The following is a 55907-nucleotide window of genomic DNA, read 5'->3' as shown; positions in this document are numbered from 1 at the left end:
AGTGCATTAAATGCGGTCCAGCTTATATGCAAGAGCGGAGTCAACGGAACGGCAACTTACATCCGAAGCCTTGAAGGAAAGTGGGGTAATTGGGGCAAGGACTACGTTTGTCGTGAACATCCCGTCATAGCGTTTGCCATTCAGGTGGAGCGGTTTCAGGGGCGGAACAAGGAAAAGGGTTCGAAGGACGATACTGCCGCCGGCAATATCAAGATGAATTGTGGGTCGGAAACCCTGATAGGTGACCCGCCAGCCGCATGGGGAGAATGGACCGGATTCTATAGCTGCCTCGATGGCTTCGGTGCAAAGAAAGTGAGGGGGTTTCGGACCAAGGTGGAACCCGATCAGGGCAGTGGGGATGATACGGCCCTGAATGCGATGCAGGTGTATTGCGGGCTCTAGCCATAGTGCCTGTTGCTGTTTCGCAGACTCACCAGCAGTGACAACGACAAAGTGATGTAGACGGTGGCTTTCACCTTTGTCCGGCAACCACGGGCAAGCGGACCTTTGGTCGGCAGCCCGTACCCGATGCGTGCCCCCTGCTAGCGTTAATTGAGGAGGGATGGGGGTAACCGCAACTTTCATTTCACCCGCCAGGTGAAGAGGTTGGTCATGGCCATTGTCGAATGGCGCATGCAGGGCGTCGAATTCGTTGGCCCTGCTGCTGTTTTGCAGTGCCTATGGCCTGGTCTGGGCTGGCTTCGCCCTGGGCGCCACGGCGCTGCAATGGGCGCTCGAGCGGCTCGCCCTGCTCAGTCCGGGGATGCGCAGCAGCAGTACCGCCCTAGGCGCTGGCCTACTGCTGGTCGCAGGCGTCTATCAGTGGCTGCCGAGCAAGGCGGTCTGCCTTGAGCATTGTCGCGGGCCGATGCATTTTCTTCTCGGCTACTGGCGCCCCGACGTGCTCGGTGGCTGGCGCATGGGCCTGGCCCATGGCGCTTACTGCCTGGGTTGCTGCTGGGCCCTGATGGGCCTGCTGTTCGTGGTCGGCGTGATGAACCTGCTCTGGGTGGCAGTGATCGGTGCCTTCATCCTGCTGGAGAAAAACCTGCCGCAGGGACTCTGGCTCAGTCGTCTCTGCGGATTGTTGTTGCTCGGCTGGAGCCTGTGGCTGCTGCTGGGCTAGGGGCTGAAGCTGTGGGAGCTGAGCCTGTGGGAGCTGAGCTTGCTCGCGATTGCGGTGTGTCAGCTAAATCAATGTCTGCTGATCCACCGCCATCGCGAGCAAGCTCGCTCCCACACGGGGCTGCTTATTTCCAACTATGGATTGGCCATCCGGCCGATTCGGCATGGGCCTTCAACACCGGGTCCGGGTTCACCACGTGCGGGTGATCGACCTTGAGCAACAACGGCAGGTCGTTGCGCGAGTCGGAATAGAAACTCGCGCCTTCCAGGTTCTCCTCCTCGGCATCCAGCCAATCCAGCAGCCGCGCGATCTTGCCTTCGCGGTAGGTCAGGGTGCCCACGGTCTTGCCGCTGTACACGCCATGGGCCACTTCAAGCTCGATCGCCAGGATCTCATCGATGCCCAGGCGTTCGGCAATCGGCTTGACCAGATGCGTGCCCGAGGCCGAGATTACCAGGATCCGGTCGCCGGCCTTGCGGTGTTCGGCGATGGTCCTGGTGGCGTCGCTGAAGATGATCGGTTCGATGAAGTCTTCCACCCACGGCGCCACCAGGTGCTCGATTTCTTCCGGTGTGCGGCCGATCATCGGTTCCAGGCTGAAGTCCATGTACTCTTCCATGCTCAGCTTGCCGTGGCTGTAGGCGTCCATCAGCTCGTTGTTGCGCCGCATGAACGACTCGGGATCGACCCAGCCCAGGCGACCCATCTGTTCACTCCAGAGGGTGGCGCAGTCGCCGTGGATCAGGGTTTCGTCCAGATCAAAAATTGCCAGGGCCATCAGCGTGTTTCCCTTTTCAAGATCAGCTTCAAAATCAACAAAGCCATCAGGCTACCTCACACAGCGCCGATGGATCGATGGAAAGTGCCAACCGTGCGCCATCGGGGTACAGGTCGGCGGCCGAGCGGTTGAGCACATCCACCACCAATTCCACGCCTCGGGCCTCGACCCGGTAGCGGATGACGTTGCCCAGCAAGCTGTGGCTGCGGATCAGCGCATCGGCCTGGCCGCTGCGGCTCAGCTCGATGGCCTCCGGGCGGATGGCGATGCGACCGTTCACCGGCCGCTGCAGCAGTTTGCTCGCGCTGTCGGCGTCCAGCAGGTTGTAGTTGCCGATGAAGCCGGCGGCAAAGACATCGACAGGCGCAGTGTAAAGGGTTTCGGCATCGCCGCTTTGTACGATCTTTCCCTGGTTCATCAGGAAAATCCGGTCAGACATGGTCAGGGCTTCTTCCTGGTCATGTGTGACGAAAATCGTGGTCAGGCCCAATTCACGCTGGATCTGTCGGATCTGTTCACGCAAGTGCTTGCGAATCCGCGCATCCAGGGCTGACAGCGGCTCGTCCAGTAGCAACAGGCGCGGCCGGGTGACCAGGGAGCGGGCGAGGGCGACACGCTGGCATTGGCCGCCGGAGAGTTGATGGGGATAGCGGGCGGCGAAATCGTACAGCTCCACCAGGCGCAGGATTTCCAGCACGCGCTGGCGACTGTCCGAGGCGTCGACCTTTTGCATGCGCAGGCCGAAGGCGACGTTTTGCTCCACGGTCATGTTCGGGAACAGGGCGTAGCTCTGGAAGACCATGCCGATGCCGCGTTTCTGAGGACTCAGCGGGACGATGTCTTGTCCGTCGAGGATGATCTGGCCGGCATCCACCGGGGTCAGGCCGGCAATGCAGCGCAACAGCGTGGATTTGCCGCAACCGGAAGGGCCGAGCAGGGTGACGAATTCGCCCTTGGCGATCTCGCAGTTGATGTCGCTGAACACCGGGGTGCCGGCATAGCTTTTTTGCAGGTGTTGGACGCTGACGTAGCTCATTGGCTTTTGTCCTTGTTCAAGATATTGGCCGCCCAGGTCAGGACCAGTACGAAGAAGAAATAGGAGATCACCAGCGCACTGGTGAAGTGGCCGCTGCTGTTACGCATGTTGTTCAGGTAGACCTGCAGGGTTTCATAGCGGGTACCGACCAGGATGTTGGCAAACACGAATTCGCCGAACAGGAACGAGAAGGACAGCAGCAGCGCCACCATCAGCCCCTTGCGCAGGTTCGGCAGCACCACCAGGAACGCGGCCTGGAAGGTGCTGGCGCCAAGCAGTTGGGCGGCGTCCATCAGGTCGCGCAGGTTGATGGCCTGCAGGTTGTTGGTGATCGCCCGGTACATGAACGGCAGGGCGACGGTGAAGTAGCAACCGATCAGGATCCACGGCGTACCGACCATCGCCAGCGGCCCGGAGCCATAGAGTTGCAACAGCCCTACCGACGACACCACGGGCGGCACCGCGAACGGCAGCAGGATGAGGATGTTCATCAGCGCGTCGAGTTTGGGGAAGTGGTAATGCACCACGAACAGCAACGGCAGGATCAACACCACCGAGAGCACCAGCGCACCGACACAGACCAGCAACGATTGACCGAAGGCATGGAGAAAGCGCGGATCGCTCCACAACTGCACATACCATTTGAAGGTGAAGCCGCTGGGTAGCACGGTGGCCGACCAACTGCTGGCGATGGAGTAGACCAGCGTGCCGGCCAGGGGCAGCAGCAGGATGGCGAACAGCAGGTACACCACTGCCCGATGATAGAGCCCGACGGAGCCCGGTTCAGCGCGAGACATGGTAGCTCCTCCTGAGCAGCAACTGATGGACGATGGTCACCACGGTCATCAACGCCACCAGCACCACGGCCAGGGCACTGGCCAGGTTCGGGTCGAGGGAAATGTCGCCGGAGACCATGGCGGCGATGCGGATCGGCAGCACGTTGAAGTTACCGGTGGTCAGCGCGTAGACCGTGGCGTAGGCGCCGAGGGCGTTGGCCAGCAGGATCACGAAGGTGCCCAGCAGCGCCGGGGTCAGCACCGGCAAGCCGATGTGCCGCCAGAACTGCCAGCCGCTGGCGCCGAGCAACTCGGCGGATTCGTGCCAGTCTTCGCGCAGGGCGTCGAAGGCCGGGTAGAGCAGCAGCACGCCCAGGGGAATCTGGAAGTAGGTGTAGAGAATGATCAGCCCGGTTTTCGAATACAGGTTGAAATCCTCGATGATCCCCGCTTGCTTGAGCATGATCGTGATGCTGCCGTTGAACCCCAGCAAAATGATGAAGGCGAAGGCCAGGGGCACGCCGGCGAAGTTGCTGGTCATGTTGGCGAAGGCATTGACGAAGTTGCGCAGCCGCGAATCCACACGGCGCAATGAGTAGCTGCCGAGCACGGCGATGACGATGCCGAACACACTGGACCAGAAGCTGATTTCCAGGCTGTGCTGGATGGCTTGCAGGTAGAACTTGGAACTGAAGATCTTGCTGAAGTTGGCCAGGCCCCAGCCGAACTCTTCCGATTCCAGACTGTTGACCAGCACCCAGAGCAGCGGGGCGATCTGGAACACGATGAAGAAAATCGCGAAGGGCACCAGGCACAACGCTGCCAGCCATTTGCCGCGCGTCATGGCGTTCACTTGAGTAACTCCTGGCAATAGGGTTTGTCGTGGTCGACGCCGAGCAATTGGCAAATGGTGCCGCACAGCTCGGTCTGCCTCGGCGTGGCAGCGGGATCGAAACTGAAGCTGTCACCCAGGACGAACAACGGCACTTCCCGTTCTTCGGCCAGCAGGCCGTTGTGGGAACGGTCGTTGTTCATGCCGTGATCGGAGGTCACCAGCACCTGGTAACCGGCGTCGAGCCAGGCTTGCAGGTAGACCGCCAGGTTGATGTCGGCCGAGCGCGCACTGTTGCGGTATTGCGGAGTGTCGAGGCCGTGCTTGTGGCCGGCGTCGTCGATGTTCATCGGGTGCACCAGCAGGAAGTTCGGCAAGTAGCGCTGGCGCAGGTGTTCGGCGTCGGCGAACAGATGGGAATCGGGGTAGTGGTCATTCCAGTAGAAATGCCCGTATTGAATCGGCAGGTCGGGGTTGTCGGTGTGACGGTCGCGACCGGCCACGAAGGGCGAAGCGTTGTAGAGCTCGCTGACCCAGTGGTACGCCGCAGCCGCTGTGCTCAGGCCGGCCTGGGTGGCGTAGTGGAATATGCTGCGCTGGTTCGACAGGCGCGTGACGTTGTTGTGCACGATCCCGCTGTCGATGGGCACGACGCCGGTAAGGATGCATTCGTAGAGTGGGCGGGACAGGGCGGGCAACTCACATTCCAGTGTGTAGAGGGCCGCGCGTCCTGCGCCGACGTAAGCCTGCAAATGCCCCATGGCATGCCGGGCGACCTCATGGTTGAGACCGTCGAGCACCACCAGGATGACGTTGTGCTTCATGGATACCAGGACTCCGGATGGACACCAGAAAACTCGGACTCACCGCAGGTCCAATGTGGGAGCGAGCTTCTGTGGGAGCGAGCTTGCTCGCGATGAAGGCGACACGGTTCAACAGCAATACCGTGTCATCGTTTATCGCGAGCAAGCTCGCTCCCACAGGGCCTGCTCCCACAATTGGATTGCCAGTGGATATCCGAGCGGGTCTGACTACCGCCTCACTTCATCTCGACGATGACTTGTTCATTCCACGTCTGCGGCAGTGCCTTGGACGTCTTCTCCCACGCATCCGCATCCTTGATCGGGGTCACGCCTTTGTATTGCTCGTTCGGCAGCAACTTGGCCTGGACTTCTTCCGGCAGTTTCAGGTGCTCGGCGCGGATCGGACGGGCGTTGCCCTTGGCCAGGTTGATCTGGCCGGCGTCGCTGAAGATGTACTCGCGGGCCAGCTTGGCGGCGTTCGGGTGCTTGGCGTATTTGTTGATGATGGTGGTGTAGCCGGAGATGACCGAGCCGTCGGACGGAATCAGCACGACGTAGTCATCCGGGTTGGCCATCTTGGCCTTGTAGCTCAGGCCGTTGAAGTCCCAGACCACACCGACTTCGATTTCACCTTTTTCCATCGTGGCGATGGTCGGGTTGGCCATGGACAGGCGCCCTTGCTTGGCGATTTCGGCAAACATCAACAGGGCCGGCTGGAGGTTCTTCTCATCGCCGCCGTTGGCCAGGGCCGCCGCCAGCACGCCGTTGGCGGCCTGGGCCGCGGTGCTCACGTCGCCGATGGAGACTTTGTACTTGCCGGTCTTCAGGTCAGCCCATTTGGTCGGCACTTCGGAACCGTGCAGCAGCTTCTTGTTGACGATGAAGGCGATGGTGCCGGTGTAGGCCAATGCCCAGTTGCCGTCCTTGTCCTTGGCCCAGGCGGGCACTTGTTCCCAGGTGCTTGGCTTGTAGGGCTGGACCACGCCCTGCTTGACCGCGATCGGACCGAACGCCGCCCCGACGTCGCCGATGTCGGCGCTGGCATTGTCTTTTTCGGCGGCGAACTTGGCGATTTCCTGGGCCGAGCTCATGTCGGTGTCGATGTGTTTCAAGCCGTAGACCTTGGCCAGGTCGTCCCAGGTGCCTTTCCAGTTTGCCCAGTCATCGGGCATGCCGACACTGTTGACGGCGCCTTCCGCTTTCGCAGCGGCTTCCAGCGTTTTCAGATCGGTGTCAGCGGCCATGGCGGCGGTGCACATGGCAATGGTCGAGCCTAACAGTGATGCCAGGAAAAGCTGTTTCATCCGAAGCTCCTATGGGCGTTTTCAACGCTGCGATTGCGGTTGTGTTGGTCTAGGTCAGCAATACCTGAGCCAATGTAGGCGAGCCCTGTGACATTTTGATGTCGGTGTCGCGGGCTCCCGGAAATACCCGGCTCGTGGAGGCTGGCTGCGAATTAAGCGTAGACCATGGTTAAACAGCTGATCTGAAAGGACTTGGCCGTTAATTTGCACGCTGGAACAACGACCGTTCGGCGACTCTGTCATCTGCCAGTCATGTGCAGTGCCTAGGCTTGCTGGACCCAGAAGCGGATCGATGAACCGTCGATCCTGCCCCGAAACAGTGCTGGTCTAGTCCAGATAGGTAACGTTGATGCGCATCGATGCAACCAAAGCGGTGACAGCCATCGGACAGGTCCTGCAAGAGCAACTCGACCACGGGTTGCTGGCGCCCGGCAGCAAGTTGCCGGCCGAGCGCAAGCTCAGTGAATTGTTCGGGACCACGCGGATTACCGTGCGCGAGGCGCTGTTGCAGCTCGAAGCCCAGGGGCAGATCTATCGGGAGGAGCGCCGGGGCTGGTTCGTCTCGCCGCCGCGCCTGGCCTACAACCTGATGCAGCGCAGCCATTTCCACGCCATGGTGGCGGCCCAGGGGCGTGTGCCTTCTACCCAAGTGATCTCGGCGCGCCTGCAACCGGCTTCGGCGGCCGTGTGTGCCTGGTTGCAACTGCCGGCGCTGTCCAGCGTGATCCAGATCTGCCGCGTGCGCCGTATCGACGAGCGCCTGGTGCTGTACGTCGAACACTACCTGAACCCGCAGTATTTTCCGGACATCCTCGAGTTCGATCTCAACCAGTCCATCACCGAGTTGTACGCCCGCCATTACGACCTGCACTACGGCCGGGTGAAGTTCGAAATCGTGCCCACTTCTTTACAGCCGGAAGCGGCAGCGGCGTTGAGGGTTTCGGTGGGCAGCCCCGGGCTTCGCATCGCACGGGTCAACTATGACCAGCACCAGCGGCTGATCGACTGCGACCTGGAGTTCTGGCGACACGACGCGATCCATGTCGGGGTGGATGTGCCCGAGCAGCCGCCCGCTTGAGGTGAACTCAGGCTGACTCGTTGAGCTTGGCCAGGATCCTGAATAACACCGTGGCGAGGATTAGCAACATGCCGATCCACATGGCGAAGACCCCGACGTTCTTGTCACGGAAGTTGAAGCCGATGGCCAGCAGGATCATGCCGGCGATGATGGGGACCAGCATGCTGTTGAACGAAGACATGGAAACCATGGAGACGGCCTTGTCAGGGGGATAAAGCCAGTCTAGTTGGGGTTTTTCCGGATTGTGATGATGTGTGTCAGCACACCCCTCAATCCCGAGGCGAACGCTGTGTGGGAGCAAGCTTTGCTCGCGATGAAGGCGACTCGATTTCTGAGAAAATCGCATCACCTTCATCGCGGGCAAGCCTTGCTCCCACAGGGTTCATCATGCCTTCGGGGCGGTTATGGCAACTCGCGAGAGGCGTAGAACGCGCTCAGCACCTTCACCAGATGCGCCAGGTCATGGCTGCCGCACAGTTCGCGGATCGAATGCATGGCGAAGGTCGGCAGGCCGATGTCCACGGTGCGCACGCCCAGCTGGCTGGCGGTGATCGGGCCGATGGTCGAGCCGCAGCCCATGTCGCTGCGCACCACGAAGCTCTGCACCGGCACTTCTTCGGCCATGCACAGGTGACGGAAGAACCCGGCGGTTTCGCTGTTGGTGGCGTAGCGCTGGTTGCTGTTGACCTTGATCACCGGACCGGCGTTGAGCTTGGGGCCGTGGTTGGCGTCGTGTTTGTCGGCATAGTTGGGGTGCACGCCGTGGGCGTTGTCCGCCGACACCAGCAGGGATTTCTGAATGGTGCGGACGAATTCTTCACCTTCAGGCAGCAGGCGACGCAGGGTTTGTTCCAGCATCGGGCCGTCGGCGCCACAGGCCGAGCATGAGCCAACCTCTTCGTGATCGTTGCACACCAGTACGCATGTTTCTTCGGTGTCGGCGTTCAGCAAGGCTTGTAGGCCGGCATAGCACGACAGCAGGTTGTCCAGGCGCGCGCCGGCAATGAAATCGCCGTGCAGGCCAATGATCGCGGCGCTTTGGGTGTCGTAGAAACTCAACTCGTAATCGAGCACCACGTCGGCATTCAGGCCGTGTTCGCGGGCCAGTTGATCGGTGAGCACGGCACGGAAGTCGACGCGCTCGTCACCGGCGAACTGGGCGAGGATCGGCGGCAGTTCGTTCTGCGGGTTGATGGCCCAGCCCTGGTTGGCTTCGCGATTGAGGTGGATGGCCAGGTTCGGAATCGTGGCGATCGGCGCCTTGAAATCGATCAACTGGCTTTCGACCTTGCCATCGCGGCGGAAGGTCACGCGCCCGGCCAGGGACAGGTCGCGGTCGAACCACGGCGCCAGCAGCGCGCCGCCGTAGACTTCCACGCCCAACTGCCAGAACCCGTGGCGTTGCAGCTCCGGCTGTGGCTTGACCCGCAGGCAAGGGCTGTCGGTGTGGGCGCCGACCAGGCGAATGCCGTCGTGCAGCGGTGAGTTGCGGCCGAGCTTGAAGGCGATGATCGAGGAGTCGTTGCGCGTGACGTAGTAGCGACCGTTGGCCTCGGTGGCCCAGGTCTCGCGTTCGTCAAGACGCTGATAGCCGGCCGCCTCCAGGCGCTGGGCCAGGCTGGCGGTGGCATGGAACGGGGTAGGGGAGGCCTTGAGGAAGTCGATCAGGCCTTGGTTCAACTCTGCGCGCATAAGTCACTCCAGACAGCGATGGGCGGGAGTTTACCCCATCGACCGCCTGCGTTGCAGGCCCAATCCCCCGTCGGGGGTGTTCCACGGGCCCGTCATCGATCAGCCCGACGGCCTGGGCCAGCAGCGCCCCGTCTTTGTCAGTCACACCGCATAACCCGCTGTTGTAGAGCTTGAAAGCGTTGTCCGGGGGGGATGCCGTGGGCGTGTAGGCGCGTGCCGAGCTTGAGGTAATCCACGCGCTTGCAGACATGGTCCCAGTGGTATTCGAAGCTGTCCACCAGGTACCCTTTTTCCCACGGTTCTAAAACGGTGCCGGGCACTCGAAGCGCAAGCGCTCGCCGCTTTGCGGATGGGTGAAGCTCAGCATGCTGGCGTGCAGGCACAGGCGTGGCCAGGCGGCGAGGGCCTGCGGATGGGCGTAGAGCCCGTCGCCCAGCAGCGGGTGACCGATGGACAGCATGTGTACGCGCAATTGGTGCGAGCGCCCGGTGATCGGCGTCAGCTCGACCCGGCACCAGTCGCCGCAACGTTCCAGTACGCGCCAGAAGGTCAGGGCGTGTTTGCCCTGTTCATGGTCCACCACATGCCGGGGTTTGGTCGGCGGGTCGTAGCGCAAGGGCAGGTCGATGCTGCCACTGTCCAGCTCCGGTTGGCCCCAGCACAACGCCGTGTAGGCTTTTTCGGTTTCGCGATCATGAAATTGCCGGGACAGTTCGCGATGGGTGTCCGGGTCACGGGCCAAGAGGATGATGCCGGAGGTCTCCCAGTCCAGTCGGTGCACGATTCGCGCTTCCGGATAGCCGTTTTCCTGCAGGCGGGTGATCAGGCAATCTTTGTTGTCGTCGGCCCGGCCGGGCACGGAAAGCAACAGGGTCGGCTTGTCGACCACCAGGACAGCGGCGTCCTGATGAATGATGCGGATGTTGGACAGGGGCATTGAAAACAGTCTCGTTACAAACGCCAACGGCGGCTCGGGTCCTTCTCAAACCCAAGGGTGGGAGAAGAAGGACCCGAGCCGCCGTGGCTCCCGCCGGGGCGATCAGCGATCCGGCAGGGTGATATTGAGTTCCAGGATCGAGCAGCTGCCCTGGCTTTCCAGCGCCACATGCACGTCATCGCTACCGATATTGACGTATTTGCGGATCACTTCCACCAGTTCCTTCTGCAAGGCTGGCAGGTAGTCAGGGGTGCTGCGTTGGCCGCGTTCGTGCGCCACGATGATCTGTAGACGCTCTTTCGCGACCGAGGCGGTACTGGGCTTTTTGTTGGCACGAAAGAAGTCAAAAAGGTTCATTACCTACCTCCAAACAGGCGCTCGAAGAAACCTTTCTTCGTTACATCGAGGAAACGATGCTCCACGGTCTTGCCCAGCAGGCGATCGACGGCATCGCTGTATGCCTGGCCGGCATCGCTCTGGTCGTCGAGAATCACCGGCACGCCGGAGTTGGAAGCCTTGAGTACCGCTTGGGATTCCGGAATGACACCCAGCAGGGTGACCGCGAGGATTTCCTTGACGTCTTCGACGCCCAGCATCTCGCCATCGCTGACCCGTTGCGGGTTGTAGCGGGTCAGCAGCAGGTGTTCCTTGATCGGCTCTTCGCCCTTTTCGGCGCGACGGGATTTGCTCGCCAGCAGGCCCAGCATGCGGTCGGAGTCACGGACCGACGACACTTCCGGGTTGGTCACGACAATCGCTTCGTCCGCGAAGTACATGGCCAGGTGGGCACCTTTCTCGATACCGGCCGGGGAGTCGCAGACCACGAACTCGAAGTCTTCCTTGAGTTGCATCAGGACTTTTTCCACGCCTTCCTGGGTCAGCGCGTCTTTGTCGCGGGTTTGGCTGGCGGCCAGCACGTAGAGGTTCTCAAGGCGCTTGTCCTTGATCAGGGCCTGTTGCAGGTTCGCTTCGCCGTTGACCACGTTGACGAAGTCGTAAACCACGCGACGCTCGCAACCCATGATCAGGTCCAGGTTACGCAAACCGACGTCGAAGTCGACGATGACTGTCTTGTGGCCGCGCAGAGCGAGGCCGGTACCGATAGCGGCGCTGGTGGTGGTCTTACCCACACCACCCTTGCCGGATGTAACCACGAGAATCTTGGCCAAGGTGTTTCACCCCTAAGGAAAAAGGGACTTTGTCAGCCCCTGAAAAACATCTCTGGAAAACCGTTGCAATTGGACAGGCTTGGCTGGAATCGGCTATCGGGCGGGGTCTACCTCCGGTAAACACTGCCAGATCCTTTTTCCTACGTCGTTTAAGCCGTTTTCGCTCGTTTTAGAGATGCTTGGAAAATGCGGCAGTATCCGTTAAAGCCGAATGATGTTCAACACGTCGCCCGACAGGCTGATCTGAACGCCGGCCCCCCACAAGGGGTCGCGACGCAAATCCTCGGAGACCTTGTACTGCCCGGCGATGGAAACCAGCTCAGCGCTCAATTGCTGACAGAAGATCCTGGCTTTGGTATCACCCTTGACGCCGGCCAGCGCTCGACCGCGCATCGGACCGTATACATGGATGTTGCCATCGGCCAGAAGTTCCGCCCCCGGGCTGACCGACGACACGATGACCAGATCGCCACCCTGGGCATAAATCTGCTGCCCGCCGCGCACCGGCGAGGTGATGACCCGCGTTGGCTTGATGGTGGGCTCCGGTGGTTTTTCCGGGGCTTTCTTCGCTTCGGCCGGGCTCAGTTCCAGCACCCGTTCCCGGGCGCCGGACGGCGGTAGCACGGGAATGTCCACGGCGATGGCGGCGGCGATGTCTTCGATGCGGCTGGCGCGGATCGCCAGGGTGCGCAGACCGTGCTGGCGGCAAATGCGCATCAGGCCTGGCAGATCCACTGAGCCTTCGCCAGCCGGCAGCTTGTCCAGGGCCAACACAAGGGGAGCATTGCTGAAGAAGTTCGGGGCCTGGGCGACTTTCGCCGCCAATTGCCGGTCAAGGCTCTCCAGGTCGTTGCGGGCCAGTTCCAGCACCGTAATGGCGAGCATGCTGCCCTTCAGCTGGAACACGGGATCTTGGTCTAGCGGTTCGGTTTGGCTCATGGTCGGCGTACAACGGCTTGTCACTAAAAGTGCCGAGACTTATAACGAGATCGTCCGCCAGCCGCAACCCGGGTCGAACAATGTAGAATGCGCGGCCCATGTCTTAATGGAAGTTGTAATGGATCGCCCGCGTTTTCGAGCTGCATTTTTTCATCCGCGTTTCTGGCTGCTGTGGTGTGGCCTGGGGCTGTTGTGGCTGATCGTGCAATTGCCTTATCCGTTATTGTTGCGGGTCGGTCGTGCATTGGGGGCGCTGATGTACCGGGTGGCCGGCGACCGACGGCGCATCGCCCGTCGCAACCTGGAACTGTGTTTCCCGCAAAAGACCGCTGCCGAACGCAAGCGTCTGCTCAAGGAAAACTTTGCCTCCACCGGCATCGCCTTTTTCGAAATGGCCATGAGTTGGTGGTGGTCGCGCTCGCGGCTGGCGAAACTGGCCCATGTCGAAGGGTTGGAACATCTCAAGCAGGCTCAGCGCGAGGGCAAGGGCGTGATCCTGATGGCGCTGCATTTCACCACGCTGGAAATCGGCGCGGCCTTGCTCGGCCAGCAGCACACCATCGACGGTATGTACCGCGAGCACAATAACCCGTTGTTCGACTACATTCAGCGCCGGGGCCGCGAGCGGCACAACCTCGATTCCCTGGCGGTGGAGCGTGACGACGTGCGCGGCATGCTCAAGCTGCTGCGGGCCGGGCGGGCGATCTGGTATGCGCCGGACCAGGACTACGGCGCCAAGCAAAGCGTGTTCGTGCCGCTGTTCGGCATCCAGGCCGCGACGGTCACCGCCACCACCAAGTTCGCCCGCCTGGGCAAGGCGCTGGTGGTGCCTTTTACCCAGGAGCGCCTGGCCGATGGCAGTGGTTATCGCCTGGTGATCCAGGCTCCGCTGACGGATTTCCCGGGGGAGACCGAGGAAGCCGATTGCATCCGCATCAATCAATGGGTCGAGCAGTCGGTGCGCGATTGTCCCGAGCAGTACCTGTGGACCCACCGGCGCTTCAAGAGCCGTCCACCGGGCGAGCCCAAGCTGTACGACAAACGCGGTTGAGTTGTTTGATATCACCTTGAGCACGGAGCATTGCGATGACCCCAACTGAACCGGTTACAGGTTTGATTCTTTCCGGCGGTGGGGCTCGGGCGGCGTATCAAGTGGGGGTATTGGCGGCGATTGCCGAATTGTTACCCGACGGGGCGGATAACCCGTTTCCGGTGATCGTCGGCACCTCGGCCGGGGCGATCAACGCGGTCAGCCTGGCGAGCGGGGCGATGGACTTCAAGACCGCCATTGAACGGCTGACGGCGTTCTGGCAAGCGGTGCGCAGCCATCAGGTCATGCGCAGCGACTGGCGCGGCGTCCTGGCCCAGTCGACGCGCTTCATCACTCACAGTTTGTTGGGCCTGGGGGCCAAATTGCCGGTGGCGCTGATCGACAGTTCGCCATTGCGGGAACTGCTCCAGGCCCAGTTCCACGCCTCGGGTATCGAACAGTCCATCGCCGAACAGCAATTGCGGGCGGTGGCGGTGACGGCATTCGGCTATGAATCCGGCCAGGCCGTCACTTTCTACCAGGGGCGTGGCACCATCGATGCCTGGCTGCGCCACCGGCGCATCGGTGTGCCGACGCAGTTGTCGGTGGAGCATCTGCTGGCCAGCTCGGCGATTCCGCTGTTGTTCGCCCCGGTCAAGATCGGCCCGCAATACTTTGGCGACGGCGCGGTGCGGCAATCGGCGCCCATCAGCCCGGCCTTGCACCTGGGGGCCAATCGCGTGCTGGTGATCGGCGTCAGCGGCAACCCCCGTGGCGCCGGTGGCCAGGATCCTTCCGAGCGCAGCTACACCGGCCTTCAACCGACCCTGGCGCAGATCGGCGGCCACATGCTCAACAGCACCTTCATCGACAGCCTGGAAAGTGACATCGAGTTGCTTCAACGCTTGAACGGTTTCAGCCACCTGCTGCCCGATGATGTGCCGGCCCATGCCTTGGGCGCGGCGCCGGTGGAGGTATTGGTGATTTCGCCAAGCCAGCCGATCGATGAAATCGCCGCTCGCCATCGTCAGGAACTGCCCCGTGCGTTGCGGGTTTTCTTGCGTGGGCCGGGTGCGACCAAGACGAGTGGCGCGGGGGTGCTGAGCTACCTGCTGTTCGAGGCGGGGTATTGCAGCGAACTGATCGAGTTGGGACGCCAGGATGCACTGGCGCAGCGCGAGGCGCTGAGCCGGTTTTTGGGGTTGTCCTGACTGATGCAAGCAGGTCCACCGCTATCGCGAGCAAGCTCGCTCCCACAGGGATTTGCGGTGGGCGCTGAATCCTGGCTTTCACGAAACCAATGTGGGAGCGAGCTTGCTCGCGATGACGGCGGCACATCCAACACCTGTTTAGCCTGACCCACCGCCATCGCGAGCAAGCTCGCTCCCACCTGGGTGGTGCGGTTAGAAGTGATACTTGAGCAAGAAGCTGGTGTTGCTCTGGTTGGTCTTGAACCCTTCGCTGTCTTCGATCCCGTATTTGTTCTTCCAGTAGTCATACTCCACGCCCACATACAGCTGTTTGGCGCCAAGCTTCAAGGCCTTGCCCAGGTCATATTTGATTTGCGGGTTGATGTGCAGGTTGGCGTGGTAGGTGCCCTTGTCGTTGGTGTCGTTGTCCACCACCCAGTCGATGAAACCGTCGATCAGGATGTCGGAAGAACCCACCGGTATGGTGTAGGCCCAGACCGGGGTGATCTGCCAGACATTGTCGCCGGCGCGCGGGCCTTCGGTCTGGCGGTTGTAGAAGTTCAGCTGGAAGTAGTCGAAGCCGGGAATGGCCAGGTCGAAGCCCGGGCCGATCAGGTAGGACTCGTTGTCGCCTTCACCGAATTCATAGGTCATGGCCAGCAGCACATCCTTGATCGGGCCCAGTTCCAGCTTCTGGTCGAAGATCTTGCCGAACGACAGGCGCGGGCTGAACTCGCCGTAGTAGGTATTCGGGCCGGACTGGCTGTCGTCCTGGCCGTTGTAGAAGATCCGGTCGAGGAAGAAGAAGTTGTCCCCGTATTTCCAGGCATCGGCGTGTTCGAAGGTCACGGTCTGCTGGATACGCGGGTTGACCTGGAAATCCTTGCCATACAGGTAGGTCAGGCTGTTGTTCTGCCATTGGAACAGATCGTCGGCCATCGCTTGGCCTGCGACCAGCAAGGATCCTGCGAGTATCAGGCTGGTGCACGTACGTTTCATTCGGTTTGCTCCCAAAGGTAAGTGGTACCGCTTTTTTTTCAGTCAGCGCTCTGGTGTGGCGCCTTTTTCCATGGATGAAAAAACATCCGTTCGGTCAGCTTTTTGAGCGTGGCGAATGCTGATAGCAAGCGCTGAGCCAAGTCGGGGAAAAACCGGAAATGGCGTGCCCTGCGGTTTTTTGATCAGTCGGAAAAGCTGTTTTCAGAGGCGCGTCATGCCCGCCAACGCCGCAACAAGTTGGCGGTCCGGTCAGGATCGGAAGGGATTTTGTCGTAGGCCTGCTTCAAACGGCCGCGCAGGATACGGGCTTGTCTCGAAGGGCTCAAGTGCCCTGCAACAGCGCATGGGCGGCGAATTTGGGGCGTGATGGCGGGACTTGGTCATCGGGTGCTTTCCTCTTGTTTTTATTGTTGAGGCGCAGGCAGTCGCTGACGGGGGACCGGTGGTGTGCCGGTCGACCTGTCAGCGGTATGACGATTAACGGTGTTGGCGCGCGTGGCTCAGTTGGTGCGCGCGCCCTGGTTGATCCACGCGCCGATCAGGTCGCGTTCCTGCTGGGTCATCTGAGTGATGTTGCCCAACGGCATGATCTGGCTGGTCACGGCTTGGGCCTGGATGCGCGCGGCCTGTTGCTGGATCTGCTGCGGCGTGTCGAACATCACTCCGCCCGGCGCGGTACTGAACAGCGGGCTGGTGGGCTTGGCCGAGTGGCAGACCGAGCAGCGTTCCTGGATCACGCTGTGGACCTTCTCGAACGAGGGGCCTTGGGCGTTGGTGGCCTGAGCAGGCGCCGAGGCCGGTGCGGCGGGGGCGGTCGCCGGTTTCGCGCCGCCGCCCACTGCCGTTTCCGGCAACGGTTGGTACTCGATCACGCCGGGTGCCTTGGCCACGTCCGGTGCGGTGGGCATGGGTTTTGGGCCGGTGACATAAGCCAGGCAGATCATCGCCAGGGCGCCGACCGGCAGCGTCCAGGCAAATCGGTTGCTGTTATGGCGCGTGTTGAAGTAATGCCGCACCAACACCGCCGCCACGGCGATACCGGCCAGGATCAGCCAGTTGTATGGGCTGCCGTAGGTGCTCGGGAAATGGTTGCTGATCATGATGAACAGCACCGGCAGGGTGAAGTAGTTGTTGTGGCGCGAACGCAACAAGCCCTTGGCCGGCAATGCCGGATCGGGTGTGCGGTTCTCGGCGATCGCCGCGACCAGGGCGCGTTGTGCCGGCATGATGATGCGGAACACGTTGCCCACCATGATCGTGCCGATGACCGCCCCGACATGCAGGTAGGCACCGCGACCGCTGAACACCTTGCTGAACCCGTAGGCCGCGGCGATCAACAGCACGAACAGGATCAGGCCGAGCAAGGCCGGGCGCTTGCCCAGGGCCGAGTCGCACAGGAAGGAATAGACGAACCAGCCGACGAACAACGAGCCGATGCCCAGGGCGACGCCTTCGGGGCCGCTCAGGCCGCTGCCGGGGGCCAGCAGGTAGACGGTCGGGTTCCAATAGAACACCACGCATAGCAGGGCGATACCCGACATCCAGGTGAAATAGGCTTCCCATTTGAACCAGTGCAGGTTGTCCGGCATGGACGGTGGCGCAAGCTTGTATTTTTCCAGGTGGTAGATGCCGCCACCGTGGATGGCCCACAGGTCGCCGGCCAGGCCGCTCCTGGGGTTGACGCGATTGAGGTTGTTTTCCAGCCAGACGAAGTAGAACGACGCGCCGATCCAGGCCACGCCAGTGATCATATGAACCCAGCGCACGCTCAGGTTCAGCCATTCCAGCATATGTGCTTCCACAGTCTTTACCTCTCGCCCGTCACGCTTGTCTGCGCGTGATCGGACCTTCTCTTATTGGTGGGGGGCGAGGACCAAACACTCATCCTCTTTGAAGAAATGCTCATCGCAGTTATTGCCTGTGCCACTGCGATCAACCACCAGGAAGTCATCCCGCTTTTCGATCGTCAGCACCGGGTGGTGCCAGACGCCGCGATGGTAATTAATGCCCTGCCTGCCGTTGGTGACGAAGGCGCGGACCAAGCCTGATACAGGTACATCGCCAAGTGGCGCGACCACGATCAGAAAGGGGTTGCCGAGCAGCGGAATGAAGGCCTGGCTGCCCAGCGGATGGCGCTCCAGCATGCGTACGGTCAACGGCATGTCCAGCGCGTCGGCGCGGAAGATGCTGATGATCGCCTGATCGTCCGGCGTGGCGGTTTGCACCGTCGCCAGGCGATGGAAGCGCATGGTCGAACCGTTGTTGATCATGAAGTGATCGCTGCCGTCGGTTTCGATCACGTCACCGAACGGGGCGAAGGCTTCTTTGGTCAACGGTTCGATCTTGAGTGTGCGCATGCTGGTCTTCTTAATCTTTTAGATTTGATCGTTCCCACGCTCTGCGTGGGAACGCCTCACCGGACGCTCCGCGTCCGCTTTGTGACGCAGAGCGTCACGGGATGTATTCCCACGCAGAGCGTGGGAACGATCATGGTGCTACTTCGCTACCTTGCCCAACACCCGCAGGCGACTCACGCCACCATCCGGGAATACATTGAGGCGGATGTGGGTGATGGGCCCCAGGGCCTTGATCTGCTCGGCGAAGGTGTGTTCGGCGTGCATCTCCAGCTTCTGGCTCGGCAGCAGTTCGCGCCAGAACAGCGATTGGGTTTCGATCTGGCTGTCGGTGCCGCCCTTGACGAACGCGCCCTGGATCGAGCAGCTGTCGGGGTAGTTGCCCTTGAAGTGCAGGGTGTCGACGATGACTTTCTCGACCTCGCCGGCATGACCCAGGGCGATGATGACCCAGTCATTGCCCGGGGTACGACGACGGGCGGTTTCCCAGCCATCGCCCATGTTCACGCCACGACCCGGGTTGAGGATATTGCTCATGCGGCCGAAGTGCTCGTCGGAGCAGGCCAGGGCGCGGCCACCATTGAGGGCGGCGGCCAGGTCGATCTGTTCGTTGTCGCCCACGGCCGACCAGTCGCGGTACGGAATGCCGTAGACCCGCAACCGGGCCACGCCGCCATCGGGGTAGATGTTGAAACGCAGGTGGCTGAAGGCCTGGTCATTGCTGATTTCGTGGTAGTGGTGGCTGTTGCCTTGCAGCTCGACGGCCGACAGCACTTCAGTCCACTGGGTGTTTTCGTCCGGCTCGCCTTCGGTCAGGAAGCAGGCTTCCAGGGAGGCCGACGGAGGGTAGTTGCCAGTGAAGAATGAGGTGTCGATGTCCACGCCCTTGATCGAGCCCGCCACACCCAGGCGGATCACCGCGCTGTCGTAGCCTTCGAAGCGCTTGCGCCGCGATTCCCAGCCGTCCATCCACTTGCCGTTATCATCGAACACGCCCTCCTTCCACACGGCCGGGGTCGGCTGGAACAGGCGGTTGGCGTCGGCGAACCAGTCGTCGGTGACCGAGATGATCTTGGTGCCCAGGCGGGCGTCGGCCAGGTTGACGAACTTCTCGAAAGGTACGGCGTAAGCTTTCATTCTTCTTGTCTGCCTTTAAATAAGTTGGCTGGGGATGCTTGCAGGTTCCAGGGTTCAGGACTGCTCGCTAAAGGGTCAGTAATCGGAACAACGCGATCTTGTTGATCTCTGCCAGCGCGCATTTGAATTCGGCGTCTGCCGAATGATGGATGCGCGTTTCGAATGCCGCCAGGATCTGGTGCCGGTTGCTGCCTTTTACCGCCATGATGAAGGGAAACTTGAACTTGGCCTTGTAGGCGTCGTTCAGCTCGGTGAAGCGTTGAAACTCTTCGGCCGTGCATTGGTGAATACCGGCGCCGGCCTGTTCGTTCGTGCTGGCTTCGGTCAGTTGGCCCTGGACGGCGGCTTTGCCGGCCAGGTCCGGGTGAGCGTTGATCAGCGCCAGTTGGCTGGCGTGATCGGCGCTCAACAGGATGTCGCTCATGCGCTGGTGCAGGGTCTCGATCTCGTCGATCGAGGGATCCTGGCCCAGGTCAAACGCCTTTTCGGCGACCCAGGGCGAGTGTTCGTAGATATCGGCAAAAGCCCGGACGAAGGCTTCACGGCTCAAGGTGGAAGGCTTGAGGGTCTGGAAGGCGGTCATTGCGAGGCTCCCGGTTTCGACGCCCCTTGATATGGGTGGGCCTGCTGCCAGTGGCGGGCGATGTCGACACGGCGGCTGAACCAGACGTGTTCATGGCCTTTGACGTATTCGAGGAAGCGCTTGAGGGATGCCAGGCGCGCAGGGCGGCCGATCAGCCGGCAATGCAGCCCGATGGAGAGCATCTTCGGCGCCTCGGCACCTTCGGCGTACAACACGTCGAAAGCGTCCTTGAGGTATTGGAAAAAATCGTCACCCTTGTTGAAACCCTGCACCTGGGTGAAACGCATGTCGTTGGTGTCGAGGGTGTAGGGGATCACCAGGTGCGGCTTGCCGTTCGGGGTGTTCGGTTCCCAGTAGGGCAGGTCGTCGTCGTAGGTGTCGCTGTCATAGAGGAAACCGCCTTCTTCCATCACCAGCCGGCGGGTGTTCGGGCCGGTGCGGCCGGTGTACCAGCCCAGCGGACGCTCGCCAGTGATTTCGGTGAGGATGCGGATCGCTTCGAGCATGTGCTCGCGCTCCTGGGCCTCATCCATGTATTGGTAGTCGATCCAGCGATAGCCGTGGCTGCAGATTTCATGACCGGCGGCGACCATGGCGCGAATCACGTCCGGATGGCGCTGGGCGGCCATGGCCACGGCGAAAATGGTCAGGGGGATATCGAATGCCTTGAACAGCTTGAGGATCCGCCAGACACCGGCACGGCTGCCATACTCGTACAGCGATTCCATGCTCATGTTGCGCTCGCCCTGCAGCGGTTGCGCGGCGACCATCTCCGAGAGGAACGCTTCGGATTCCTTGTCGGCATGCAGGACGCTACGCTCGCCACCTTCTTCGTAGTTGAGCACGAAGGACAAAGCGATGCGGGCGTTGCCCGGCCACTGGGGATGGGGAGGGTTATTGCCGTAACCGATCAGGTCGCGTGGGTAGTCAGCGCTCACTGCAGTCTTCCTTCTTGTTCGAACCATGTGGGTGGCGCCCTGATGATGAAATATAGGCTGGCGTCACGACGATGGAGTGATTGTATACAACTTTATGCGCAATTTGTAAGCCTGATTTTTTGCATTTTTCACGGCGGGCCCTGGCTTTTCTCCGTCGCAAGAAACACTGCAAGAAACCTGCCCAGTTGGTCAATTAATCCCTGGAAGAATCATGCAGGTGTTGGTTCGGCTCGAATCTGGGCGGGCGCGCCGTGAAGGATCGTTCAGGGGAAAATCTTGTTTTTTATTGTGTACAATTTTCTATTAAAGTGTCTTAATTCGCTTATCGCCGTGGCGTTTCGTGCTCCGAAACGGTGCGGCCTGTCTTTCAACTGATCAGGAGGCGTCGTGCCGGGCTGCCCCGCAGCGAGGCGCGCACAAGCAATGGGACGTTTGACTACTCACGTTTTGGATGCTGCACATGGCTGCCCGGGCAGCGCGATCAAGATCGAGTTGTACCGGGTGGAGGGCTCGCAATTGCAGCTGGTCGCCAGCGTGCAGACCAACAGCGATGGTCGCTGCGATGCACCGTTGCTGCAAGGGGAGGACTACCGTTCGGGCGTCTATCAATTGCAATTTCACGCTGGCGATTACTACCGCGCCCGTGGCGTCCGACTGCCCGATCCGGCGTTCCTGGATGTGGTGGTGCTGCGCTTCGGTATTTCGGCCGAGCAGGAGCATTATCACGTGCCCCTGCTGATTTCGCCCTACGCCTATTCCACCTATCGAGGCAGCTGATCCCTAAGCAGCTGCCTCCCCTGGAAGCGACTGCGCATGGCGCTTCTTTGGTTTTTCGCCCGCTCACACTGCGGGCTTTTTTTTTGCCGCCAGCCTACAGCCTGGCGTTGTCATCCCGAATGATAAAGACAGTGTCCGCGTAACCAGGCCGGATCTGTGAACCGCCCTTTAGCCAGATGATTTTGCCGGCCTGATGGGCGTCCTTGACCGCTTGTGCGGCAGCGTCGCCGACCTGGGTCTCCAGGTTGATGCCGGTGGTGTTGGGATTCATGTGGGTGGGCAGGGAGAGTTTCGGCATGCGAGTGCGATGCAGGCTCATGAAAAATACATATTCATGCCCGGTGCGCCGAAACACCAGCGCCGGAAAGCTATTGAAACTGTTGGGCTCCATGACCGTGTAGCCATTGCGCGTCAGGATGCCGGCCATGAAGCGCTTGAGGTCCATCGGCGAGTAGGTCGACATGAAGAAATTCCACTCTCGCGGGAACCGTAAGGGGTCGAAATCCAGCCGATCCAGCCTCCCCGTCGAGGTGGAAATGGGCAGGTCTATCGAGCGCGAAGTGCTCGTGATCCCTGAAGAGGTCGGGAGCACGGGCAGCATCAGCAAGGGGTCGGTCCATTGCGGATGGGGCGAGGGAACGGCGTTTTTCCAGCTATGGAAAATCTGCCTCAGTGCGGTCAGGCCCGCAGCGTCGGCGATCGAGGAGCTGTTGGCGAGTTCGAACTGCCTTCTGGCGATATTTTCCAGGGTGACTGTGGTGACCTCGGGAAACACTTCCCTGACATAAGCCGTCAGCGGTTTCTCGAAGGGAAGCCTGGCATCGATCTCCCAATGGTTGTCCGGCGGCACGCGGATTACGCTTCGGGGCTGCTCGTCCGGGGTATGCCTGAGGATGGCCTCCAGCAGGTCAAAATCATAGGCGGGATGGCCAGGTTGCTGGATGTAGGCAATGGGGTAGTCCCGTGCGTCGACACGTGTCACCCGCTTATAGTGAACGTCGCCGATGGTGATGAAGGCCGGCAGGGTGAGCTTTGGCTCGACCCCCCATTCCTTGCGAAAAACCGGGGTGGTTTCCACTGCGACTTCACTGGAGGGTGGCGCCGTGCGCTGGCGCTTGGGCGCGGGCCCTTCCAGAGGATCATCGTCCGGCACGTTGTAGCGGGTAATGGTGAGCGTGGCGTCGCTGCCGTGGGAAACCTGCCGCCACAGCAGGCTGCCTTCGACTTGTTCCAGGCGGGGGCCGGACGCAACGAGCTCAGCGCTTGAGCGCGCCCGGTAGTTTTGGTCGGCATCGCGCCCCAATAGCACCGTCCCACCTTCGGCAAGTTTGACGTAAGTCCGGGTCCTGAATGTCTGGATCCCGGAGGTCGGGTCCGGGTCCGACAGCATGGGGATCAGCTCGGGGGAAAGGTAATAATTGTCCAGCGATAGCGAGGCGGGCACATGGGCGATGGCGGCCTGGGAGGTGAGTTCCGCTACCTGGACCACCGTGGGCTGGGCATCAGCGGCTTCGGTTTGTCGCCCAGGCGACGAGCCGGACGACGAATCGCTGCCATCGACCCTGATAGGGCTCCTGGGCAAGCTTTCGGGTGTGGTATCGCGACTGCCGTGAGGCGTATCGGGAGGCGAAGTTGGAACATTGGGGCGGGTGTTTTTTCTGGGGCTCATTGACGTTTGCGCTCTTGAATTTGAAAAGTATGGACAATGAATACGTCGTCGCCCGTCGTGTGGATTGACGGGCAACGCGCTGGAAGATGTTCTTGGAAAATCAACGGGCGGGTGCAGTACATATGTATTGCGTCTGCAAGAGACGTTCGCAGTCGCTCGTCAGGGCTAGCTCTGTCTGGAGACGATCTCGCCTGGGGAGAGCAGCCAACGCCAATGAGGAAGTTCCAGGCCAAAAGTCGGGCTCAGCGCGATGGCCTGCGCAAGCATCAGTGACTTGTTCAACGTCGTGCCTTCGGCCCATTTCACGCACTGTTCGCGCAACAAGCGCAGCCTCTCGTCATCCAGGGGTGGGTTCTGGCTGAGCCCTTCGCGAGCCAGATCCTGATAAAGGCTGAGATGGTGATCGCACAAGTTGGTTTTTCTTAGCCTCGTTGCGGCGATGACCCGGGATTCATCAGTATCGAGGGTCCACTGGCGCGCCTTGAGGTGATAACTCAGTGAGCCAGGCGAGCCATCTTTGAGCGCCATGTTGGATACCCTCAGTTGTGCCGATGCTAACCGTGACAATTCGGGGGGCAGGGCGGCTTCGGGATCGACCGGGGGCGAAAAATACCGGCCGTCCAGTGCCGTTACATAGACGCGCTCGAACAGGCTGTCGACTGCATGGACGACCCCCTGGGCCGTGATGACGCGTATCTGGTCGACGAGGTCGTCCTCTGCATAGGCGGGTAGATGAAGGATCGTCGTGCCTACCTGCAGCAGGTTATTGGCCAGTTTGATCTCGACCTCTCCGAGGCGGGTGGCGTCGAGTTCCCAAGTGGATGCCTGGGGCAGTCGGGGATTGGCGCCGGCCAGTGCGCCTGGTGTGGTCAGCCGTAGTGTCATGCCCGGGCTCAGGTGGACAAGGTACGTGGAGCCTTGGCCTGTCAGCACTTCGATACCGGTCTGCTCGACGGCTGGCGTGAGCATCGCGCAGGTGGCCTGGCTGCCCATGGGATGGGGCTTCTTATCCAGGGGCTGGAGAAACGCGTAGTGCTTTCTGGTCGGCGTGAGTGAAAGGGGGGCTTGTATCTTCCATTGCACCGGATCCTTGTCGATGAATCCCTTATCCAGCAACCGCGCGGGGTCGGGGGTGGGGATGGCCAGGCGGTAGGAGGCGCCGTCGCGCATGATCAGGATAAACGTGTGCTGCGAATCCAATGCGGAAAACGCACGTCGCCCGGTGGTCTTTGTCCGTGCGCTGTAGCGCTCATCGGAACGGGCCAGGTTGTTCAGGACGACACGGCGACTGCCAAAATCCAGGGTGAGACCGCACTCACCATATTTCACCGTGTCCCCTCCGTCTTCCTGGATGACATAGGCGTTGTAGTGAGCTTCGACCCGGGTCAGTTCGCTATGGGCATAGTCCAGGTGAAGCGTGGTGCAATACTCACTTTTCTGTCTCACCTTGAGCGTGGTGAATTCAATCAACCGGGAAACGTAGTAGCTCGTGTCCTTATCGTGGGCCACCCAGCGCTCGCTTCGGTCATTGAGGATGGCCGGGTTCCGGGGGATGCCGTGTTGCACCATGATCGCTTCAATGACGAGGGGGCTGTCGTGCTCCAGCGTCTCCGGCAGGTCTGGCACCCAGTGGAAGCCGTCCTTTGTCGTGAAGGTCAGGCGGTTGTTCTGTAATGCTCTTGGATAGTCCGTATCGGCATAGACATTGTTGAGGGTGACTTTGCGTGATTCCCAGTCATTGCCATCGAAGCACGACGTGATCACCAGGTTGCCCTGCTCGATCACCCAGCTTTCAATCAGGTCGGCGCGCCAGTCCAGGGAAATGACGCTGCTGCCCATGCCGTCCTCGGTGATCGATACGTGGCCGGGTTTATGGGCGATGACGTAGGCATCGTCCCCGGGCCCGCCGTCGGCGTTGCGGTTGTTGCCGCCGAGAATGAATATCCGGTCGTCTCCCGCGCCAGCCTCGATGAGATCGTTGCCCCGGGACTTGATGATGTTAGCGCCGGCGCTGCCCTTGATGACATGGGTGCCGCCCTCAAGGATTTCCACATGTTCGATGCCTTCAAGAAGCGCGTGGCGATACTGTCCGCTTTCGCTCTTGGGACCTTCCTGAGTGATGATGGACGCTTGCCCAGCCTCCAGGTCGATGTGATAACCCAGTCGCGGCACCTGGCCATGGCCGGGATTGCCGGCCAGTATCAACGTGTCGTTACCCGAGCCACCTACCAGCCGGTTCGGCGCAGGTACTTCGTCTCCCGGGGCAATGGATGTCGAGCCTTCGAAAACGAATACATCGTCTTTCGCGCCGCCCCTCAGCCGCTTGACGCCTGACCCGTAGTGGAAAACGTTCGGCTTGTTTTCAACCCCGAAAACCGTGTCATTGCCGCCGCCGATATACCAACGGATGCCTTTGTGCTCCGCCGCCGCTTCGATGACTGCGCCAGGCGTTTCGAGCGTGACGCCTTGGCGGGCATCAATCCAGTCATCGCTGTCCTTGATTTTCGGGCGCGTGTTCGTTGCCTGATACTTTTCGCCGGTCCACCAGTTCCAGGTGTTGTAGGTCACTCGCTCGAGTTCCACGGTGAATCGACCGTTCACGATCGCCTCGGTGCTATCTTTCAACGGCCCCTTGAGCAAGTTCAAGGCGTTGGCCCGCAGTTGCCTGGTGTGTTCGGCGGTCGCCTTGGCGAGGGTGTAGCGCTCCTGGATATCGTCGTCAGGGCTGATTGTCCAGAAGGCGAACCAACCCGTTCGCAGGCGCTCGTGGGCACTGAGGGTTATGTAGTCGTCGATCTCATCGACCTGGCGAATCGCCCCCCAGACCTGTGACCCGACCACCAGGATAAGCCCGGCGGCAAGGCCCACCGGACCGGCTGAACTGAAGCCCGCCAGCGCGGCCAAGCCGATGGTCAGGGTCATGGCGGCGCTGGTGACGCTCAAGGCGGCGCTGACGTAATGATCGGTGGCCGCTTTGCCACTCGCGTTGGCGGCGGCCTTGAAAGCGTCAACCGCGGAGACGATATCGAAAGGCAGGGTCAACACGCTGGCAATCAGCCCACTCCCCCGGGCCAGTCGAGTCGCGAAGGTGGTTTTCGCGAAATCCCCCAGGGAGCGCTGACCGGCTCGGATCATTTGCGTGGCTTGTCGGGTCACCAGCGCTTCGACGCCCAAGGAAGCCACTTCGGCGGCCACGCTGGCGCCGTTGAACAGGGTCTGGTAGTCGTCCTTGTTGCGGATGGCGTCTTGCAGGCCGCGCAGGCCGCTGTAGATTCCGAAGGCCTGGAGTCCCAGGCCGGTGGGGATGAGGATCTGGCTCTTGGTCTTGTTTACCCAGTTCAGTGAAGTCTGGGCAAACTGATGAGGGTCGAGGCCCTGTGCAGACTTCAGGAGTTTTTCCAGGATATTGTGATAACTGCCCGCTTCAGTCTGTACTGCAAGGTTGGCTCTTAATAATGGGCGCGCAGAGCGTGAGCGTTGGCTGGCTATTTCAAAAAGCAATGTCGGCAGGCGGTAGTCGTTTGCATCGGCGGTCAGTTTTATATGAGTTTCGACATCCGCTGCATTGAACTGCAGTGAGTCCAGGAAAAAACGACTGGCGATGCGAAAGAAACTGTTTTCACCGTTCAATACCTGACCGTCAGTGGTTGCACCCAGTGCATTCAGGGCGGAGCGGGTCACGGCTACGGAGCCGATCTGGAGCGGACCGTAAAGTTTGTCGACGACTTCGAGTTGGGCTTGCCGGTGCTTGTGTTCCGGATTGAGTTGCGATTGATCGGCGACTTTGAAGTCGAGCGTCTCGATCGTATGCTCATTGGCCTGAAAGACAATATCGCTAATGACGACACCCCGGTCGTCAGTAGCGCAAGAGGGCGCTATAAGTTGGGCCATTGTGAACTTCCTTGTTCAACGATGTTTGAATTGGCCCTCTATGTAAGGTGTTTTCCCGAGTGCTGTATATCGAAGGGTTGTTGCGATGTTTTGCGAATGCCGCACACAAAGGCATTCGCAAAGCCGAGGGCTCAGTGGGCGGACATTAAGGAGGCTGCACCCGCGCCGCCAAACAGGCCCGCGCTGATCCGGTTGAACCAGCTCTGGCCCTTGCCGGTACGCAGATAGCGCGCCGCGCCGTGGGCGCCGAGGCCGTAGGCCAGCTTGCAGAGCAGGTCGAGTACGGTCCAGGTGGCGATCATGATCAGCAGCTGCGGCAGGAAGGGTTGTTCGGCGCTCAAGAACTGCGGCAGGAACGCGGCAAAGAACAGGATGTCCTTCGGATTGCTGGCGCCCAGCACGAACGCCCGGCCGAACAACGCGCGGAAACGTGGCACTGCGGCGGCCTGGGGCACTTCGGCGCCTTGGGCAGGTTGCCGCGATTGTTGCCAGCTCTGCCAGGCCAGGTAGAACAGGTACAGGGCACCGACGATTTTCAGGGCGCTGAACAATTGCTCCGACGCCAGCAGCAACGCACCGAGCCCCAGCGCCGAAGCGCTCAGCAGGCAAATCGACGCGATCACCCCGCCGAGGAATGCCGGGTACGAGCGGCGCAGGCCGTAGTTCAGGCTGTTGCCGATCATCAACAGCGACAGCGGGCCAGGGATGAGGATCACCACCAAGGCGGCGCCACTGAACAACAGCCAGGTTTCCAGATTCATTGCTTTGCTCCTGATGGACAAAAGCCTCACCCAAGGGTGAGGCGGGGTGGATACGGTATCGCTTACAAGAAGATGAACTTGGCGATGAAGATCGCGCAGAGCACCCACAGGCTGATGGATATTTCCTTGTGTTTACCGGTGCCGGCCTTGAGCACCACATAGGTGATGAACCCCAGGGCGATACCGTCGGCGACCGAGAACGTCAGGGGCATCATGATGGCCGTGACGATGGCTGGAATGCTGTCGGTCGGTTCGTCCCATTCGATGTGGGCCATGCCGCCCATCATCAGCATGGCCACGTAGATCAACGCGCCGGCGGTGGCATAGGCCGGGATCATCCCGGCCAGCGGTGCGAAGAACATGGCGGCAATAAATAGCACACCGACGGTCACGGCGGTAAGCCCCGTGCGGCCACCGGCGGCCACACCGGCGGCGCTTTCCACGTAGCTGGTGACCGGCGGCACACCGACCATGGCGCCGAATACGCTGGAGGCGCTGTCGGCTTTCAAGGCGCGGGACAGGTTCTCGATCTTGCCATCGGCTTTCACCAGGCCGGCGCGCTGGGCAACGCCCATCAAGGTGCCGGCGGTGTCGAACATGTGCACGAACAGGAAGGCCAGCACCACGCTGATCATGCTGACGTTGAACACACCGGCCACGTCCATCGCCATCCAGGTCGGGGCCAGGCTGGGTGGGGTCGACATGACGCCGTTGTACTGCACCAACCCCAACCCCCAGCCGGCCAGGGTCACGGCAATGATGCTGATCAGGATCGCCCCGAACACGCGGTGGTAACTGAGCACGGCGATCATCAGGAAGCACACCGCGGCCAACAGCGGACCAGGCTCACGCAACGAACCGAGCTTGATCAGGGTGGCGGGGCTGTCGACGATGATCCCGGCGGTTTTCAGGCCGATCAGCCCGAGGAACAACCCGACCCCCGCGCCCATGGCGAACCGCAGGCTCACGGGAATGCTGTTGAGCAGCCACTCGCGTACCCGTGACAGGGTCAGGATCATGAACAGCACACCGGAAACGAACACCGCGCCCAACGCGGTTTCCCAGTTGTAGCCCATGGTCCCGACCACGGTGTAGGTGAAGAAGGCGTTCAGGCCCATGCCCGGTGCCAGGCCCACCGGCCAGTTGGCGTACAGGCCCATCAACAGGCAGCCCAGGGCGGCGGCGATGCAGGTGGCGACGAACGCGGCACCGTGATCGATGCCAGCGTCGGCCATGATATTGGGGTTGACGAAGATGATGTAGGCCATGGTGATGAAGGTCGTCAGGCCGGCAATCAGCTCGGTCTTCACCGTGGTGCCATGCAAGCTGAGTTTGAAGAGGCGTTCCAGCCAGCCACTGCGCAGTGGCGGCGAGAGGTCCAGCGTCCGGGCTTCGGGTTTGCGGCTTTCCACAGCGAGTACTCCTCAAGAGTCTTATTGTTATTTCCAGCACCGCAAACGCTCTGGAGTGGCTGCGATGCGCTGAGGCTGGTAAGGCTGGCGAAGTATGTTGACCTTTTGGTCAGGAACTCGCACGAAGCGAATTATGCTTTTGTATACAAATAATGCAAATAATGTTTTCTGTGTTGTCGACGAAATGTCTGGCGATAGGGGTATATCGCCCTTGCGGGCGCTATCGCGAGCGAGCTCGCTCCCACAATGGGCTGTGGTGAATGCAAGATTTGTGTCTGGCGACGTCTCCTGTGGGAGCGAGCTTGCTCGCGATAGCGTCGGATCAGACGCCCTCAGTCGCCAGACTTGCCCAGTGCCAGGTTCACCGCCAACCATCCATTCACCGCCGCCTCCCCAGCCTCGGCAAACACCCGCTCCAGCAATTTCACCTGCTCACGCCGCAACGCCTGCTCGAACCGCTCGCCCTCGGCCGTCAGCTCCAACAGCCGCTTACGCTTGTCGGTCTCGGACGCGACGCTGTTCACCAGGTGCATTTCCATCAACTGCCGCAACGGCATGTTCAGCGCCTGCTTGCTCACCCCGAGCAGGGCCAGCAATTCCTTCACGCTCAAGGAGGGGTAGCGGGCGATGAAAAAAACGATGCGCTGGTGGACCCGACTCAACCCACGACGCTCGAGCATTTCATCGGCCTTGGCAGTGAATGCCTGGTAACCGAAGAAAAACGCTTCCATGGCCATTTGTTGGGAAGTCGGGTTTTTAAGGTCAATCATGTTGACGTATCCAGAGAGGTCGGAGTAATTTCGGTCAATCAGTTTGACTCATTTTTCCAGCGACCCGCTACAGGTGACCCCATGGCTTTTTCCGAACGTGTCTCGCGCCTCAAAAGTTCTTTGATTCGAGAAATCCTCGCGGCGGCGCAGCGCCCTGAAGTGATGTCGTTCGCCGGCGGCCTGCCGGCCGAAGCCATGCTGCCGAAGGTGGAATGGACGGCCATGCCGTTGTCCATGGGCCAGTACGGCATGAGCGAAGGCGAGCCGGCCCTGCGCGAAGCCCTGGCGGCCCAGGCGCGGGGGCTGGGTGTGGCCTGTGAGGCGAGTCAGGTGTTGGTGGTCAGCGGCTCCCAGCAAACCCTCGACCTGGCGGCCAAGCTGCACATCGACGTGGGCACTGAAGTGATGCTCGAAGCGCCGACCTACCTGGCGGCGTTGCAGATTTTCCAACTGTTCGGCGCCGATTGCATCACTGTGCCCCTGGAGGCCGACGGCCCAGACCTGCACCAATTGCGGACCCGCCTGGAGCGGCATCGGCCAGCGTTCATCTACCTGATTCCGACGTTCCAGAACCCCTCGGCGGTGCGCTACAGCGAAGCCAAGCGCGATGCCGTGGCGGCGCTGCTGGACGAGTTTGGCGTCACCCTGATCGAGGACGAACCCTACCGCGAGCTGACGTTCGATGGCGGCAGTGCCACGCCGATCGTCAGTCGCTTGAGGAAGGCCAGTTGGATCTATACCGGTACCGTGTCGAAAACCCTGTTGCCGGGGCTACGGGTGGGCTACCTGATCGCCAGTCCGGATTTGTTCCCGCACCTGCTGCGGCTCAAGCAGTCGGCGGATCTGCACACCAACCGCATCGGTCAATGGCAGGCGCTGCAATGGATCGGTACCGAACAGTACCGCAGCCATTTGAGTGAATTGAGGGATTTCTACCGGGACCGTCGCGATCGGTTCCAGGCGGCGTTGCAAAAGCATTTCTCTGATATCGCGGACTGGAACGTGCCCCAGGGCGGGTTGTTTTTCTGGCTGACCCTCAGGCAACCGCTGGACACCCGCACCTTGCTCGCCGCGGCGTTGGCGGCCGACGTTACGTTCATGCCGGGGGAGCCATTCTTCCCGGAGCCGGACCAGCATCCGGGGCACTTGCGCTTGAACTTCAGCCACATCGACCCGGCGCGGCTGGATGAAGGGCTCAAGCGGTTGGCGGGGGTGGTGCGGGAGGCGTTGGCTGCAAAAGCGGCTTGATATCAAGGGGCTTTGTGGTGGCTGGCCGGGCCCTATCGCGAGCAAGCTCGCTCCCACAGGGGATTTGTGGATGATTGCAGATTTTCAATCAACACCGGCCCCCTGTGGGAGCGAGCTTGCTCGCGATGAGGCCAGTAGCCACAGTAGAAAATGGTCAGGCTGCAGAGAACCGCTTATCCAGATACTCAATGATCACCTTGGAGTCATACATCCAGGTGGTCTCGCCATTCTCTTCGATACGCAGGCACGGCACTTTGATCTTGCCGCCTTGTTCCAGCAGCGTCTGGCGATCCTGGGCGTTGTTTTTCGCATCGCGCAGCGCCACCGGTACGTTGAGGCGGCGCAAGGTGCGGCGGGTCTTCACGCAGAACGGGCAGGCGTTGAACTGATAGAGCGTCAGGCTGCGGGCGGCCTGGTCGACCTGCGCCTGGGCCTCGGCCGGGCGCTGTTTCTTGCTGGGGCGAGTGATGAAATCGATGAAGATGATGAGCTGGCCCAGGCCAACTCGAAGCGCTTTGACGATCACGGTATTCAGCCTCGCGGCGGGGAAGAAGAGGGCGCGCAGCTTACCTGATTTTTCACCGGCGAAAAAAAACCGGCGATGCATGCCGGTTTTCTTCTGGCGACGGGTTACTTGATGAGGCTGAGGAATTCGCTGCGAGTGGCGGCGTTTTCCCGGAACTCGCCGAGCATCACCGAAGTGATCATCGAGGAATTCTGCTTTTCCACACCGCGCATCATCATGCACATGTGCTTGGCCTCGATCACCACCGCCACACCCAGGGCGCCGGTCACTTGCTGGACCGCGTCGGCGATCTGGCGGCTGAGGTTTTCCTGGATCTGCAGGCGCCGCGCATACATGTCGACGATGCGCGCGACTTTCGACAACCCCAGCACCTTGCCGCTCGGGATGTAGGCCACGTGGGCCTTGCCGATGAAAGGCAGCAGGTGGTGTTCGCACAGCGAGTACAACTCGATGTCCTTGACCAGCACCATCTCGCTGTTATCGGAGCTGAACAAGGCACCGTTGGTGACTTCTTCCAGCGTTTGTTCATAACCGCGGCAGAGGTACTGCATGGCCTTGGCAGCGCGCTTGGGCGTATCGAGCAGGCCCTCGCGGGAAACGTCCTCGCCCAGTTGGCCGAGAATCGCGGTGTAATTCTGTTCCAGAGACATGAAACTACCTGTGGGATTTTACGCAAAGGGCAAGGGTACGGTGGCGGACACGGCGCTGCAAGCTCGGCAAGCGAAGGCTACTCGTCGCGGCCTTCCATCATGGTGCGCTTGAGCATCACGTAGACCGCCCCGGCGCCACCGTGTTTCGCCTGGCAGGAGGTGAAGCCCAGTACTTGCGGGTGCTGGCGCAACCAGGTGTTGACGTGGCTCTTGATCATCGGTCGCTTGCCATCCAGGCGTACGGCTTTGCCATGGGTGACGCGCACGCAGCGGATTTCGAATCGGGTGGCTTCGACCAGGAACGCCCAAAGGGTTTCCCGGGCCTTTTCGACGCTCATGCCGTGCAGGTCGAGGCTGCCTTCGAAGGGGATCTGGCCGACCTTCAGCTTGCGCATCTGGCTTTCCTGGACACCGTCGCGCGCCCACATCAACTCGTCTTCCGGCCCGACGTCGATCACGAACTGATCGGACAAGCCATCCACGGTCGTGGCGTCGGTGCGCACGGTGGCGGCTTGGCGCAGCTTGGCGATTTGCGCGCGATCGGCCTTGGGCTTGCCGGTCTCGGCACGGTCGTGCTTGATCGGTTTTACGCCCTGGATCGCACTTTTGAACAGGGAAAAGTCGTCGTCTTGCATGTCAGCCTCCGCGAAGCCGGCCAGTTTACCCAACTCTGGCGGGATCAGGCGCGACAAAACGTCGGGTGGCGAATCAGTCGTGCTTTTTCATCAGGTGCGGAGCCATGGCCAGCTCCAGGGATTGGCGGGCGCGACGGCGGCAGCGGCGCCAGAGCCAGACGCCCAACAGCAATATGACAAGACCGGCTGCCAGGATGATCGCCGAACCCAGCGGGGTGGCATTCAACTCGCCCAGTGCGGGTGGACGGCCCAGCAGGCTGGCCGCACCGGCCATGGCCAGCAGTACACCGAGTGTTGCCAGGAGCGCAGCGATCGCCGCGCCAAAACGAAAACGCCAGTTGCTCGGGCCCTTGGGCCGCAAGCGACGGGCGTCAAAACCATCGGATAACTTCATTCCGACCTTCCTCAATGGGTATCGGCCCTTCGACCGGAAGATATTCGGGTTGTTCCTGAAGGTAGGGCAATTGCGGCAAATGAGAGGCTTTTGCGGATGAGCGGCAGGACGGGCCGCTCATCAAGGCGCATCAGGTGAAGTCGTGGGTCAAGGCCAGGGTGGCGAAGTTGTCGGCCATGATCGCCATTTCGGTCTGCTGCACGTGTTCGGCGCTGAGGACGCCGCCCTTGTAAGGCAGATCGCGGGTGGCGCAGGCGTCTTCCACCAGGGTGCAGCGAAAGCCCAGGTTCTTGGCGGCGCGCACGGTGGTGCTGACACTGGAATGGCTCATGAATCCACACACGATCAGGTCCAGGGGGCCGAAATCTTCCAGGCGCTTTTTCAGCTCGGTGCCGTGGAAAGCGCTGGGTAGCAACTTTTCGACCACGGTTTCGTCGCCCTGGGGTTCGAGGCCGGGAATGAATTCCCCGCGTTCGCCTTGTGGATCGAACAGCCCGCCATGGGTGCCCAGGTGGCGCACATGCACGATCGGGCGACCGGCTGCACGGGCCGCGCCGAGCAGTTGCTTGATGTTCGCGACGGCTGCATCCATGCCGCTCAGGGCCAGGGGCCCTGCGAGGTATTCCTTCTGGGCATCGATGATGATCAAGGTCGCTTGACTCAGATTGGCCGCTGCATAACCACGGCCGCTGAGTTGAAACATCGTTTTTGGAACGGACATTCTGGGGCTCCTTCGAGTGGGGCTTTTGCGACATTGTCCTCTGGCTGAGCGGTTCTGTGAATCGCTTCCATCGCAAGGGCCGCCGTTGCTGGCCTACAGCCTTGTCAAGATGCTCGTCCTGTTCAATAGATGGTGCGAAAAACGGATAAATCCTACGATTGGTCCGGCGCTTTTCGTTCGTCAATAAGGCGCGTTTGGGTGGGGCCGCGTTTGGCTGGTAGACTCGTCCGTCGATTTTTCTGGAGTTTGCCGCCGTGATCACTTCCCGTCTCCGTACCCTGCGCGACCATATCCGTTGGGCCGTCAGCCGTTTCCATGGGGAGGATCTGTTTTTCGGCCATGGCACCGACAATGCGTGGGACGAAGCCCGGCAACTGGTGTTGGGCGCGTTGCACCTGCCCTGGGAAATTGCCGATAGTTACCTGGACTGCCGTCTTGAAGACGAGGAGTTGGTCCATGTGCAGCGTCTGCTGCGTCGGCGTATTGCCGAGCGCATCCCGGCGGCTTACCTGTTGGGTGAGGCCTGGTTCTGCGGCATGTCGTTCATCGTCGATGAACGGGTGCTGATTCCGCGCTCGCCCATCGGTGAACTGATCGAAAAGCGTTTTGAGCCTTGGCTGGGCCAGGCGCCGGCACGGATTCTCGATCTGTGCACCGGTTCCGGCTGCATCGGCATTGCCTGTGCCGATGAATTCCCGGAGGCCGAGGTGGTGCTGGCCGACCTGTCGTTCGAAGCACTGGAAGTGGCCAACCAGAACATCGAGCGCCATGGCGTCGATGAGCGTGTGTTCACCGTCCAGGGCGATGGTTTCGACGGTTTGCCGGGGCAGCGTTTCGACCTGATCGTGTCGAACCCGCCTTATGTCGATGCGCAAGACTTCGCCGACATGCCGCCGGAATACCAGCACGAACCGGAGCTGGGCCTGGCCTGTGGCGATGATGGCTTGAACCTGGTTCGCCGGATGCTGGCCGAGGCGGCCGATCATCTGACCGAGAAGGGATTGTTGATTGTCGAGGTCGGCAACAGCCAGGTGCACGTCGAGGCGCTGTATCCGGAAGTCGATTTCGCCTGGCTCGACTTCGAGCGCGGCGGCCATGGCGTGTTCATGCTCAGCGCCGAGCAGTGCCGCCAGCACCAGGGGTTGTTCGCTTCGCGGGTTTGATCCCTCTTACCCATCCGGATACACCCACTGTGGGAGCGAGCTTGCTCGCGATGGCGTCGGATCAGCCACATTGCAGTTGACTGATCCATCGCTATCGCGAGCAAGCTCGCTCCCACAGGGTTACTCACGCGCTATTGAGTTCAATGGCGCGTCGCAATCCAGATCAGCAATCCCGCCTGGAACATGGCAAAGGCCACCAGGCAGGTGATGGTGAAGCGCAGGCCGGCGTCTTCGCGCTTGAACTTGGTGACCTTATCTTCCTGCTGCTTGAGTTTGACTTCCTGTTCCGCCAGGTTCTGCTCGGCTTGTTGCAGCATCTGCGCGGCTTCAAGGATGGTCACGAACTGCAGCTTCTCGGTGTTCCAGTCCCCGACCAAATCGCCCACCTGGGCCGGCTTGATGCTGCCCTTGAGGTGCTGGGCGTCGGCGTAGGCCACCTCGAAACCCTGGGCCTTGAGAAAGCGGTCGCGGCGCAGGCGAGTGTCTTCGTTCAGGGCATCCTTGTTATCCAGGTCGGAGCCCTCGACCTGATAGGCCGACCAGCGTTTCTTGGCCCAGGTAATGCCTTGGGCCGCGAGGAAACGGCCGATGCCCCGATTCAACGGCTCGATTTGCAGGTTTTCCGGCGAAAAGAACAGGCGTTTTTCGACGTGGTCGGCCCAGACATCCAGGTGATTCTGTTCCTTGCGCACCCGCTGGTTCGGCAGTTGGATGCTCATGCGCAGCAGGCTGCGTTCCTTGCTGTGGCGCTCGACATAGCTGAACTCGACAAACCGCAGCGGCCGCACACCGGTGGCGCGGTCGGTCTTGAGCGGCGCCAGGCGGAGCATTTTGTGATGCTCGGTATGCACGTCGGCCCACGGCAGCTCCACCGCAGACGAGGCGGGGGCTTCGGCAGCGGTGTCGGGGGAAGCTTGAGTTTCAGTCATAACGGCAAAATCCTGTCCAGGCCGGCGGGTCGGTAGCCAATGCGCTATCCGACACCGGGTTATCGGCTGTTTTTGCCAGTACTGAAGCTAAATCGACTAAAACCGCCTAACGCGCGGCTAACGAGTCAATAAAACGCAGAATCCGCGTACCCAGTTCGGCCGCCAAGGGCAGGTTGGGGTCCTTGTAGGAGGCCAGTTGCCGTTTCACGTCGTTGGGTACGATGCGCATCACGTGGTTCATGCCCTCGATCAGCGCCAGTTCAGCGTCGGGTTTGGCGGCTTTCAATTGCCGGGCATCATCGGCGCCGACCTGGATATCGTTGCTGCCCTGAACGATCAGGGCTGGCATCTTCAGCGCGGCGAAGGCCCGGGCCGGGTCCTGGCGGAACAGCGAGATCAGGTAGGGCTGTACGCTGGGGCGGAAAATGACTTGCAGTTGCGCCGGCACGTTGCTGTCGAGCCGACCGGCCTTGAGGCTGTCGAGCAGCTCATTGCTGCGCAGCATCAACGGCGGCGGCAGGCGGTTGCTCAGTTGTTGGCGCAATACCTGGTCGATCGGCCGGGCACTGCCGGACAGCGAAATCACCGCTGCCGCGTTGGCCTGGGGCGCGGCGAGGCTGGCGATCAACGCGCCTTCACTGTGGCCCAGCAGAATCAACGGGCCCAAGCGTGGATCGGCGGCGAGCTTGTGGCTCCAGGCCACGGCATCGGCCACATAGGCCTCGACGCTCAGGTTGCGCTCGTCCGGTGTCGCCGCGAGGCTGGCGGCCACACCACGTTTGTCATAGCGCACGCTGGCGATGTTGTGCCTGGCCAGCACCCAGGCCAGGCGCTTGAGGCTGTCGTTGCGCCCGCCCTCGGGGTTGTTGCCGTCGCGATCCGTAGGACCGGACCCGGAAATGATCAGGACAACCGGCACCGGCGTGTCGGACTTGGGCAGCAACAACGAGCCGAAAAGCTCACCGCTGCCGGTGTCGAGGCTGATGGGGCGTTGCAGCACCGTGGCCTGTGCCAGGCAGGAAAACAGGCCGGTAAACAAGGTAAGGCTTAGGGCAAGCAGCTTTAACATCATCACGCCATTAGTTGCGAAGGTGCCGGTTGGACTGGTGGCCGCCGATAAGGTTCGAGGATGAACTACGCGGGGAGCCTGCGTATACTGGCGCCCACTACGAATCCAAGGTTGAGTCTCTCAGCGTTTTTCACGGAGCACCCTGCATGTCCGGCAATACCTACGGCAAGCTGTTCACTGTCACCACCGCGGGCGAAAGCCATGGCCCGGCGTTGGTCGCCATTGTCGACGGCTGCCCGCCGGGGCTGGAGATTTCCCTGGACGACCTGCAGCGTGACCTGGACCGTCGCAAGCCCGGTACCAGCCGCCACACCACCCAACGCCAGGAAGCCGATGAAGTCGAAATCCTGTCCGGGGTGTTCGAAGGGCGCACCACCGGCTGCGCCATCGGCCTGCTGATCCGCAACACCGACCAGAAGTCCAAGGACTACTCGGCCATCAAGGACCTGTTCCGCCCGGCCCACGCCGACTACACCTACCACCACAAATACGGCGAGCGCGACTACCGCGGCGGCGGCCGCAGCTCGGCCCGGGAAACCGCCATGCGCGTGGCGGCCGGGGCGATCGCCAAGAAGTACCTGGCCAGCCAGGGCATTGTCATTCGTGGCTACATGAGCCAGTTGGGGCCCATCGAAATCCCGTTCAAGACCTGGGCTTCGGTAGAGCAGAACGCTTTCTTCTGCCCCGACCCGGACAAGGTGCCGGAACTCGAGGCCTACATGGACCAACTGCGCCGTGACCAGGATTCGGTCGGTGCGAAGATCACCGTGGTGGCCGAGGGCGTGATGCCGGGCCTGGGCGAGCCGATCTTCGACCGCCTCGACGCCGAGCTGGCCCACGCGCTGATGAGCATCAACGCGGTGAAAGGCGTGGAGATCGGCGCCGGTTTCGCCTGCGTCGCCCAGCGTGGCACCGAGCACCGTGACGAACTGACTCCGGACGGTTTCCTCAGCAACAATGCCGGCGGTATTCTCGGCGGCATTTCCTCGGGCCAGCCGATCGTGGCGCACCTGGCCTTGAAACCGACGTCCAGCATCACCACGCCGGGACGCTCCATCGACATCCATGGCAACCCTGTCGATGTGATCACCAAGGGCCGTCACGACCCGTGCGTCGGCATTCGTGCCACGCCCATCGCTGAAGCCATGATGGCCATCGTGCTGATGGATCACTTGCTGCGTCATCGCGGCCAGAACGCCGACGTCCGCGTCAGCACCCCGGTGCTGGGGCAACTTTGATGGCCGGCTTGCCAGCCGCCGTGGCCTGACGACCATGGCGGCACTGCCGTACTGGCGGCTCTCCAGCTTCTATCTGTTCTATTTCGCCCTGCTCGGTTCGACGGCGCCGTTCCTGGCGCTGTATTTCGATCACCTGGGCTTCAACGCGGCGCGCATCGGTGAGTTGGTGGCGATCCCGATGTTGATGCGCTGCGTGGCGCCGAACATCTGGGGCTGGCTGGGGGATTACACCGGCCGACGCCTGGCGATCGTGCGGTTTGGCGCGATCTGCACGCTGCTGACCTTCTCGCTGATCTTCATCGATAAAAGCTACGCCTGGCTGGCGATGGTCATGGCCTTGCATGCGTTTTTCTGGCACGCGGTGTTGCCGCAGTTCGAAGTCATCACCCTGGCCCACTTGAGCGGGCAGGCCTCGCGCTACAGTCAGGTCCGCCTGTGGGGCTCCATCGGTTTCATCATTACCGTGGTGGTGCTCGGTCGCTTGTTCGAATGGCTGAGCCTGGACATCTACCCGTTGACGCTGGTGTTGATCATGGCCGGCATCGTCCTTGCCAGCTTCTGGGTGCCCAACGCGCAGCCATTGCAGGGGCCGCGAGTCGCGGGGGAGGGCTTCCTGCGGCAACTGCGCAACCCTGGCGTGCTGGCGTTCTACATTTGTGTCGGCCTGATGCAGGTGAGCCACGGGCCGTATTACACCTTCCTGACGCTGCACCTCGAACGCCTGGGTTACAGCCGCGGTTTGATCGGGCTGCTCTGGGCGGTCGGTGTGGTGGCGGAAGTGTTGGTCTTCCTGCTGATGAGCCGGATCCTGGCGCGGTTTTCCGTGCGTCGGGTACTGTTGGCCAGTTTCCTGTTGGCGGCGTTGCGCTGGCTGTTGCTGGGCTCGCTGGCCGAGTTTCTCTGGGTGTTGCTGTTCGCCCAGGTACTGCATGCGGCGACCTTCGGCAGCTTTCACGCCGCGGCCATCCATTTCGTGCAACGCAGTTTCGGTCCTCGCCAGCAAGGCCAGGGGCAGGCGCTGTATGCCGCGCTGGCCGGTACGGGCGGGGCCTTGGGCGCGTTGTACGCCGGCTACAGCTGGAACGCCCTGGGCGCCAGTTGGACGTTCAGCCTCGCCAGCCTCGCCGCCTTCGCGGCAGCCGTTATCATTGCGACACGCATGCAAGAGGACCGGCCATGAGCCTTCGAACCATTAATTTGCTGGAGCCGTTGTCATGAGCAGCCTGTCCGTTTATCACGTCTCGAGCCCTGACATGCCGAACAAGGTGTTGACTCATTTCGAGGACATTGCCGCGACCCTGGCCGAACAAGGTGTTCGCTTCGATCGCTGGGAAGCGGCGGCGAAAATTCAGCCGGGGGCCAGTGAGGAGGACATCCTTGCGGCTTACCAGGCTCAGATCGATGCGTTGATGACTGAGCGGGGTTACGTTGCGGTCGATGTGGTCAGCGCTGGCAGCGATCACACCGAACAGGTGGTGCCGCAGGCTGAGTGGCTTGATGAATATCGCCATGGCCAGGACGAGGTACGATTTTTCGTCAGCGGTCGTGGGTTGTTTAACCTGCACCTTGGCGATTATGTCTATGCGGTGCTGTGTGAAAGAAACGACTTGATAACGGTGCCGGCCGGTACGCCGCATTGGTTTGACAGGGGGGAGCGGCCGTATTTTGTTTCGATCCGTTTGTCTGGTGATTCGCAGGGGGTGGCCGCTGAGTTCACAGGCGATGATATTGCTCGCCGGTTTCCTCGCCTGGAAGACTGACCCGCGTTCAATCGCCCGGAACACGGCAGACTTTTCCAAGGCGTAAAAAAACGGCGCTTCCCATCTGAAAGAGGCGCCGTTTTCCCAGTGAACAGCAAAGCGAGTTTTCCAGCAGACTCAAGCGCTGTGGTAAGTCGGCAGCGCAAACCGATGCTGGCTCTGCAACAGCGTGATCTGGGGCAACTCGCTGGCCTGTTCGGCCAAGTCGCGACGGATCGCGCTGATCGCCCAGGACAACTGATCCCCCGCGTGCAATTGCGCATAGGAAATCGTGCGTTTGAACAGCTTGCCGTCGCTATTGCGCAAGGTCAGCAAAATGCCGCCGTCCGGGCGGGGCTGAGTGGTCACTTCGTAGTTGGAAAACAGGGATGCAAACTTTTCTTGAATCATGTTCATAGTTGACTGCTCCATGGTGTGGCAAACCGTGGAGAGGTGATTGCACTGTCTATGCCAGCATTTGGCATTATAAAAATCACTTTAAAAACAACGTGTTACGTTTTCGCTTTATTTTCGCTTTCGTGCATCTTGCATGAACGGCCATCGTGCATCCTGCATTTTGCGTGGTCGGGCAACGATATTTGGAACCAAATCATTTTCCGGCGCTCACGCTTCGCCTGCCTCGGGCAGCAGATACAAAACATTGCAAAAACCGCATGTACAGCGCCGCGACCGCCGGCGTACTTTCGAGCCAAAATCACCGCCAGCCCGATAACAAGAACCGAGACCCACGAGGTCGAACGGGGAAGATCACCATGAGTCGTACACCCAGCGACGCCATTACCTGGGGCATGATGCTGCGCAAGCTGCCAGCCATCGCCAGAGCGGTTCCGCGGATCGTCAAAGGCAGGAAGCTGGCCAATGTCCAGGACCCGACCCAACCGTGTGGCCTGGGCTGGTGTTTCGAACAGGCCACCCGACGCAATCCCGAAGGCCCGGCACTGCTGTGTGGCGATACGGTGTTAAGTTATGCACAGGTCAACGCGCAGGCCAATCGCATCGCCCATTACCTGTTGGCCCAAGGCATCGGCAAGGGCGACTGTGTGGCGATATTCGTCGAGAACCGGCCGCAGTTGTTGATCAGCGTGCTGGCGATGGCCAAGGTTGGCGCGGTCAGTGCCATGCTCAACACCTCGCAAACCGGCGATGCGCTGGTGCACAGCCTGGCCTTGGTCAACCCGATCGCGGTGGTGGTCGGGGATGAACGGGTCGCGGCTTTCAACGATGTGCGAGCGCGCACCGCACTGCCGGGCAACAGGACCTGGTGGCTGGCGGATCAGGACGGCGTCGATGTGCCGTCCGGTTTCGTCGACCTGGTGGCCGGTTGCGAGGATTACCCTGACGATAACCCAGCGTGCAGCCAGGAGGTTTTCTGCAACGATCCGTGTTTTTACCTCTACACCTCGGGCACCACCGGACTGCCCAAGGCCGGGGTGTTTCGCCATGGTCGCTGGATGCGCACCTCCACCAGCTTCGGCCTGATCGCCCTGGACATGCAGCCCGACGATGTCGTCTATTGCACCTTGCCGCTGTACCACGCCACCGGCCTGTGTGTGTGTTGGGGCGCGGCGATCTGTGGCGCGTCGGGGTTTGCGATTCGACGCAAGTTCAGCGCCAGCCAGTTCTGGAGCGACGTACGCCGTTACCGGGCGACCACACTGGGTTATGTTGGTGAGTTGTGCCGCTACCTGATCGATCAACCGGTCGTTGCCGATGACCACCACCATGGTGCGAAGAAAATGATCGGCAACGGTCTGCGGCCCGGGGCCTGGTCGGCCTTCAAGACGCGTTTCGGTATCGATCATATCTGCGAGCTGTATGCGGCCAGCGACGGCAATATCGGGTTCACCAACGTCCTGAATTTCGACAACACCGTCGGGTTCTCCCTGATGGGCTGGGAATTGGTGCGGTACGACCATGCCAGTGGCCTGCCGTTGCGCAACCTGCAAGGCCGCATGCAAAAAGTGCCCAAGGGCCAACCAGGCCTGTTGCTGGCGCGGATCGACGAGAAGGCGCCACTGGATGGCTACACCGAGCAAGCCTTGACCGAAAAAACCATCTGCCGGGACGTCTTCGTGCCGGGGGACTGTTACTTCAACACCGGAGACCTGCTGCGCAACATCGGCTTCGGGCATGGGCAGTTCGTCGATCGCCTCGGCGACACCTATCGCTGGAAAGGCGAAAACGTCTCCACCACGGAAGTCGAAAACGTCTTGCTGCAACACCCGCAGGTGGCCGAGGCGGTGGCTTATGGCGTGGAGATCAATGGCACCAATGGCCGTGCCGGCATGGCGGCGATCACTCCGTCCGAATCCCTGGCGACCCTGGACTTCAGCGAGCTGCTGCAATTCTTGCAATGCAAGTTGCCCGCCTGTGCCGTGCCGTTGTTCCTGCGCATCAAGGTGAAGATGGACACCACCGGCACCTTCAAGTACCAGAAGACGCGCCTCAAGGCTGAAGGGTTCGACCCGTGCGTCGCCGGGGATGAGCCGGTCTATGCCTGGCTGCCGGGTACCGATACGTACGTGCGGGTGGACCGGCAACTCGCGGTGCGGATCCAGGGCGGACAATTGCATTATTGATCCTGGCTATGGCGGGCACAGTGAAAAAAGGGATGACAGCGCCCGGGTCCCTCGGGAAACTAGCCGCTTTGCGAAGAGCCGAGTGGAGTTTCCCATGTCCGATACAAGCCGCCAGATGACCCCGGAAGAGGCTGCCGAGTTTGCCGAGCAGGTGTTCAACGTCGCACGCCAGGGCGACGCGGCCATGATGGCCGCGCTCCTGAGCAAGGGCCTGCCGCCCAACCTGCGCAATCACAAGGGCGACACCCTGTTGATGCTGGCCGCTTACCACGGGCATGTGGAAACGGTGAAAGTGCTGCTGGAGCACAAGGCCGATCCGGAAATCCGTAACGACAACGGCCAGAGCCCGATTGCCGGCGCGGCGTTCAAGGGCGACCTGGCAGTGGTCTCGGCGTTGGTGGACGGCGGCGCGCAAGTGGAAGGCGCCTCCTTCGATGGCCGTACCGCCTTGATGATGGCGGCGATGTTCAACCGGGTGGAAATCGTCGACTACCTGATCGGCAAAGGCGCCGACCCGAAAGCCAAGGACGCCAACGGCGTCTCGGCCCTCGATGCCGCCCGCACCATGGGCGCGGTGGACACCACGGCGCAGTTGGAAAAGATGTTGGCCTGATCTTCCTCCGGGGCCGTGATCCTGGAGTGACATTGCTCTTGTGGCGAGGGGATAAATCCCCTCGCCACAAAAGCTCCGGGGCCACAGGTTCCTGACTCGACCGATGTGATGCGCTATCCTGCCCGCCCTCAAAACACCCTTCGCCACAGGATTCACCCCCATGAAAGCCGCCCTCATCGAACTCATCGGTAAAATCAGCTCCGGCTGCCTCGGCGAGGCGGACATCGTGAAAATCGCTGACGAAGCGGCCCAGGCCTACGCCGATCCGACGGCTTTCCTGGCTGCCAACCCCGATATCAACTACGACGACACGTTCCCGATCCCGTTGGGTGAGTGGGTGGTGGTGGGCAGCCTGCCGGACACCGTGCTGTTCCAGGCCGACACCTACGTGGACCTGTTCGAACAGATCGTCGCCTCGTTCGGCCCAGGCGTGGCGTTCAATCTCAAGCCCAAGCAACTGGCGAAAACCGAAGCCCTGACCGCGCTCAACCGCGTCCAGATCCAGATGAGCAGCCTGAACAAGGAAAACGGCGGCTACGTGCTGATGAACTTCAGCCAGTTGCTCGACGATGAATTGCAAATGGTGCTGGTGTACGGCAACGACGTGCCGCGGGTGCTGGAACTGTGTGCCGAAGTCGGCATCGCCGCCGCGCCGGCCTTGGAAGCGCTCAAGGTCGCGGTCCACGTCTGAAGCAATAAAACGGAACCCTTGCCTGGGGCCCGCTATCCTAAGGGTGCCTATCACCATTTGGGAGCGACACCATGGGTTCCACCTTCAACGGCCTGGTCGGCCTGATTATCCTGGCGCTCGATATCTGGGCGATCATCAATGTGCTCAAGAGTGGCGCGGAAACCGGGATGAAAATTCTCTGGGTGCTGCTGATCCTGCTGCTGCCGGTCCTGGGCCTGATCATCTGGGCGATTGCCGGGCCGCGTGGCAACGTGCGGATTTGACTGCTCCATGAAAATGCCCGGTCGCCTTGAGCGACCGGGCATTTTTTATGCGTGGGCTTCAGGCCGTGGCCAGGGACGGCTTGCGCGAGGCACTCAAGAAACGCAGCAAGGCCGACAGTGGAAAGGCGCTGCCGACGATTACCACCCACAACCAGCCGCCGTGCTCGTACACCGCACTGGCAATCGATGAGCCAAAGGCGCCGCCGACGAAGACGCTGGTCATGTACAGCGCATTCAGCCGGCTGCGACTCTTGGCATCGAGGGCGTAGATGGTGCGTTGGCCCAGGACCATGTTCATCTGCACGCAGAAGTCCAGGACCACGCCGGTCACCGCCAGGCCGATCACGCTGTAGAGCGGATGGATGAACGCCGGCAGGAAACTCAGGCTGGCGAACAGCATCGCCACCAGCGAGGCGTTGCGGGTATGGCCGGCATCCGCCAGGCGACCGGTGATGGGCGCGGCGATGGCACCGATGGCGCCGACCAGGGCGAACAGGGCGATTTCAGTCTGGGACAGGCCATGGTTGCGGGACAGTTCCAGCGGCACGGCAGTCCAGAACAGGCTGAACGTGGCGAACATGCAGGCTTGGTAGAACGCCCGTTGGCGCAACAGCGGTTGTCGGCGCAGCAGGGTGCCGAGCGAACCCAGCAGTTGGCCATAAGAGGCGCTATGGTCGGGCTGGCGCTTGGGCACGGTCAGCGCCAGGACGATGCTGATCGCGACCATCAACGCGGCGGCGATGATGAACATGGCCCGCCAGCCGAAGTGATCGGCCACGAAGCTGGCGACCGGCCGCGCCAGCAGGATCCCGAACAGCAGGCCGCTCATGATCCCACCGACGACCCGCCCCCTGGATTCTTCCGGCGCCAGGTGCGCGGCCAGCGGAATCAGGACTTGCACCGACACCGAACTGAATCCCACCAGCAGCGAGACCAGCAGGAACACATTCGGCTGGTCAGTGAACGCCGCCCCCAACAGGCTGGCAATCGCCACCAGCGTGGTGAGAATCATCAGCCGACGGTTCTCCAGCAAGTCACCCAACGGCACCAGGAAAAACAGGCCCAGGGCATAACCGATCTGGGTCAGCGAGACGATCAGGCTGGCCATGGTGCTGCTCAGGCCGACATCGGGTGCGATCAGTTCGATGATGGGTTGGGCGTAGTAGATGTTGGCGGCAATGGCGCCGCAGCAGAAAGCGAAGAGCAGGACCATGCCGCGGGTCAGGGAGCTACCGGCCGAGGTGGGTGAATGAGCACTCATGGCAATCTCATCGCTCAATTGAAAGGATGGCATGAGGCTAAAGACTTGCAGGGCTCAGGAACAGGCTTTGCGGCTGATATCAGTCATGCCCGGAATTAATGGCAACGATCAGATCCTGTGGGAGCGAGCTTGCTCGCGATTGCGGCTTCATTCCAACATCATTGATGCAGAACAGACCGTTATCGCGAGCAAGCTCGCTCCCACAGGTTTGGACTTGGCTGACAGCGTGGTTTTGAGGCGAGTCGAGCCTCACTGCCCGCTATAGATCTGGTCGAAAATCCCGCCATCATTGAAGTGAGTCTTCTGCACCGTGCGCCAGTCGCCGAAGGTTTTTTCCACGGACAGGAAATCCACTTTCGGGAAGCGGTCGGTGTATTTGGCCAGTACTGCCGGGTCCCGTGGGCGCAGGTAGTTGGCGGCGGCGATTTCCTGGCCTTCAGGCGACCACAGGTAGTTGAGGTAGGCCTCGGCGGCTTCGCGGGAGCCTTTTTTCTCGACGACTTTGTCGACCACGCTGACCGGTGGTTCGGCCTCGGCGGAAACGCTCGGGTAGATCACTTCGAACTGGTCGCGGCCGAACTCGCGGGCGATCATTTCCGCCTCGTTTTCAAAGGTCACCAGCACGTCGCCGATCTGGTTGGTCATGAAGGTGGTCGTCGCGGCGCGACCGCCAGTGTCCAGGACTGGCGCCTGCTTGAACAGTTTGCCGACGAAGGCCTTGGCCTTGTTCTCGTCACCGCCATTTTTCAACACGTAACCCCAGGCCGACAGGTAGGTGTAGCGACCGTTGCCGGAGGTTTTCGGGTTGGGCACGATCACCTGCACGCCGTCCTTGAGCAGGTCGGGCCAGTCTTTCAGTGCTTTGGGGTTGCCTTTGCGCACGATGAATACCGTCGCCGAGGTGAACGGCGCGCTGTTGTTTGGCAGGCGGGTGACCCAGTTCTCGGGCACCAGTTTGCCATTGTCCGCCAGGGCATTGATGTCGGTGGCCATGTTCATGGTGATGACATCCGCCGGCAGCCCGTCGATCACCGAGCGCGCCTGTTTGCTGGAGCCGCCGAACGACATCTGCACGGTGATGTTTTCGTTGTGCTCGGCCTGCCAGTGCTTCTGGAAGGCTGCGTTGTAGTCCTTGTAGAAATCGCGCATGACGTCGTAGGAAACGTTAAGCAGGGTCGGGGCGGCGTGGGCCAGGCCGCCGAAGGTCAGGCCGACGGCGAGAAGGGAGGCGCCAAAGAAGTTCTTCACTTACGAATTCCTTTTTATTTGAACGGGGGTTCCGGGCAATTAGCCAGCACACTAGCTGCAAGCCTATAGACCTTCAAGCATCAAAAAGTGCTTTGCTTATTCCAATTTCTTAAACAGTGCATTGCCACAACGGGAACAGAAAGCGGCGCCGTGGTCGTGGTTGTTTTTGCTGCACACCGGGCAATCGTGCTTGAGCTGGTCACCGCGCATGGCGGTGGCCAGTTCAGCCGTGAAAATACCCGTTGGCACGGCGATGATCGAGTAACCGGTGATCATTACCAGGGACGACACCACTTGGCCCAGGGGCGTCTTGGGCACGATGTCGCCGAAGCCTACGGTGGTCAGTGTCACGATAGCCCAATAGATACCCTTTGGGATGCTGGTGAAACCGTGCTCGGGGCCTTCGATGACGTACATCAGCGTGCCGAAGACGGTCACCAGGGTCGAGACGCTGACCAGGAACACAATGATTTTCTGCTTGCTCCCGCGCAACGCCGCCATCAGGTAATTGGCTTGCTTGAGGTAAGGGCTGAGCTTGAGCACGCGGAAAATCCGCAGCATACGGATGATCCGAACGATCAGCAGGTATTGGGCATCGCTGTAGTACAGCGCCAGGATTCCCGGCACGATCGCCAGCAGATCCACCAGGCCGTAGAAACTGAAGGCATAGCGCAGCGGCTTGGGCGAGCAGTACAGGCGCAGGCCATACTCGACGATGAAGATGAACGTGAAGCCCCACTCGATAGCCGCCAGCAGGGCCGCATAGTTCTTGTGCACGCTGTCGATGCTGTCGAGCATCACGATCACCAGGCTGGCGAGGATGATCAACAGCAGGGTGCTGTCGAAGCGCCGGCCGGCCACGGTGTCGGTCTGGAAAATGATCACGTAGAGGCGTTCACGCCAGTTGTCGCTGCTTTGCATAACTTTCGCCTGAACCGGGATCAGCGAAGCCTAGGGTGATTGCCCCGTACAGCGCAAGGCGCGATCTCGAGGCTGGCCTGACGCCACGCCCGGCCGGTGGCCTGGATCAGCCAGCAGGCTAGGATGAACGGCGCTGTCAGGGGAGGCAGGCCGAGGGCGGTAAAGCCTGGCGTGAGCATGATTGCCAGGACGATGCCCATCAGCGGCAGCCATGGGCGGCGCTGTTGGCTGAGGGCCAGCGCCACCAACACCGGGTTGTAGCCGCCCAGCCCGGACAGGGCGGTTGCGTTTTCATGCTGCGACAAGGCGAAGGCCAGGCCGACGGCGGAAGCGAACAATGCCCAAGCGCCGGCGCGCCGGTTGGCCAGCAGCAGACCGACGGCGATCAGCGCACCGGCCGCTGGATGGCCGAGAAACATGACCTGGCCCAGTCCGCTCAACTGAGCGGCCAGCAGGTTGGGCAGGGTCATTTCAATCGAGGTGGCGAGAGGCGGCGGCAGGGTGAACCCCATCAGCGGCCAAGCCAACCCGACAAAGGGCGCGGTGTAGGCGGGCAGGCAGCGAGGGCCTCGGGTGTGCTTGAGCCATTGCTGGGTCAGCATCGCGCTGAGGCCACCCGCGGCGATGATCAACGGTGGCAACAGGGCGGACCAGGGCAACGCCAGGCTCAGCAGCAAGCCCAGCAGGATGCCGTTGTAGCTGAACAGCCCGGCTTGCCGGTCGGCCTTGGTGTAACCGCGTCGCTGGGCCGTCAGCAACCCGGCCACCCCGCCGAGCAACGCGCCGCCGAACAGCGCGGGCGCAGTGAGCAGAATCGCCAACAAGCAGAGCAGGCCGCACAGCGGATGGCGCTGGAGAAAGACTTGGCTGAAGCCGTTGAGCAGGGCGGTGGCCCAGTCGGGGCAGTGGGTGTTGGGCATGGCAGGTGTGTGTCAGAGGGATCGAGTCGACTTCATCGCGAGCAAGCTCGCTCCCACAAGGGCACCGCAGCCCCCGGTGGGAGCGAGCTTGCTCGCGATGAGGCCAGTACAGACGCTAGATCAACGTCTCGATGCGCAGCGAGTTGGTCGACCCCGGCTGCCCGAACGGCACGCCCGCGGTGATCAGCAAGGTATCGCCACGCTGGGCCATGCCTTGGGCCTGGGCAATTTCCAGGGCGGTGGAACAGACTTGCACGAACGACAACGCCACCCAGTCCACGCCCAGCTCCAGGCCGAAACTCAAGTCGCGCCGGTCCTTGGCGGTCAACGGGCTCAGGTCGAGCACGGCCTGGGGCACGTTCATGCCTTTGCGGTCCGACAGCTCGCCGCCGTTGAGCACTTCGGTGTCGATGGCGTCGCGGTGCCTGGCGGTCACGCGCAGGTGCAACTTGCCGTCGTCCAGCAGCAGGTCCATGCCTGGCTCCAGGGCCGCGATGATTTCCGGGTGGGGCAGGTTGACCCGGCGTTGGTCACCCGGCGTTGGGTCCAGGTCCAGGCGCAGGGCCTGGCCCCGTTGCAGCAGAACCTTGCCGTCGACGAATTGGCCAACCCTCAGCTTCGGGCCTTGCAGGTCCATCAGGATGCCCAGGGGGTAATTGAGCTGCTGCTCGACGTCACGAATCCACTGGTAGCGCTGGGCGTGGTCGGCAGGGTCGCCGTGGCTGAAGTTCAGGCGGAAGATGTTCACGCCGGCCTGTACCAGCTCGCGGATGTCATCGAGGTCACGGGTGGCGGGGCCGAGGGTCGCGAGGATCTTGACTTTTTTATCAGGCGTCATGTTGGGGGTTCTCGAGGATCAGGATGGCGCGAAAGTCGTTGACATTGGTGCGGGTCGGTTCGGTGACGATCAGCGCATCCAGGGCGGCGAAGTAGCCGTAGCCATTGTTGTTATCCAACTCGTCGCTGGCGCACAGGCCCAGTTCGGCGGCGCGGCGATAGCTGTCCGGGGTCATGAGGGCGCCGGCGTTGTCTTCGGAGCCGTCGATGCCGTCCGTGTCGCCAGCCAGCGCATAAATGCCGGGATGGCCCTTGAGGCTGTCGGTCAGGCTCAGCAGGAATTCGGCATTGCGCCCGCCACGGCCATCGCCGCGCACGGTGACGGTGGTTTCGCCGCCGGAGAGAATCACGCACGGCGCCGCCAGCGGCTGGCCGTGCAAGGCGATTTGCCGGGCAATGCAGGCATGGACTTTCGCCACCTCCCGGGATTCGCCTTCCAGGTCGCCGAGGATCAATGGGCTGAAACCGGCCTGGCGAGCTTTCACCGCTGCGGCTTCCAGGGATTGCTGGGGACGGGCGATCAATTGGAAGTGGCTGCGGGCCAGGCCCGGGTCCCCGGGCTTGACGGTTTCCGACGCTGGGCTGTGCAGCCAGTCGCGCACCGACGTCGGCACATCGATGTGGTAGCGCTGGAGAATCGCCAGGGCTTCGGCCGATGTACTGGGGTCGCCCACTGTGGGGCCGGATGCGATGACCGTGGCCAGGTCACCCGGCACGTCGGAAATCGCGTAGGTGTACACCGTCGCCGGCCAGCAGGCCTTGCCCAGGCGCCCGCCCTTGATCGCCGAGAGGTGCTTGCGCACGCAATTCATCTCGCCGATGGTCGCACCGGACTTGAGCAAGGCTTTGTTGATCGATTGCTTGTCGGCCAGGGTGATGCCTTCGGCTGGCAAGGCGAGCAGGGCGGAGCCGCCGCCGGACAAGAGGAAGATCACCCGGTCGTCTTCGCTGAGATTGCTCACCAGCCCCAGTACTCGCTGGGCCACGGCCAGGCCCGCGGCGTCAGGCACCGGGTGGGCGGCTTCCACCACTTCGATTTTCTGGCAGGGCGCGCCATGGCCGTAGCGGGTCACCACCAGGCCGGACACTTCACCCTGCCAGCAGCGCTCGACCACTTGTGCCATGGCCGCCGCGGCCTTGCCGGCGCCAATGACGATTACCCGGCCGCTGCGGTCGCTGGGCAGGTAGTGTCCAAGGACGTGGTGCGGATGGGCCGCGTCGATGGCTGTGGCAAACAGCTCGCGCAGCAGTTGTTGCGGATCGACCGACATGGCGGGCTCCCGGTTTTTTATTATTGGTGTGGATGCGGACCCTGTGGGAGCGAGCTTGCTCGCGATAGCGGTTTTACATCCAGCAACGACGTTGGCTGGGCTACCGTTATCGCGAGCAAGCTCGCTCCCACAGGGGGGCGGGGTTTATTTGTCGCGAATCGAGAAATTGGCCATGTGCTCCAACCCCTTGATCAGCGCCGAGTGATCCCAGTTGCTGCCGCCAATGGCCGCGCAGGTGCTGAACACTTGTTGGGCGTTGGCGGTGTTGGGCAGGTTGATGTTCAGTTCCTTGGCGCCTTGCAGGGCCAGGTTCAGGTCCTTCTGGTGCAGGCTGATGCGGAAGCCCGGGTCGAAGGTGCCCTTGATCATGCGTTCACCGTGCACTTCGAGGATCTTCGACGACGCGAAACCGCCCATCAGTGCTTCACGGACCTTGGCCGGGTCGGCACCGTTTTTCGCGGCGAACAACAACGCTTCGGCCACCGCCTGGATGTTCAGGGCGACGATGATCTGGTTCGCCACCTTGGCGGTCTGGCCATCGCCATTGCCGCCCACCAGGGTGATGTTCTTGCCCATGGCCTGGAACAGCGGCAGGGCGCGCTCGAAGGCGGCGCTGTCGCCACCGACCATGATGCTCAGGGTCGCGGCCTTGGCACCGACTTCACCACCGGAGACCGGGGCATCGAGGTATTGCGCGCCTGTTTCATTGATCTTCGCCGCGAACGCCTTGGTGGCGGTGGGGGAGATCGAACTCATGTCGATCACCACCTTGCCCGCGCCCACGCCCGCCGCCACGCCATCGGCGCGGAACAGCACGTCGTCGACCTGCGGCGTGTCCGGGACCATGACGATGATGAACTCGGCTTCCTGGGCCACTTCCTTCGGGTTGGCCAACGCCACCGCGCCACCGGCCAGCAGGTCGGCCGGAGCCGCGTCGTGGTGCTGGGACAGGAACAGGCTGTGACCGGCCTTTTGCAGGTTCAGTGCCATGGGGTGGCCCATGATGCCGGTGCCGATGAATCCGATTTTAGCCATGGGGAAATCCTCTTGTTGTTATCGCTGCTTCAAGCAAATGAGGGAGTGCTTTTCTGTGGGAGCGAGCTTGCTCGCGATGACGGTGTGTCAGCCAAAAATGAGTGACTGGACTGACGCCATCGCGAGCAAGCTCGCTCCCACAGGGGGAAATTGCATCAGATTGCGTTATGGGTTTTCAGCCAGCCCAGGCCGGCTTCGGTGGTGGTCAGCGGCTTGTATTCACAGCCGACCCAACCCTGGTAGCCGATGCGGTCCAAGTGTTCGAACAGGAAGTGGTAGTTGATTTCCCCCGTGCCCGGCTCGTTGCGGCCCGGGTTGTCCGCCAGTTGCACATGGTTGATCTCGCCCAGGTGCGCCGACAGGGTCCGGGCCAGGTCACCTTCCATGATCTGCATGTGGTAGATGTCGTATTGCAGGAACAGGTTGGCACTGCCCACCTGCTCGCGGATCGACAAGGCCTGGGCGGTGTTGTTCAGGTAGAAGCCAGGAATGTCGCGGGTATTGATGGCTTCCATCACCAGCTTGATGCCTTTGGCCTGCAACTTCTCGGCGGCGTATTTCAGGTTGGCGACGAAGGTTTTCTCCACCAGTGTTTCACTGCAGTTCTGCGGACGAATCCCCGACAGGCAGTTGACCTGCGTGTTGCCCAGCACCTGGGCGTAGGCGATGGCCAGGTCGACACCGGCGCGGAATTCCTCGACCCGGTCCGGCAGGCAGGCAATGCCGCGCTCGCCCTTGGCCCAGTCGCCGGCCGGCAGGTTGAACAGCACTTGGGTCAGGCCATGGGTGTCGAGCAAGGCCTTGAGTTCGGCGGAGCTGTAGTCATAGGGGAACAGGTATTCGACACCACTGAAACCGGCCTTGGCGGCGGCTTCGAAACGGGCGAGGAAATCCTGCTCGGTAAACAGCATGGACAGGTTGGCGGCGAAACGCGGCATGGTGGTCTCCTGTGAATATTTAGGCCCCCTGTGGGAGCGAGCTTGCTCGCGATAGCGGTGAGTCTGCTTGCATCCAGGTTGAATGTAGCGCCCTCATCGCGAGCAAGCTCGCTCCCACATGGACGCCGGTCGGTCAGTCGAGCAACGAAATGGCGGTCGGTGCATCGTTGCCCACAAGCGCCAAGTCTTCAAACTCATTGACGGCATTGATCTCGGTGCCCATGGAGATATTGGTCACCCGCTCCAGGATGATCTCGACGATCACCGGCACCTTGAACTCCTCGATCATCGCTTGGGCCTGGCGCAGCGCCGGTTGGATACCCGCCGGTTCGAACACCCGCAACGCCTTGCACCCCAGGCCCTCGGCCACGGCAACGTGGTCCACGCCATAGCCGTTGAGTTCCGGGGCGTTGAGGTTGTCGAAGGACAGCTGCACGCAATAGTCCATGTCGAACCCGCGCTGGGCCTGGCGAATCAGACCCAGGTAGGAATTGTTCACCACCACATGGATGTAGGGAAGCTTGAATTGCGCACCCACCGCCAGCTCTTCGATCATGAACTGGAAATCATAGTCGCCCGACAGCGCCACGACCTTGCGGCTCGGATCGGCCTTGACCACCCCCAGTGCCGCCGGAATGGTCCAGCCCAAGGGACCGGCCTGGCCGCAGTTGATCCAGTGGCGTGGCTTGTAGACGTGGAGAAACTGCGCCCCGGCGATCTGCGACAGGCCGATGGTGCTGACGTAGCAGGTGTCCTTGCCGAACACCTGGTTCATTTCTTCGTACACCCGCTGTGGCTTGACCGGCACGTTGTCGAAGTGAGTCTTGCGCTGCAGGCTGGCCTTGCGTTGCTGGCAGTCCTGCAGCCAGGCGCTACGGTTTTTCAGTTTGCCGGCGGCTTGCCATTCGCGGGCCACTTCGATGAACACCGTCAGGGCCGAGGCGGCGTCGGAAACGATGCCCAGGTCAGGGGTGAAGACGCGGCCGATCTGGGTCGGCTCGATGTCCACATGAATGAACGTGCGGCCTTCGGTGTAGACGTCCACCGAACCGGTGTGACGGTTGGCCCAGCGGTTACCGACGCCCAGCACCACGTCCGACTTGAGCAAGGTCGCATTGCCGTAGCGGTGGGACGTTTGCAGGCCGACCATGCCGACCATCAGCGGGTGATCGTCCGGGATGGTGCCCCAGCCCATCAAGGTGGGGATGACCGGGATACCGGTCAGCTCGGCGAACTCCACCAGCAGGTCGCTGGCATCGGCGTTGATGATGCCACCGCCGGCCACCAGTAATGGACGTTCAGCCTGATTGAGCATGGCCAGGGCTTTCTCGATCTGCACGCGGTTGGCCGCGGGTTTGGCCAGCGGAAGCGGTTGATAGGTGTCGATGTCGAACTCGATCTCGGCCATCTGCACGTCGAACGGCAGGTCGATCAGCACCGGGCCCGGGCGGCCGGAGCGCATCTCGAAGAACGCCTTCTGGAAGGCATACGGCACTTGGCCCGGCTCGAGCACGGTGGTTGCCCACTTGGTCACGGGTTTAACGATGCTGGTGATATCCACAGCCTGAAAATCTTCCTTGTGCATGCGGGCGCGGGGGGCTTGCCCGGTGATGCAAAGAATCGGAATGGAATCGGCCGAAGCGCTGTAGAGCCCGGTCACCATATCGGTGCCGGCCGGGCCCGAAGTGCCGATGCATACACCGATATTGCCGGCCTTGGTCCGGGTGTAACCCTCGGCCATGTGCGAGGCGCCTTCAACGTGGCGAGCGAGGACGTGATCGATGCCACCCACCTTCTGCAGGGCGGAGTACAGCGGGTTGATCGCGGCACCCGGGATGCCGAAGGCCGTGTCCACGCCTTCACGGCGCATCACCAGAACGGCGGCTTCGATTGCTCTCATTTTGCTCATGGTTTTGTGCCTCTTACGTTTTGTAATTGTATACAAGTGGCTTTGCGTAGAGTGTATTCATGGCGAACGACGGAGGTCAATCCATTTCCTCAAGCACCTGTTTCATTCGTCGGAGGGCCTGGTTTTGCTGCTATCCTTCACCAATTCAGGCTGTTTGTGAAAATTATTGTATACAAAAATATTCTGTGTTGTGTTCTATTTGTGAGGTTCGGTTCTGCTGAAAGTGAAGCCCCCAAGGCTTTTCCATAACAAAAGAAGGACAGCACCCATGAGCGTTCTAACCTTGAAAATCGCCGTCAACCTGGCCGGGCAAGCCCTTGCCGCCGGTCATGAAATCAGCGCTGCGCCCTTGACCGTCGCGGTCCTGGACAGTGGCGGACACCTGATTGCCTTGCAGCGCGAAGACGGCGCCAGCCTGCTTCGCCCGCAGATCGCCATCGGCAAGGCCTGGGGCGCCATCGCCCTGGGCAAAGGCTCGCGCCTGCTCGCCCAGGATGCCCAACAACGCCCGGCGTTCTTTGCCGCCTTGAATGGGTTGGGACAGGGCAACGTCGTACCGGCCCCGGGTGGGGTATTGATCAGGGATCAGGAGGGGAGGGTGCTGGGGGCGATTGGTGTCAGTGGCGATGTTTCGGATGTGGATGAGCAGGTGGCAGTCAGGGCGGTGGAGGCGTTGCAGTTGAGGGCGGATGTCGGGGTGGTTGCTTGATTTTGTGTTGAATGGACTGGCGCCATCGCGAGCAAGCTCGCTCCCATAGGGTTTGATGCTGGACACGGGAGTGTCAGGTTTTTTGTGTGCGGGCCGGTAACGGCCTGCCGTTAGGCAGACCTTCATTTACCACGTCGGCCTGATGAACCGGTCCCCGTACAGGATCGCGAATTGATTCATGGCACTTTTCCAGTCGTGGGCCGCACTGCCCCAGTTCGCCGTGATATTGCGCAAGCCCAGCCAGATTAATTTGATTGCAGCGTCATCGGTTGGGAAGTGTCCTCTCGTTTTAATGATCTTGCGCAGTTGAGCGTTGATGCTTTCGATTGCATTGGTCGTGTAGATCACTTTTCGAATGGCCGGTGGGAAAACAAAAAATGGGACGACTCGATCCCAGG

At 61.3% G+C, this 55907-nt stretch carries 57 protein-coding genes (1 of these 57 running past the window's edge); 16 read left to right on the top strand and 41 right to left on the bottom strand.

What is annotated here, in order from left to right:
• Positions 1-402, top strand: the 3' portion of a protein-coding gene (locus tag BM321_RS26820) for a hypothetical protein (RefSeq protein ID WP_092445877.1). Its footprint begins 201 nt before the window's first position; 402 of the gene's 603 nt are visible here — the last part of the coding sequence; its start codon lies beyond the left edge, outside the window; its stop codon occupies positions 400-402.
• A gap of 250 nt (positions 403-652) precedes the next feature.
• On the top strand, positions 653-1126 hold the full coding sequence (locus BM321_RS26815) for a DUF2182 domain-containing protein (RefSeq protein WP_256573504.1): 474 nt from the start codon (positions 653-655) through the stop codon (positions 1124-1126).
• A 124-nt stretch (positions 1127-1250) separates the two neighbouring features.
• Here BM321_RS26815 and BM321_RS26810 read toward each other — a convergent pair whose 3' ends face one another.
• The 6 genes from BM321_RS26810 to BM321_RS26785 all read right to left on the bottom strand — a co-directional run bounded on the left by BM321_RS26810 (position 1251) and on the right by BM321_RS26785 (position 6655).
• On the bottom strand, positions 1251-1904 hold the full coding sequence (locus tag BM321_RS26810) for an HAD family hydrolase (RefSeq protein ID WP_092445875.1): 654 nt from the start codon (positions 1902-1904) through the stop codon (positions 1251-1253).
• A 46-nt stretch (positions 1905-1950) separates the two neighbouring features.
• Positions 1951-2940: an ABC transporter ATP-binding protein gene (locus BM321_RS26805; protein WP_092445873.1), complete on the bottom strand. Its 990-nt coding sequence runs from the start codon at positions 2938-2940 to the stop codon at positions 1951-1953.
• A complete protein-coding gene (locus BM321_RS26800; RefSeq protein ID WP_060741108.1) occupies positions 2937-3737 on the bottom strand; it encodes an ABC transporter permease in 801 nt (266 codons plus the stop codon). The genes BM321_RS26805 and BM321_RS26800 overlap by 4 nt, the downstream gene beginning before the upstream one ends.
• On the bottom strand, positions 3724-4560 hold the full coding sequence (locus BM321_RS26795; RefSeq protein WP_175534977.1) for an ABC transporter permease: 837 nt from the start codon (positions 4558-4560) through the stop codon (positions 3724-3726). The genes BM321_RS26800 and BM321_RS26795 overlap by 14 nt, the downstream gene beginning before the upstream one ends.
• Positions 4561-4565: 5 nt before the next feature.
• Entirely contained in the window at positions 4566-5372 is an 807-nt protein-coding gene (locus BM321_RS26790; protein ID WP_092201697.1) for an alkaline phosphatase family protein, read from the bottom strand.
• 215 nt (positions 5373-5587) lie between these two features.
• Positions 5588-6655, bottom strand: coding sequence for an ABC transporter substrate-binding protein (locus BM321_RS26785; protein WP_092445868.1), 1068 nt, complete (start codon positions 6653-6655; stop codon positions 5588-5590).
• A gap of 349 nt (positions 6656-7004) precedes the next feature.
• On the opposite strand from BM321_RS26785, the gene BM321_RS26780 reads away from it, so the two are divergent.
• Positions 7005-7733 (top strand): UTRA domain-containing protein, encoded by a 729-nt coding sequence (locus tag BM321_RS26780; RefSeq protein ID WP_060741112.1) that lies wholly within the window; start codon positions 7005-7007, stop codon positions 7731-7733.
• A 7-nt stretch (positions 7734-7740) separates the two neighbouring features.
• On the opposite strand, the gene BM321_RS26775 is transcribed toward BM321_RS26780, so the two are convergent.
• The 6 genes from BM321_RS26775 to minC form a co-directional block, all read right to left on the bottom strand.
• Positions 7741-7923 (bottom strand): hypothetical protein, encoded by a 183-nt coding sequence (locus BM321_RS26775; protein WP_060741113.1) that lies wholly within the window; start codon positions 7921-7923, stop codon positions 7741-7743.
• A 212-nt stretch (positions 7924-8135) separates the two neighbouring features.
• A complete protein-coding gene (locus BM321_RS26770) occupies positions 8136-9425 on the bottom strand; it encodes a M18 family aminopeptidase (protein WP_092445866.1) in 1290 nt (429 codons plus the stop codon).
• Between the two features lie 301 nt (positions 9426-9726).
• Positions 9727-10362 (bottom strand): RluA family pseudouridine synthase, encoded by a 636-nt coding sequence (locus tag BM321_RS26765; protein ID WP_018612476.1) that lies wholly within the window; start codon positions 10360-10362, stop codon positions 9727-9729.
• Between the two features lie 102 nt (positions 10363-10464).
• Positions 10465-10719 (bottom strand): cell division topological specificity factor MinE, encoded by a 255-nt coding sequence (gene minE, locus BM321_RS26760; RefSeq protein WP_003179111.1) that lies wholly within the window; start codon positions 10717-10719, stop codon positions 10465-10467.
• Positions 10719-11531, bottom strand: coding sequence for a septum site-determining protein MinD (gene minD / locus BM321_RS26755; RefSeq protein WP_003179114.1), 813 nt, complete (start codon positions 11529-11531; stop codon positions 10719-10721). Before minD ends, minE begins: the two co-directional genes overlap by 1 nt.
• A gap of 201 nt (positions 11532-11732) precedes the next feature.
• The gene (gene minC / locus BM321_RS26750; RefSeq protein ID WP_092328440.1) at positions 11733-12470 is read right to left on the bottom strand and encodes a septum site-determining protein MinC; all 738 of its coding nucleotides are present in this window, start codon (positions 12468-12470) and stop codon (positions 11733-11735) included.
• Positions 12471-12588: 118 nt separating this feature from the next.
• Between minC and BM321_RS26745 the strand changes: the two genes are divergently transcribed.
• On the top strand, positions 12589-13521 hold the full coding sequence (locus BM321_RS26745; RefSeq protein WP_092445864.1) for a lipid A biosynthesis lauroyl acyltransferase: 933 nt from the start codon (positions 12589-12591) through the stop codon (positions 13519-13521).
• Between the two features lie 35 nt (positions 13522-13556).
• Entirely contained in the window at positions 13557-14711 is a 1155-nt protein-coding gene (locus BM321_RS26740) for a patatin-like phospholipase family protein (protein ID WP_092445862.1), read from the top strand.
• A 192-nt stretch (positions 14712-14903) separates the two neighbouring features.
• Here BM321_RS26740 and BM321_RS26735 read toward each other — a convergent pair whose 3' ends face one another.
• From BM321_RS26735 to puuE, 6 genes are all read right to left on the bottom strand, one after another.
• Positions 14904-15689 carry an outer membrane protein OmpK gene (locus tag BM321_RS26735; protein WP_092445860.1) on the bottom strand — a complete coding sequence of 262 codons (786 nt, stop codon included), beginning with the start codon at positions 15687-15689 and terminating at the stop codon, positions 14904-14906.
• 500 nt (positions 15690-16189) lie between these two features.
• Positions 16190-17491 (bottom strand): urate hydroxylase PuuD, encoded by a 1302-nt coding sequence (locus tag BM321_RS26730; RefSeq protein ID WP_092445858.1) that lies wholly within the window; start codon positions 17489-17491, stop codon positions 16190-16192.
• A 51-nt stretch (positions 17492-17542) separates the two neighbouring features.
• Positions 17543-18046 (bottom strand): ureidoglycolate lyase, encoded by a 504-nt coding sequence (locus tag BM321_RS26725; protein ID WP_092328430.1) that lies wholly within the window; start codon positions 18044-18046, stop codon positions 17543-17545.
• 138 nt (positions 18047-18184) lie between these two features.
• Positions 18185-19180 (bottom strand): allantoicase, encoded by a 996-nt coding sequence (gene alc / locus BM321_RS26720; RefSeq protein ID WP_092445856.1) that lies wholly within the window; start codon positions 19178-19180, stop codon positions 18185-18187.
• Positions 19181-19247: 67 nt separating this feature from the next.
• On the bottom strand, positions 19248-19763 hold the full coding sequence (gene uraD / locus BM321_RS26715) for a 2-oxo-4-hydroxy-4-carboxy-5-ureidoimidazoline decarboxylase (RefSeq protein ID WP_072406513.1): 516 nt from the start codon (positions 19761-19763) through the stop codon (positions 19248-19250).
• Positions 19760-20701 carry an allantoinase PuuE gene (gene puuE / locus BM321_RS26710; RefSeq protein WP_092445854.1) on the bottom strand — a complete coding sequence of 314 codons (942 nt, stop codon included), beginning with the start codon at positions 20699-20701 and terminating at the stop codon, positions 19760-19762. Before puuE ends, uraD begins: the two co-directional genes overlap by 4 nt.
• Positions 20702-21124: 423 nt before the next feature.
• On the opposite strand from puuE, the gene uraH reads away from it, so the two are divergent.
• Positions 21125-21478: a hydroxyisourate hydrolase gene (gene uraH, locus BM321_RS26700; RefSeq protein WP_092445850.1), complete on the top strand. Its 354-nt coding sequence runs from the start codon at positions 21125-21127 to the stop codon at positions 21476-21478.
• A gap of 94 nt (positions 21479-21572) precedes the next feature.
• Here uraH and BM321_RS26695 read toward each other — a convergent pair whose 3' ends face one another.
• The 5 genes from BM321_RS26695 to BM321_RS26675 form a co-directional block, all read right to left on the bottom strand.
• Entirely contained in the window at positions 21573-23147 is a 1575-nt protein-coding gene (locus tag BM321_RS26695; RefSeq protein ID WP_139230549.1) for a hypothetical protein, read from the bottom strand.
• Between the two features lie 165 nt (positions 23148-23312).
• Complete coding sequence (locus tag BM321_RS26690; RefSeq protein ID WP_092445846.1) at positions 23313-27038, bottom strand: calcium-binding protein; 3726 nt, start codon at positions 27036-27038, stop codon at positions 23313-23315.
• A 131-nt stretch (positions 27039-27169) separates the two neighbouring features.
• On the bottom strand, positions 27170-27799 hold the full coding sequence (locus BM321_RS26685) for a LysE family translocator (RefSeq protein WP_072406504.1): 630 nt from the start codon (positions 27797-27799) through the stop codon (positions 27170-27172).
• A gap of 62 nt (positions 27800-27861) precedes the next feature.
• Positions 27862-29211: an NCS2 family permease gene (locus tag BM321_RS26680; protein ID WP_092328415.1), complete on the bottom strand. Its 1350-nt coding sequence runs from the start codon at positions 29209-29211 to the stop codon at positions 27862-27864.
• A gap of 332 nt (positions 29212-29543) precedes the next feature.
• Complete coding sequence (locus BM321_RS26675; protein ID WP_060741128.1) at positions 29544-29981, bottom strand: MarR family winged helix-turn-helix transcriptional regulator; 438 nt, start codon at positions 29979-29981, stop codon at positions 29544-29546.
• Positions 29982-30062: 81 nt separating this feature from the next.
• On the opposite strand from BM321_RS26675, the gene BM321_RS26670 reads away from it, so the two are divergent.
• Positions 30063-31229, top strand: coding sequence for an aminotransferase-like domain-containing protein (locus BM321_RS26670; RefSeq protein WP_092445844.1), 1167 nt, complete (start codon positions 30063-30065; stop codon positions 31227-31229).
• A gap of 154 nt (positions 31230-31383) precedes the next feature.
• Here BM321_RS26670 and BM321_RS26665 read toward each other — a convergent pair whose 3' ends face one another.
• The 5 genes from BM321_RS26665 to BM321_RS26645 form a co-directional block, all read right to left on the bottom strand.
• The gene (locus BM321_RS26665; protein WP_092445888.1) at positions 31384-31755 is read right to left on the bottom strand and encodes a glutathione S-transferase N-terminal domain-containing protein; all 372 of its coding nucleotides are present in this window, start codon (positions 31753-31755) and stop codon (positions 31384-31386) included.
• A gap of 104 nt (positions 31756-31859) precedes the next feature.
• Positions 31860-32405, bottom strand: coding sequence for a GTP cyclohydrolase I FolE (folE, locus tag BM321_RS26660; RefSeq protein WP_003204506.1), 546 nt, complete (start codon positions 32403-32405; stop codon positions 31860-31862).
• Positions 32406-32482: 77 nt separating this feature from the next.
• Positions 32483-33040, bottom strand: a complete 558-nt coding sequence (locus BM321_RS26655; protein WP_092445886.1) for a Smr/MutS family protein — start codon at positions 33038-33040, stop codon at positions 32483-32485.
• Positions 33041-33113: 73 nt separating this feature from the next.
• Positions 33114-33434, bottom strand: a complete 321-nt coding sequence (locus tag BM321_RS26650) for a hypothetical protein (protein ID WP_092445842.1) — start codon at positions 33432-33434, stop codon at positions 33114-33116.
• 130 nt (positions 33435-33564) lie between these two features.
• On the bottom strand, positions 33565-34155 hold the full coding sequence (locus BM321_RS26645; protein WP_092445840.1) for a cysteine hydrolase family protein: 591 nt from the start codon (positions 34153-34155) through the stop codon (positions 33565-33567).
• Between the two features lie 254 nt (positions 34156-34409).
• Here BM321_RS26645 and prmB point away from each other — a divergent pair, with 254 nt between their 5' ends.
• On the top strand, positions 34410-35318 hold the full coding sequence (gene prmB, locus BM321_RS26640) for a 50S ribosomal protein L3 N(5)-glutamine methyltransferase (RefSeq protein ID WP_092328407.1): 909 nt from the start codon (positions 34410-34412) through the stop codon (positions 35316-35318).
• A gap of 140 nt (positions 35319-35458) precedes the next feature.
• Here prmB and BM321_RS26635 read toward each other — a convergent pair whose 3' ends face one another.
• Together BM321_RS26635 and BM321_RS26630 are read right to left on the bottom strand one after the other, a co-directional pair.
• Positions 35459-36247 carry a hypothetical protein gene (locus BM321_RS26635; RefSeq protein ID WP_092201745.1) on the bottom strand — a complete coding sequence of 263 codons (789 nt, stop codon included), beginning with the start codon at positions 36245-36247 and terminating at the stop codon, positions 35459-35461.
• A gap of 106 nt (positions 36248-36353) precedes the next feature.
• Positions 36354-37319 carry an alpha/beta hydrolase gene (locus tag BM321_RS26630; protein ID WP_092328402.1) on the bottom strand — a complete coding sequence of 322 codons (966 nt, stop codon included), beginning with the start codon at positions 37317-37319 and terminating at the stop codon, positions 36354-36356.
• Positions 37320-37462: 143 nt separating this feature from the next.
• On the opposite strand from BM321_RS26630, the gene aroC reads away from it, so the two are divergent.
• The 3 genes from aroC to BM321_RS26615 are packed head-to-tail and all read left to right on the top strand — an operon-like array spanning position 37463 to position 40314.
• Complete coding sequence (aroC, locus tag BM321_RS26625; protein WP_092445838.1) at positions 37463-38554, top strand: chorismate synthase; 1092 nt, start codon at positions 37463-37465, stop codon at positions 38552-38554.
• 34 nt (positions 38555-38588) lie between these two features.
• Positions 38589-39734 carry an MFS transporter gene (locus BM321_RS26620; protein WP_092445836.1) on the top strand — a complete coding sequence of 382 codons (1146 nt, stop codon included), beginning with the start codon at positions 38589-38591 and terminating at the stop codon, positions 39732-39734.
• A gap of 34 nt (positions 39735-39768) precedes the next feature.
• Positions 39769-40314 carry a 1,2-dihydroxy-3-keto-5-methylthiopentene dioxygenase gene (locus BM321_RS26615; protein WP_092445834.1) on the top strand — a complete coding sequence of 182 codons (546 nt, stop codon included), beginning with the start codon at positions 39769-39771 and terminating at the stop codon, positions 40312-40314.
• 117 nt (positions 40315-40431) lie between these two features.
• Here the strand turns inward: BM321_RS26615 and BM321_RS26610 are convergent, their stop codons facing one another.
• Entirely contained in the window at positions 40432-40710 is a 279-nt protein-coding gene (locus tag BM321_RS26610; RefSeq protein ID WP_003204481.1) for a DUF3509 domain-containing protein, read from the bottom strand.
• A 356-nt stretch (positions 40711-41066) separates the two neighbouring features.
• Between BM321_RS26610 and BM321_RS26605 the strand changes: the two genes are divergently transcribed.
• From BM321_RS26605 to BM321_RS26590, 4 genes are all read left to right on the top strand, one after another.
• Positions 41067-42893, top strand: a complete 1827-nt coding sequence (locus BM321_RS26605; protein WP_092445832.1) for a long-chain-acyl-CoA synthetase — start codon at positions 41067-41069, stop codon at positions 42891-42893.
• 94 nt (positions 42894-42987) lie between these two features.
• Complete coding sequence (locus BM321_RS26600; protein WP_092170964.1) at positions 42988-43506, top strand: ankyrin repeat domain-containing protein; 519 nt, start codon at positions 42988-42990, stop codon at positions 43504-43506.
• A 160-nt stretch (positions 43507-43666) separates the two neighbouring features.
• A complete protein-coding gene (locus BM321_RS26595) occupies positions 43667-44197 on the top strand; it encodes a hypothetical protein (RefSeq protein WP_092445830.1) in 531 nt (176 codons plus the stop codon).
• 71 nt (positions 44198-44268) lie between these two features.
• A complete protein-coding gene (locus BM321_RS26590; protein ID WP_003204476.1) occupies positions 44269-44460 on the top strand; it encodes a PLDc N-terminal domain-containing protein in 192 nt (63 codons plus the stop codon).
• 58 nt (positions 44461-44518) lie between these two features.
• Here the strand turns inward: BM321_RS26590 and BM321_RS26585 are convergent, their stop codons facing one another.
• From BM321_RS26585 to gcl, 9 genes are all read right to left on the bottom strand, one after another.
• Positions 44519-45721: an MFS transporter gene (locus BM321_RS26585; RefSeq protein WP_092445828.1), complete on the bottom strand. Its 1203-nt coding sequence runs from the start codon at positions 45719-45721 to the stop codon at positions 44519-44521.
• Between the two features lie 249 nt (positions 45722-45970).
• Positions 45971-46969 carry a sulfate ABC transporter substrate-binding protein gene (locus tag BM321_RS26575; protein WP_092445824.1) on the bottom strand — a complete coding sequence of 333 codons (999 nt, stop codon included), beginning with the start codon at positions 46967-46969 and terminating at the stop codon, positions 45971-45973.
• 96 nt (positions 46970-47065) lie between these two features.
• Entirely contained in the window at positions 47066-47890 is an 825-nt protein-coding gene (locus BM321_RS26570) for an ion transporter (protein ID WP_072406483.1), read from the bottom strand.
• Positions 47891-47910: 20 nt separating this feature from the next.
• Positions 47911-48810: an urea transporter gene (locus BM321_RS26565; RefSeq protein WP_092445822.1), complete on the bottom strand. Its 900-nt coding sequence runs from the start codon at positions 48808-48810 to the stop codon at positions 47911-47913.
• A 115-nt stretch (positions 48811-48925) separates the two neighbouring features.
• Positions 48926-49648, bottom strand: coding sequence for a pyruvate kinase (locus tag BM321_RS26560; protein ID WP_371856652.1), 723 nt, complete (start codon positions 49646-49648; stop codon positions 48926-48928).
• Positions 49638-50918 carry a glycerate kinase type-2 family protein gene (locus tag BM321_RS26555; RefSeq protein ID WP_092445820.1) on the bottom strand — a complete coding sequence of 427 codons (1281 nt, stop codon included), beginning with the start codon at positions 50916-50918 and terminating at the stop codon, positions 49638-49640. Before BM321_RS26555 ends, BM321_RS26560 begins: the two co-directional genes overlap by 11 nt.
• 144 nt (positions 50919-51062) lie before the next feature.
• Positions 51063-51953 carry a 2-hydroxy-3-oxopropionate reductase gene (locus BM321_RS26550; RefSeq protein ID WP_092328376.1) on the bottom strand — a complete coding sequence of 297 codons (891 nt, stop codon included), beginning with the start codon at positions 51951-51953 and terminating at the stop codon, positions 51063-51065.
• Positions 51954-52108: 155 nt separating this feature from the next.
• A complete protein-coding gene (gene hyi / locus BM321_RS26545) occupies positions 52109-52891 on the bottom strand; it encodes a hydroxypyruvate isomerase (protein WP_092445818.1) in 783 nt (260 codons plus the stop codon).
• A gap of 133 nt (positions 52892-53024) precedes the next feature.
• The gene (gcl, locus tag BM321_RS26540; protein WP_092445816.1) at positions 53025-54800 is read right to left on the bottom strand and encodes a glyoxylate carboligase; all 1776 of its coding nucleotides are present in this window, start codon (positions 54798-54800) and stop codon (positions 53025-53027) included.
• 268 nt (positions 54801-55068) lie between these two features.
• Between gcl and BM321_RS26535 the strand changes: the two genes are divergently transcribed.
• Positions 55069-55509: a GlcG/HbpS family heme-binding protein gene (locus tag BM321_RS26535; RefSeq protein ID WP_092445814.1), complete on the top strand. Its 441-nt coding sequence runs from the start codon at positions 55069-55071 to the stop codon at positions 55507-55509.
• Positions 55510-55635: 126 nt separating this feature from the next.
• Here the strand turns inward: BM321_RS26535 and BM321_RS26530 are convergent.
• On the bottom strand, positions 55636-55907 hold a 272-nt coding region (locus tag BM321_RS26530), incomplete at its 5' end, for a transposase (RefSeq protein WP_139236218.1).

This window comes from Pseudomonas sp. NFIX10, assembly GCF_900111955.1.
Classification (GTDB): Bacteria; Pseudomonadota; Gammaproteobacteria; order Pseudomonadales; family Pseudomonadaceae; genus Aquipseudomonas; species Aquipseudomonas fluorescens_AA.
This window is presented reverse-complemented; position numbering and strand designations above follow the sequence as displayed.

Coding starts and splice junctions, on each gene's coding strand:
- BM321_RS26600 (WP_092170964.1), top strand. CDS start 42,988: ATGTCCGATACAAGCCGCCAGATGACCCCGGAAGAGGCTGCCGAGTTT.
- BM321_RS26615 (WP_092445834.1), top strand. CDS start 39,769: ATGAGCAGCCTGTCCGTTTATCACGTCTCGAGCCCTGACATGCCGAAC.
- BM321_RS26650 (WP_092445842.1), bottom strand. CDS start 33,434: ATGAAGTTATCCGATGGTTTTGACGCCCGTCGCTTGCGGCCCAAGGGC.
- BM321_RS26775 (WP_060741113.1), bottom strand. CDS start 7,923: ATGGTTTCCATGTCTTCGTTCAACAGCATGCTGGTCCCCATCATCGCC.
- BM321_RS26695 (WP_139230549.1), bottom strand. CDS start 23,147: ATGAGCCCCAGAAAAAACACCCGCCCCAATGTTCCAACTTCGCCTCCC.
- BM321_RS26655 (WP_092445886.1), bottom strand. CDS start 33,040: ATGCAAGACGACGACTTTTCCCTGTTCAAAAGTGCGATCCAGGGCGTA.
- BM321_RS26560 (WP_371856652.1), bottom strand. CDS start 49,648: ATGACGCCTGATAAAAAAGTCAAGATCCTCGCGACCCTCGGCCCCGCC.
- BM321_RS26630 (WP_092328402.1), bottom strand. CDS start 37,319: ATGATGTTAAAGCTGCTTGCCCTAAGCCTTACCTTGTTTACCGGCCTG.
- BM321_RS26800 (WP_060741108.1), bottom strand. CDS start 3,737: ATGTCTCGCGCTGAACCGGGCTCCGTCGGGCTCTATCATCGGGCAGTG.
- BM321_RS26635 (WP_092201745.1), bottom strand. CDS start 36,247: ATGACTGAAACTCAAGCTTCCCCCGACACCGCTGCCGAAGCCCCCGCC.
- BM321_RS26670 (WP_092445844.1), top strand. CDS start 30,063: ATGGCTTTTTCCGAACGTGTCTCGCGCCTCAAAAGTTCTTTGATTCGA.
- BM321_RS26810 (WP_092445875.1), bottom strand. CDS start 1,904: ATGGCCCTGGCAATTTTTGATCTGGACGAAACCCTGATCCACGGCGAC.
- BM321_RS26785 (WP_092445868.1), bottom strand. CDS start 6,655: ATGAAACAGCTTTTCCTGGCATCACTGTTAGGCTCGACCATTGCCATG.
- BM321_RS26690 (WP_092445846.1), bottom strand. CDS start 27,038: ATGGCCCAACTTATAGCGCCCTCTTGCGCTACTGACGACCGGGGTGTC.
- BM321_RS26725 (WP_092328430.1), bottom strand. CDS start 18,046: ATGCGCACACTCAAGATCGAACCGTTGACCAAAGAAGCCTTCGCCCCG.
- hyi (WP_092445818.1), bottom strand. CDS start 52,891: ATGCCGCGTTTCGCCGCCAACCTGTCCATGCTGTTTACCGAGCAGGAT.
- BM321_RS26805 (WP_092445873.1), bottom strand. CDS start 2,940: ATGAGCTACGTCAGCGTCCAACACCTGCAAAAAAGCTATGCCGGCACC.
- BM321_RS26550 (WP_092328376.1), bottom strand. CDS start 51,953: ATGGCTAAAATCGGATTCATCGGCACCGGCATCATGGGCCACCCCATG.
- folE (WP_003204506.1), bottom strand. CDS start 32,405: ATGTCTCTGGAACAGAATTACACCGCGATTCTCGGCCAACTGGGCGAG.
- minC (WP_092328440.1), bottom strand. CDS start 12,470: ATGAGCCAAACCGAACCGCTAGACCAAGATCCCGTGTTCCAGCTGAAG.
- BM321_RS26685 (WP_072406504.1), bottom strand. CDS start 27,799: ATGAATCTGGAAACCTGGCTGTTGTTCAGTGGCGCCGCCTTGGTGGTG.
- BM321_RS26745 (WP_092445864.1), top strand. CDS start 12,589: ATGGATCGCCCGCGTTTTCGAGCTGCATTTTTTCATCCGCGTTTCTGG.
- BM321_RS26765 (WP_018612476.1), bottom strand. CDS start 10,362: ATGCCCCTGTCCAACATCCGCATCATTCATCAGGACGCCGCTGTCCTG.
- BM321_RS26620 (WP_092445836.1), top strand. CDS start 38,589: ATGGCGGCACTGCCGTACTGGCGGCTCTCCAGCTTCTATCTGTTCTAT.
- minE (WP_003179111.1), bottom strand. CDS start 10,719: ATGAACCTTTTTGACTTCTTTCGTGCCAACAAAAAGCCCAGTACCGCC.
- BM321_RS26570 (WP_072406483.1), bottom strand. CDS start 47,890: ATGCAAAGCAGCGACAACTGGCGTGAACGCCTCTACGTGATCATTTTC.
- BM321_RS26565 (WP_092445822.1), bottom strand. CDS start 48,810: ATGCCCAACACCCACTGCCCCGACTGGGCCACCGCCCTGCTCAACGGC.
- BM321_RS26585 (WP_092445828.1), bottom strand. CDS start 45,721: ATGAGTGCTCATTCACCCACCTCGGCCGGTAGCTCCCTGACCCGCGGC.
- gcl (WP_092445816.1), bottom strand. CDS start 54,800: ATGAGCAAAATGAGAGCAATCGAAGCCGCCGTTCTGGTGATGCGCCGT.
- alc (WP_092445856.1), bottom strand. CDS start 19,180: ATGAAAGCTTACGCCGTACCTTTCGAGAAGTTCGTCAACCTGGCCGAC.
- BM321_RS26790 (WP_092201697.1), bottom strand. CDS start 5,372: ATGAAGCACAACGTCATCCTGGTGGTGCTCGACGGTCTCAACCATGAG.
- BM321_RS26595 (WP_092445830.1), top strand. CDS start 43,667: ATGAAAGCCGCCCTCATCGAACTCATCGGTAAAATCAGCTCCGGCTGC.
- uraD (WP_072406513.1), bottom strand. CDS start 19,763: ATGACCGCCTTCCAGACCCTCAAGCCTTCCACCTTGAGCCGTGAAGCC.
- BM321_RS26610 (WP_003204481.1), bottom strand. CDS start 40,710: ATGAACATGATTCAAGAAAAGTTTGCATCCCTGTTTTCCAACTACGAA.
- BM321_RS26645 (WP_092445840.1), bottom strand. CDS start 34,155: ATGTCCGTTCCAAAAACGATGTTTCAACTCAGCGGCCGTGGTTATGCA.
- BM321_RS26535 (WP_092445814.1), top strand. CDS start 55,069: ATGAGCGTTCTAACCTTGAAAATCGCCGTCAACCTGGCCGGGCAAGCC.
- BM321_RS26770 (WP_092445866.1), bottom strand. CDS start 9,425: ATGCGCGCAGAGTTGAACCAAGGCCTGATCGACTTCCTCAAGGCCTCC.
- BM321_RS26740 (WP_092445862.1), top strand. CDS start 13,557: ATGACCCCAACTGAACCGGTTACAGGTTTGATTCTTTCCGGCGGTGGG.
- aroC (WP_092445838.1), top strand. CDS start 37,463: ATGTCCGGCAATACCTACGGCAAGCTGTTCACTGTCACCACCGCGGGC.
- BM321_RS26675 (WP_060741128.1), bottom strand. CDS start 29,981: ATGATTGACCTTAAAAACCCGACTTCCCAACAAATGGCCATGGAAGCG.
- BM321_RS26590 (WP_003204476.1), top strand. CDS start 44,269: ATGGGTTCCACCTTCAACGGCCTGGTCGGCCTGATTATCCTGGCGCTC.
- BM321_RS26795 (WP_175534977.1), bottom strand. CDS start 4,560: ATGACGCGCGGCAAATGGCTGGCAGCGTTGTGCCTGGTGCCCTTCGCG.
- uraH (WP_092445850.1), top strand. CDS start 21,125: ATGGGACGTTTGACTACTCACGTTTTGGATGCTGCACATGGCTGCCCG.
- BM321_RS26605 (WP_092445832.1), top strand. CDS start 41,067: ATGAGTCGTACACCCAGCGACGCCATTACCTGGGGCATGATGCTGCGC.
- BM321_RS26555 (WP_092445820.1), bottom strand. CDS start 50,918: ATGTCGGTCGATCCGCAACAACTGCTGCGCGAGCTGTTTGCCACAGCC.
- BM321_RS26735 (WP_092445860.1), bottom strand. CDS start 15,689: ATGAAACGTACGTGCACCAGCCTGATACTCGCAGGATCCTTGCTGGTC.
- BM321_RS26780 (WP_060741112.1), top strand. CDS start 7,005: ATGCGCATCGATGCAACCAAAGCGGTGACAGCCATCGGACAGGTCCTG.